The organism is Acidovorax sp. GW821-FHT09B03 (assembly GCF_059418305.1).
Window position 1 is genome coordinate 111740 of the sequence record NZ_JBWKPP010000010.1, and the last position, 56315, is coordinate 168054.

Annotated in this window: 49 protein-coding genes, 2 tRNA genes and 1 riboswitch (2 of these 52 running past the window's edge); of the genes, 23 read left to right on the top strand and 28 right to left on the bottom strand. The window is 67.0% G+C overall.

The genetic code is table 11. The features are described from left to right. The 7 genes from AC07PA_RS18790 to AC07PA_RS18820 all read left to right on the top strand — a co-directional run. Positions 1-1127: the 3' portion of a hypothetical protein gene (locus AC07PA_RS18790; protein WP_494606201.1), read on the top strand. The gene continues 247 nt to the left of window position 1, outside the view; only the last 1127 of its 1374 coding nucleotides appear in the window; its start codon lies off the left edge, out of view; its stop codon occupies positions 1125-1127. 3 nt (positions 1128-1130) lie between these two features. Then, the gene (locus AC07PA_RS18795; protein ID WP_494606203.1) at positions 1131-1415 is read left to right on the top strand and encodes a DUF2523 domain-containing protein; all 285 of its coding nucleotides are present in this window, start codon (positions 1131-1133) and stop codon (positions 1413-1415) included. Further along, positions 1412-2530 (top strand): zonular occludens toxin domain-containing protein, encoded by a 1119-nt coding sequence (locus AC07PA_RS18800; protein ID WP_494606205.1) that lies wholly within the window; start codon positions 1412-1414, stop codon positions 2528-2530. Before AC07PA_RS18795 ends, AC07PA_RS18800 begins: the two co-directional genes overlap by 4 nt. A 303-nt stretch (positions 2531-2833) precedes the next feature. Then, a complete protein-coding gene (locus AC07PA_RS18805; protein ID WP_494606207.1) occupies positions 2834-3739 on the top strand; it encodes a rolling circle replication-associated protein in 906 nt (301 codons plus the stop codon). A gap of 572 nt (positions 3740-4311) precedes the next feature. After that, positions 4312-4911 (top strand): recombinase family protein, encoded by a 600-nt coding sequence (locus AC07PA_RS18810; RefSeq protein WP_494606209.1) that lies wholly within the window; start codon positions 4312-4314, stop codon positions 4909-4911. Positions 4912-4970: 59 nt separating this feature from the next. Further along, positions 4971-5447 (top strand): YhbY family RNA-binding protein, encoded by a 477-nt coding sequence (locus AC07PA_RS18815; protein WP_007852340.1) that lies wholly within the window; start codon positions 4971-4973, stop codon positions 5445-5447. Positions 5448-5452: 5 nt separating this feature from the next. Then, complete coding sequence (locus AC07PA_RS18820) at positions 5453-6223, top strand: hypothetical protein (protein WP_007852334.1); 771 nt, start codon at positions 5453-5455, stop codon at positions 6221-6223. Here the strand turns inward: AC07PA_RS18820 and AC07PA_RS18825 are convergent, their stop codons facing one another. From AC07PA_RS18825 to carA, 7 genes are all read right to left on the bottom strand, one after another. Continuing rightward, complete coding sequence (locus AC07PA_RS18825; protein WP_494606212.1) at positions 6224-6688, bottom strand: DUF4149 domain-containing protein; 465 nt, start codon at positions 6686-6688, stop codon at positions 6224-6226. 20 nt (positions 6689-6708) lie between these two features. Then, positions 6709-7185 (bottom strand): transcription elongation factor GreA, encoded by a 477-nt coding sequence (gene greA, locus AC07PA_RS18830; RefSeq protein WP_007852327.1) that lies wholly within the window; start codon positions 7183-7185, stop codon positions 6709-6711. Positions 7186-7318: 133 nt separating this feature from the next. Further along, the gene (locus AC07PA_RS18835; protein ID WP_494606214.1) at positions 7319-8047 is read right to left on the bottom strand and encodes an alpha/beta fold hydrolase; all 729 of its coding nucleotides are present in this window, start codon (positions 8045-8047) and stop codon (positions 7319-7321) included. A 126-nt stretch (positions 8048-8173) separates the two neighbouring features. Next, positions 8174-9133: a helix-turn-helix domain-containing protein gene (locus tag AC07PA_RS18840; RefSeq protein ID WP_007852320.1), complete on the bottom strand. Its 960-nt coding sequence runs from the start codon at positions 9131-9133 to the stop codon at positions 8174-8176. Positions 9134-9249: 116 nt separating this feature from the next. After that, positions 9250-12498 (bottom strand): carbamoyl-phosphate synthase large subunit, encoded by a 3249-nt coding sequence (gene carB, locus AC07PA_RS18845; RefSeq protein WP_494606216.1) that lies wholly within the window; start codon positions 12496-12498, stop codon positions 9250-9252. Positions 12499-12508: 10 nt separating this feature from the next. Then, positions 12509-12922, bottom strand: a complete 414-nt coding sequence (locus AC07PA_RS18850; RefSeq protein WP_007852317.1) for a hypothetical protein — start codon at positions 12920-12922, stop codon at positions 12509-12511. Positions 12923-12942: 20 nt separating this feature from the next. After that, a complete protein-coding gene (gene carA / locus AC07PA_RS18855; protein ID WP_145698036.1) occupies positions 12943-14115 on the bottom strand; it encodes a glutamine-hydrolyzing carbamoyl-phosphate synthase small subunit in 1173 nt (390 codons plus the stop codon). A gap of 464 nt (positions 14116-14579) precedes the next feature. Here carA and AC07PA_RS18860 point away from each other — a divergent pair, with 464 nt between their 5' ends. Continuing rightward, entirely contained in the window at positions 14580-15383 is an 804-nt protein-coding gene (locus AC07PA_RS18860) for a hypothetical protein (RefSeq protein WP_494606219.1), read from the top strand. Between the two features lie 115 nt (positions 15384-15498). Here the strand turns inward: AC07PA_RS18860 and AC07PA_RS18865 are convergent, their stop codons facing one another. The 16 genes from AC07PA_RS18865 to rpsB all read right to left on the bottom strand — a co-directional run bounded on the left by AC07PA_RS18865 (position 15499) and on the right by rpsB (position 30707). Continuing rightward, the gene (locus AC07PA_RS18865; protein WP_494606221.1) at positions 15499-16290 is read right to left on the bottom strand and encodes a TrmH family RNA methyltransferase; all 792 of its coding nucleotides are present in this window, start codon (positions 16288-16290) and stop codon (positions 15499-15501) included. A 44-nt stretch (positions 16291-16334) separates the two neighbouring features. Beyond that, positions 16335-16991 carry a ribonuclease HII gene (gene rnhB, locus AC07PA_RS18870; protein ID WP_494606223.1) on the bottom strand — a complete coding sequence of 219 codons (657 nt, stop codon included), beginning with the start codon at positions 16989-16991 and terminating at the stop codon, positions 16335-16337. Continuing rightward, entirely contained in the window at positions 16954-18123 is a 1170-nt protein-coding gene (gene lpxB, locus AC07PA_RS18875; RefSeq protein ID WP_494606225.1) for a lipid-A-disaccharide synthase, read from the bottom strand. Before lpxB ends, rnhB begins: the two co-directional genes overlap by 38 nt. Positions 18124-18145: 22 nt before the next feature. Then, the gene (gene lpxA / locus AC07PA_RS18880; RefSeq protein WP_494606227.1) at positions 18146-18943 is read right to left on the bottom strand and encodes an acyl-ACP--UDP-N-acetylglucosamine O-acyltransferase; all 798 of its coding nucleotides are present in this window, start codon (positions 18941-18943) and stop codon (positions 18146-18148) included. Between the two features lie 13 nt (positions 18944-18956). Continuing rightward, a complete protein-coding gene (fabZ, locus tag AC07PA_RS18885; protein ID WP_007852304.1) occupies positions 18957-19397 on the bottom strand; it encodes a 3-hydroxyacyl-ACP dehydratase FabZ in 441 nt (146 codons plus the stop codon). A 16-nt stretch (positions 19398-19413) separates the two neighbouring features. Beyond that, on the bottom strand, positions 19414-20394 hold the full coding sequence (gene lpxD / locus AC07PA_RS18890) for a UDP-3-O-(3-hydroxymyristoyl)glucosamine N-acyltransferase (RefSeq protein ID WP_007852302.1): 981 nt from the start codon (positions 20392-20394) through the stop codon (positions 19414-19416). Between the two features lie 30 nt (positions 20395-20424). Beyond that, positions 20425-20946 (bottom strand): OmpH/Skp family outer membrane protein, encoded by a 522-nt coding sequence (locus AC07PA_RS18895; protein WP_007852299.1) that lies wholly within the window; start codon positions 20944-20946, stop codon positions 20425-20427. Next, on the bottom strand, positions 20946-23243 hold the full coding sequence (gene bamA, locus AC07PA_RS18900; protein WP_145698041.1) for an outer membrane protein assembly factor BamA: 2298 nt from the start codon (positions 23241-23243) through the stop codon (positions 20946-20948). Before bamA ends, AC07PA_RS18895 begins: the two co-directional genes overlap by 1 nt. Before the next feature lie 45 nt (positions 23244-23288). Then, entirely contained in the window at positions 23289-24650 is a 1362-nt protein-coding gene (gene rseP / locus AC07PA_RS18905; RefSeq protein ID WP_007852296.1) for an RIP metalloprotease RseP, read from the bottom strand. A gap of 62 nt (positions 24651-24712) precedes the next feature. Then, entirely contained in the window at positions 24713-25891 is a 1179-nt protein-coding gene (gene ispC / locus AC07PA_RS18910) for a 1-deoxy-D-xylulose-5-phosphate reductoisomerase (protein WP_494606230.1), read from the bottom strand. Continuing rightward, positions 25888-26745, bottom strand: a complete 858-nt coding sequence (locus AC07PA_RS18915) for a phosphatidate cytidylyltransferase (RefSeq protein WP_145698043.1) — start codon at positions 26743-26745, stop codon at positions 25888-25890. Before AC07PA_RS18915 ends, ispC begins: the two co-directional genes overlap by 4 nt. 8 nt (positions 26746-26753) lie before the next feature. After that, positions 26754-27485 (bottom strand): polyprenyl diphosphate synthase, encoded by a 732-nt coding sequence (gene uppS, locus AC07PA_RS18920; RefSeq protein WP_007852292.1) that lies wholly within the window; start codon positions 27483-27485, stop codon positions 26754-26756. Between the two features lie 29 nt (positions 27486-27514). Beyond that, positions 27515-28075, bottom strand: a complete 561-nt coding sequence (frr, locus tag AC07PA_RS18925; protein WP_145698044.1) for a ribosome recycling factor — start codon at positions 28073-28075, stop codon at positions 27515-27517. Positions 28076-28135: 60 nt separating this feature from the next. Next, a complete protein-coding gene (gene pyrH / locus AC07PA_RS18930) occupies positions 28136-28858 on the bottom strand; it encodes a UMP kinase (RefSeq protein ID WP_007852283.1) in 723 nt (240 codons plus the stop codon). A gap of 62 nt (positions 28859-28920) precedes the next feature. Next, positions 28921-29850 (bottom strand): translation elongation factor Ts, encoded by a 930-nt coding sequence (tsf, locus tag AC07PA_RS18935; RefSeq protein ID WP_007852280.1) that lies wholly within the window; start codon positions 29848-29850, stop codon positions 28921-28923. Between the two features lie 104 nt (positions 29851-29954). Beyond that, a complete protein-coding gene (rpsB, locus tag AC07PA_RS18940) occupies positions 29955-30707 on the bottom strand; it encodes a 30S ribosomal protein S2 (protein WP_007852278.1) in 753 nt (250 codons plus the stop codon). 169 nt (positions 30708-30876) lie between these two features. Between rpsB and AC07PA_RS18945 the strand changes: the two genes are divergently transcribed. After that, on the top strand, positions 30877-32211 hold the full coding sequence (locus AC07PA_RS18945; protein ID WP_494606234.1) for an amidase: 1335 nt from the start codon (positions 30877-30879) through the stop codon (positions 32209-32211). Positions 32212-32259: 48 nt separating this feature from the next. Beyond that, entirely contained in the window at positions 32260-33495 is a 1236-nt protein-coding gene (locus tag AC07PA_RS18950; protein WP_494606236.1) for an FAD-dependent oxidoreductase, read from the top strand. Between the two features lie 25 nt (positions 33496-33520). On the opposite strand, the gene AC07PA_RS18955 is transcribed toward AC07PA_RS18950, so the two are convergent. Continuing rightward, positions 33521-34387 carry a methylglyoxal synthase gene (locus tag AC07PA_RS18955; RefSeq protein WP_494606238.1) on the bottom strand — a complete coding sequence of 289 codons (867 nt, stop codon included), beginning with the start codon at positions 34385-34387 and terminating at the stop codon, positions 33521-33523. A 229-nt stretch (positions 34388-34616) separates the two neighbouring features. Between AC07PA_RS18955 and AC07PA_RS18960 the strand changes: the two genes are divergently transcribed. Then, positions 34617-36137 carry an NAD(P)H-hydrate dehydratase gene (locus AC07PA_RS18960; RefSeq protein ID WP_494606240.1) on the top strand — a complete coding sequence of 507 codons (1521 nt, stop codon included), beginning with the start codon at positions 34617-34619 and terminating at the stop codon, positions 36135-36137. Between the two features lie 21 nt (positions 36138-36158). Here the strand turns inward: AC07PA_RS18960 and AC07PA_RS18965 are convergent, their stop codons facing one another. Further along, on the bottom strand, positions 36159-36890 hold the full coding sequence (locus tag AC07PA_RS18965; RefSeq protein ID WP_494606242.1) for a helix-turn-helix transcriptional regulator: 732 nt from the start codon (positions 36888-36890) through the stop codon (positions 36159-36161). A 79-nt stretch (positions 36891-36969) separates the two neighbouring features. Between AC07PA_RS18965 and AC07PA_RS18970 the strand changes: the two genes are divergently transcribed. After that, on the top strand, positions 36970-37941 hold the full coding sequence (locus AC07PA_RS18970) for an alpha/beta fold hydrolase (protein ID WP_494606244.1): 972 nt from the start codon (positions 36970-36972) through the stop codon (positions 37939-37941). A 54-nt stretch (positions 37942-37995) separates the two neighbouring features. On the opposite strand, the gene rnr is transcribed toward AC07PA_RS18970, so the two are convergent. Continuing rightward, positions 37996-40332, bottom strand: coding sequence for a ribonuclease R (gene rnr, locus AC07PA_RS18975; protein ID WP_494606245.1), 2337 nt, complete (start codon positions 40330-40332; stop codon positions 37996-37998). A gap of 19 nt (positions 40333-40351) precedes the next feature. On the opposite strand from rnr, the gene AC07PA_RS18980 reads away from it, so the two are divergent. Together AC07PA_RS18980 and AC07PA_RS18985 are read left to right on the top strand one after the other, a co-directional pair. Then, positions 40352-40436, top strand: a tRNA-Leu gene (locus tag AC07PA_RS18980). A 288-nt stretch (positions 40437-40724) separates the two neighbouring features. Beyond that, positions 40725-40809 (top strand) — tRNA-Leu (locus tag AC07PA_RS18985). Positions 40810-41020: 211 nt separating this feature from the next. Here the strand turns inward: AC07PA_RS18985 and AC07PA_RS18990 are convergent. Then, entirely contained in the window at positions 41021-43795 is a 2775-nt protein-coding gene (locus tag AC07PA_RS18990; RefSeq protein ID WP_494606247.1) for a DUF349 domain-containing protein, read from the bottom strand. A 1057-nt stretch (positions 43796-44852) separates the two neighbouring features. On the opposite strand from AC07PA_RS18990, the gene AC07PA_RS18995 reads away from it, so the two are divergent. From AC07PA_RS18995 to AC07PA_RS19015, 5 genes are all read left to right on the top strand, one after another. Further along, positions 44853-45710, top strand: coding sequence for a lytic transglycosylase domain-containing protein (locus tag AC07PA_RS18995; RefSeq protein WP_145698053.1), 858 nt, complete (start codon positions 44853-44855; stop codon positions 45708-45710). A 53-nt stretch (positions 45711-45763) separates the two neighbouring features. Continuing rightward, positions 45764-45915, top strand: a riboswitch (ZMP/ZTP riboswitch). 36 nt (positions 45916-45951) lie between these two features. Beyond that, positions 45952-47196 (top strand): serine hydroxymethyltransferase, encoded by a 1245-nt coding sequence (glyA, locus tag AC07PA_RS19000; protein ID WP_007856648.1) that lies wholly within the window; start codon positions 45952-45954, stop codon positions 47194-47196. Between the two features lie 12 nt (positions 47197-47208). Further along, the gene (gene nrdR, locus AC07PA_RS19005; protein WP_007856647.1) at positions 47209-47658 is read left to right on the top strand and encodes a transcriptional regulator NrdR; all 450 of its coding nucleotides are present in this window, start codon (positions 47209-47211) and stop codon (positions 47656-47658) included. Positions 47659-47715: 57 nt separating this feature from the next. Beyond that, positions 47716-48606, top strand: a complete 891-nt coding sequence (locus AC07PA_RS19010; RefSeq protein ID WP_494606250.1) for a DMT family transporter — start codon at positions 47716-47718, stop codon at positions 48604-48606. A gap of 69 nt (positions 48607-48675) precedes the next feature. Then, complete coding sequence (locus tag AC07PA_RS19015) at positions 48676-51006, top strand: hypothetical protein (protein ID WP_494606252.1); 2331 nt, start codon at positions 48676-48678, stop codon at positions 51004-51006. A gap of 792 nt (positions 51007-51798) precedes the next feature. Here AC07PA_RS19015 and AC07PA_RS19020 read toward each other — a convergent pair. Continuing rightward, positions 51799-53064, bottom strand: coding sequence for a YihY family inner membrane protein (locus AC07PA_RS19020; protein WP_494609995.1), 1266 nt, complete (start codon positions 53062-53064; stop codon positions 51799-51801). Positions 53065-53296: 232 nt separating this feature from the next. On the opposite strand from AC07PA_RS19020, the gene AC07PA_RS19025 reads away from it, so the two are divergent. The 4 genes from AC07PA_RS19025 to AC07PA_RS19040 all read left to right on the top strand — a co-directional run. Continuing rightward, positions 53297-53737: a DUF2069 domain-containing protein gene (locus AC07PA_RS19025; protein ID WP_007859003.1), complete on the top strand. Its 441-nt coding sequence runs from the start codon at positions 53297-53299 to the stop codon at positions 53735-53737. Between the two features lie 103 nt (positions 53738-53840). Continuing rightward, the gene (locus AC07PA_RS19030; RefSeq protein ID WP_007859004.1) at positions 53841-55262 is read left to right on the top strand and encodes an FAD-binding oxidoreductase; all 1422 of its coding nucleotides are present in this window, start codon (positions 53841-53843) and stop codon (positions 55260-55262) included. Positions 55263-55276: 14 nt separating this feature from the next. Continuing rightward, positions 55277-55747: a GNAT family N-acetyltransferase gene (locus tag AC07PA_RS19035; RefSeq protein WP_494609996.1), complete on the top strand. Its 471-nt coding sequence runs from the start codon at positions 55277-55279 to the stop codon at positions 55745-55747. A gap of 136 nt (positions 55748-55883) precedes the next feature. After that, positions 55884-56315, top strand: the 5' portion of a protein-coding gene (locus tag AC07PA_RS19040; RefSeq protein WP_007859008.1) for a DNA/RNA non-specific endonuclease. Its footprint extends 372 nt past the window's final position; 432 of the gene's 804 nt are visible here — the first part of the coding sequence; it begins with the start codon at positions 55884-55886; its stop codon lies off the right edge, out of view.

A 56315-nucleotide genomic window follows, 5' to 3' on the forward strand; every position in this document is an offset into this window, starting at 1 on the left:
TCACGGCCACCAAATTGAATCCCTGGTTGGCCGGTGCTTCGTTGGCTGCTGCAGCGCTTCCCTTTGTGGCTGATATGTTGGATCGTGCTCACGCCGATGATTCATTGCTCGATTTGATTTATGACCCTGCAACGCAGACCGTGCGCAAGAAAATCGGCGGGTCTGAGCCGCCTAATCTTCAAGGCGAGGTCACCGATAATGGTATTGATATTCCCGCTGTCAGGTCCAACAACGGTCTGAGCATTCCGGATTACATGACCACTATTCAGGATCAGACATGGTCGTGCAGTGTTCCCCATTTCATAATACAGCCGTCGATGGCCAATCCCTGCGGCCCTGGCACGTCTGGTGTTTGGATAGTGTCTTGTCAAGGCGGTAGGGCATGGTCTGGCAATATGTGCACCGGTGGCGGTCCGTTGCCAATGAAGGTGCCCCCTGCATACTCGGCGCCTACCCAGTCGCAGATAGATGCATTTTTGTCTCTCCCCATCGATCCGCGCATATTACCGGCGCTGGATTTGCCTATCCCCGTTGAGCCTGCACCGGTGATTAACCCTGCGACTGAGCCTTCGGGTAATCCCCTTATCGGGCCAAACGGCAATCCGGCCCCTCAGTTGCAGCCTTCAACACAGCCCCTGCGCTTTCCCGATGGTGACCCCATCCCGAACCCTGGCACCAATCCCCAAACCTACACGCAACCATGGCATGAGGTCTGGCCTTCTCCCACTGCTGGCGAGCCTTGGCGCGTCGATGTTCGGCCTACCACCACCATCGTCAACAGCCCGCTCCCTGCTCCTGATCCGGTCCCGAATCCCAATCCGAACCCCAGCACCGGCACCGGCCAGACCGACTGCGAAAAATTCCCCGGCTCTCTCGGCTGCGTCCCAGTCGGCACGCCCCCCACGGTCGCCATTCCCACCAGCACCCGTGAAATCACGCTGCAGACCGGCCCAACGTTCGCCGGTGGCGGCTGCCCCGCTGATGTGATGTTGAGCATCCACGGCAGCTCTATTAAGGCCCTGGACATCCAACAGGCCTGCGGTTGGGTGTCCAACTGGGTGAAGCCGATCATCCTGCTGCTGGCCGCGATATCCGCCGTGTTCATCGTCTACCCCAAGGGAGATTGACCCATGCCGTTTGCAGCCTTCTTGCTCGCGATGGTCCAGCCGCTGCTGGCGCGCATCATGGTCGTGATGGGCCTTAGCCTCGTCACCTTCACCGGCATGTCAGCGATGGTCGATCAGGTCATCGGCTACGCGCAAACCGCCTGGGCTGGCCTCCCTGCAGGCATGCTCGCTCTTGCTGGCCTTGCAGGCATCGGGCAGGCCCTCGGCATCATCATGAGCGCCATCCTTACCCGCGTGCTTATCTGGCAGCTCAGCAAGTCCGTTCGGCTTCTGGCCAGCAACACATGATCACGCTGATCACAGGCGCGCCCGGCAGCGGCAAGACGCTGTACGTCGTCACAGAGCTGCTCAAGCCACTGATCGGCACCAGCGTTTGGGGTGAAGACGACGACGGCCAGCCAAAGGAATTCCCTCGCACGGTGTACACCAACATCAATGGCCTAGTTCTGGACCATGTGGAGATCGGCGGCGAGGGCGATCACTCCATTCGCGACTGGTTCAAGTGGGGCAAGCCCGGCGATTTCATCTGCTATGACGAAATCCAAAAGAGCTGGAAAAAGCGCCCCACCGGCAGCCACGTGCCCGACTACATCGAGCACCTCGAAACCCATCGGCACTACGGCGTTGAAATCGTCCTCATGACCCAGGGCGTCGGCTTGGTGGACCAGAACCTAGCGCCGCTGATCGGTCGCCATCTGCACGTGCGTCGCATCGGCTTCCTGCCCATGTCGATCATTTACGAATGGGACCACTGCAGCCGCGCCACACTGTTCTCCAAGGCCGTCAAAAAACGCTTCTGGTGGTTCAAGCGCGATGGGTACAAGCTCTACAAATCCGCCAAGCTGCATATCAAGCCCAAGACGGCTATTCCCACCTTGGCCTATGTGGTGCTGGCAGCGATCGCGGGTGCGCTGTACTTCGTGCCCGGGGCCTTCAATCGCATCGCTGGCAAGACTGACCAGGTCAAAGCAAACGTGGCCGGTGTGGACCCCAAAACAGGCCAGCCAGGCGCGCCAGGTGCTGCATCAAACGCGCCAGGCGCTGCGACCGCTGCAGGTCGTCCAGCCGGTCCAACAGGCGGCACCTCAGACCCCAATCAAGGCCAGCGTTACGACTCGACCCAGTTCATCCCGGTGGTGAGCTATGAACCTCGATCTGCGCCCGCCTATGACCATCTGCGGCAGGTCGTGGCCATGCCCCGGGTCATCGGCGCGTACTGCGTTGGCGAGGAGTGCCAGTGCTGGGCCCAGCAGGCCGTGCGCGTGCTCAACAGCAGGGATTGCTACGACTGGGTGAACAACCGGCGCTTCGACCCGTACATGCCCGACAGCCCCGCCCCCCCTCCCCCTCAAGACTCGCAAAACATTGCGGCCGCGGCTGCGCCTGCAGGGGATCACCAATGAGCTTTCTTACTGGGGACAAAACGGGGCCCCTGGAACGGAGACCTTGTGTCGTAGTGGGGGGTGGGGTATGGGGCAAGGCCCCATGTCAACCGTGGTGCAAAAAGGGCCGGTGGATCAGCGCCAGACGTGTGCAAAGCGGCCACCGCGCCAAGCGCAGCGCCGGGGCGGAGGCCGCGCGCAGCGCGGCCTAGATTTATCCAATAAACACTTTAGAACACGGGCGGCAAAGGGCCCAAAAAGGTGAACCCCGCATGGACGGCAATCCATCGGGGTTCTTGGTCACAACGTAAGAGGGGTTACGCCATGGCAATACGTATTTTGCAGGATCACGATGGATCGCGCTATGCCGCGATGAGCTACGGGAGTGGGGTCTTCAAAGTCAAGGCCCATGAGTTGGGCAATGGCCACATCGAGGTCACCGGCAGCGAGCGCATCGACTGGCGCGAACTGGATTGGCCCGAGTGGCAGATACAGGACCATTTGGACATGGTTGCCGCTGCCGATATCGATGAGGATGAGCGCCGCCAAAGGTCGCTGACGATCGCAGCAAACCGGGCTACAACGCGCGTTCGCAAGCTGTGCAAGGCCATGGGTGCTGACACCCTCATGACCCTCACATACAAGGCCAATCAGACTGACCTAGAACTGTGCAAGCGGCACCTTAAAGAGTTCGTGCGCCGGGTGCGGCGGGTCATTCCTGAGTTTCGTGCAGTGGCTGGCTTCGAGGAGCAAAAGCGCGGCGCATGGCACGTCCACATGGCCACGATCAAGCTTCCCTCAAGCCTCAAAGCTCGCAATGGGGTGAGCGTGAAAAGCTTCAACGTGCTGCGCGCCATCTGGCGCTCCGTCACAAAAGAGTACGGCGGCAACGTCGATGTGTCGGCCCGCAAACGGCATAGCCAGCGCACTGCAGCTCGCATCGCGGCCTACCTTTCAAAGTACATCACCAAAGCCTTTGAAGAGGGCGACAAGTGGTCAAACCGGTGGACCAAATTCGGGGATGTGACCTTGCCTCCTCCCGTCGACCTGGGCGAACATCAAGACATAGCCTCGGCCATGCGTGCTGCTGCCCTGGTCTACCTCGCTGGCCGCGTGGACACCATGCACATGAGCAAATTCCAAGACTGGTTCTATTTCGCCTTCGAGGGCGACCCGGGTAGCTCAAGCATGCCCGCCAAGCCCATTTCCCGGCCCGTCGTGGCCCTGTAAGGGGTGGGGGTAGGCATGGGTGCCAATCACCAGAGTGTTGCTTTCGTTACCGTGGCTTTTTTGGGCGGCGGAAGCTTCGGGGTGTGTACACAGTCTTTACCGGCTCGAACTGATGTTGTTCCTCTGCGTTGCGCAGACGAAGAGCCAATGGCCTCGGCCGCCGCCAATAAAGCCAAAGCCTATGCGCGTAGATCGTCAGTGCTCCGGCAAGGATCACCAATCCACATGACACCGCCCAAGGATGCCGCTGAAACAGCTCCATGGCCCACGTTTTTAGGTTCATGCCGCAACGCTAGCACAAGGGGGCACCATGGGTACTAGCAAGCCGAAATCGAATAACGTTACCGGGCGAGGACGCCCGCGCGAGCATTCAAGTGATGGTGCCCGCGTCGCTGCTTTTAGAGCGTCGAAAGTGCGCAAAGAATTGCTGCTTCCTCAATCGACCGCTGATGCAATTGCTTACATATCCTGCTCCCTCGATTGCAGCCAGCAAGAGCTGCTTCTAAGTCTCGTCCGGTTTGCGTTGACCAATCGAAATTGGCGCGTCGTCGGACTCTACGGAGGGGGGAAGGATGTTGATAGGGTATGCGCGGGTGAGCACGAAGGATCAGGAAACGCACCTTCAGCTTGATGCTCTGGCTAAGGCCGGGGTCACGGTGATTTTTCAGGAGAAGGGGAGTTCTGTTGGCGCTCGGCCTGAGTTGCAAAAAGCGCTCGATGCGCTCGCTGCTGGTGACGTGCTCGTTGTCTACAAGATGGACAGGGTGGCTCGGTCGCTGAAGGATCTGCTGGCCATCCTGGACCGGATCAAGTCTGCTGGTGCTGCGATTCGGTCGCTCACAGAGCCGCTGGACACGTCCAGTCCGTTGGGCATGTTCATGATTCAGATTCTTGGTGCCGTTGGGCAGTTGGAGCGGTCGATAACTCGCGAACGCACTGTTGCCGGTCAGGTGGCAGCTATCAAGCGCGGCGTGCAGTTCGGTCGGCCTAAGTTGCTATCACCAGAGCAGGAGGCTGCTGCGCTTGCGGCGGTTGATGGTGGTCGCTCGATGTCTGCTGTAGCGCGCGACTACAAGGTTTCGTTGATCGTCATCCGGCGCCTGATTGCTGAGCGGAACGGGCAAAAAAATACCGGGCTGTACCCGGTGTTGAAGCAGTATTTGGATGAGTAGAGGTGTCTACAACTATTAACTTTCATTGTGTTTTTCTTTCAGCCTCGATAATACGGCCCATGCCCCAAATTCAATTGACCCCCGCCGAGCGCCGGGAACACCGCGCCAACGCCCACCATCTCGACCCCGTGGTGCTCGTGGGCGGCGACGGCCTGACCCCCGCCGTCCAGAAGGAAATCGACGCCGCCCTGAATGCCCACGGGCTGATCAAGGTGCGCGTCTTCGGCGACGACCGTGCCGCGCGCGAGCTGATGTACCAGCAGCTCACGGCCGACCTGAACGCCGCCCCGATCCAGCACATCGGCAAGCTCCTGGTGCTGTGGCGCCCTCAGCCTGCCAAGGAGCGCACCATCGACGAGGACCGCATGCCCGGCCCGCGTGACGTGAAGGTCCTGAAATACAGCAAGCGCGCCGGCCAGCGCCCCGAGGTCAAGCAGCTGCGCGTGCTGGGCAACCAGCGCCTGACGCCTGGCGGCCAGATCAAGCGGGCCAAGAAGCCCAAGCTCAAATCCGTCAAGAAACGCCAGGCCGACTGATCCGAATGGTCGTCGCCGCCACGCCTGCTGGCAGCGCTGCGGCCCCCGGGGGCCAGCGCCACGTCATCTGCATGAAATGGGGCACGAAATACGGCCCCGAATACGTCAACCGGCTCTATGCCATGGTGCGCAGGCACCTGTCGGGCCCGTTCCATTTCGTCTGCCTCACCGACAACAGCGCCGGCATCCGCAGCGAGGTGCAGTGCCTGCCCATCCCGCCACTGGACCTGCCCGCGGGCATCCCCGAACGCGGCTGGACCAAGCTCGTCACCTTCAGCGCCGACCTGCACGGGCTCAGGGGCACGGCCCTGTTCATGGACGTGGACGTGGTGGTCACCGGTTCGCTCGATGGTTTCTTCACCGAGCCCGGCGAATTCCTCATCATCCACGATTACAAGCGCCCCTGGCGCATCACCGGCAATTCGTCGGTCTACCGCTTCGAGCTGGGCGCGCACCCCGATGTGCTCGATTACTTCCGTGGCCACTTCGCCGAGATCCGCGAGCAGTTCCGCAACGAGCAGGCCTACCTGTCGGATTTCCTGCACCGCCAGGGCAAGCTCGCCTACTGGCCCGCAGCCTGGTGTCCGAGCTTCAAGTACCACGGCATCCCTGCCTGGCCCAGCAACTACTGGAAGGCACCCTTCGTGCCGCCAGACGCACGCATCGTGATCTTCCACGGCGAGTGCAACCCGCCCGACGCGCTGGCCGGCCGGCGCAACCGGCGTTTTCGCTACATCCGGCCCGCCACCTGGGTGGCGGAGCACTGGCACGAGTGATCAGGCCCCGGGCTGGGCGGCTGCCGGCCCGGCTTCGCCATTGACCGAGGCCGGCGGGACCTGCACGGTGCGCCGCAGCACCACCAGCGCACATACCCACTGCAGCACGTACATGCCCGTGCCCACGGAATGCCACAGGCGCAGGTCCTGCCGCGCCACGATGCGCGGCGACACGCCGAACTGAACCAGCAGGGCGAGCAGCAGGCCCCCGAGCACGAAACCCAGCGCCGCCTGGGCCCAGGGCTCCTGGACTTCCTCATGCCGGCGCCGGGAGATGAGCAGCAGCAACATGCAGCAGGCGACCGTGACCCAGGTCTGCGCCGCGAACAGCTTGGCCGCCATCTGCCCGGCGATCGCGGCCGAGGGCAGGTGGGCGAACAGCAGGGGCACCACCAGGAAACCCACGGTGGTGAGGCTGCCCCACCACAGGGCGGCAGCCAGGGCCGGAAGGCGCGCAGCGGTCATGAAAGCAAAAAGGCCTGGCCTCAGACGTAGCTGACGGCCACCACTTCGTAACGGCGAACGCCACCGGGCGCCTGCACTTCGGCGGTATCGCCCTCTTCCTTGCCGATCAGCGCGCGCGCGATAGGGCTGGAAACGTTGATCAGGCCCTGCTTGAGGTCGGCCTCGTCCTCGCCCACGATCTGGTAGGTCACCGTATCGCCGGTCTCTTCGTCCTCGAGCTCCACCGTGGCGCCGAACACCACCTTGCCGCCCGCATCCACCGCGGTCGGATCGATGATCTGCGCGGCGGACAGCTTGCCTTCCACTTCCTGGATGCGGCCTTCGATGAAGCCCTGGCGGTCCTTGGCAGCTTCGTACTCGGCGTTCTCGCTCAGGTCCCCCTGGGCGCGGGCGTCGGAAATGGCCGTGATCACCCAGGGGCGGTCCACGGTCTTCAAGCGGTGCAACTCTTCGCGCAGCTTCTCCGCGCCGCGCTTGGTGATGGGAATGGTGGTCATGTCCGTCGTCGTTCGGGTTGTCAAAAAAACGACACCGCCGGGCGCAGGCCGGGCGGTGTCATGGACATGATTATGCCGCGTGTTGGGCGCGCTTCAAAGCACCCTAGAAACCCGCAAAAAAGAGGCGATGTTTTCAATCCCGACCGGCGCGCTCGATGCTTGACGCCGCCAGCGCCGGGTCGGAGAAGCAGATCTCGTGGCTGCCCTGGCACTCCACCAGGCGGAACAGGCCCAGCCGCTCCGACAGGCGCGGGTGCCAGGGCAGGCTGTGGGGCAAGGCCACGTCCTGCTGGGCATTGAGGTAGCTCTTGCCGATCTCCAGCGCCGCCAGGGGCGCGGGCAGGCGCGCGGGTTCGGTGAAGGTGCGGTAGGGATGCGCGTTGAGCAGTGCGTAGCTGCTTTTCGCCAGGGCCTCGTCGGCATCGTTGATGAAGGCCTCGCGCCAGATGGGGTACGGCAGCATCACCGCGTTGCCGTTGGCCGCGGCGATGCCATCGAACAGCGCGCGGTAGTGCGGCGGCACCAGGTCGTTGAGGCACTCGCCGTCCTGCGGGACAAAGGCGTTCCAGTACACCAGCCGGCGGATGCGCCCCGGCAGCCGTGCCGGCATGTGGCTGATGACCATGCCGCCATAGCTGTGGCCCACCAGGCGCACATCGCGCAGGTCCTGGCCCTCGATGAAGGCCGCGAGCGAGTCCACCGCATCGGCCAGGCCCGTGGCCGCGCGGTCGTCGCCCGGCCGGTTGCCGGCCAGCGTGGGGCAATGCACGGTATGGCCACGCGCGCGCAGGTGGCCGGCCGTGGCCTCCATCTCGGCGCCAGTGTGCCAGGCGCCATGGACCAGGACATAGGTATCCGCCATCGTTGTCTCCTTCGTTGGTTGTGACAGGCTGGGCGACATGCCCTGCCCTGGCGATACCTTAGGAAGAAGACGGGTGCCTGGATGGCCTGTGCGTGCCAAGCCCCTGTGCTGTGTGTGCCAAGGCTTTCAACGCCGCCGCCACGCGGCCGGCGACATGCCCATGGCGCGCTGGAAGGCACGCGCGAAGTGCGATGCATCGGCAAAGCCGCAGCGCCGCCCGATCTCGGCCACGGAGACATGGGCCAGTTGCGGGCGGCGCAGCAGATCGCCGGCACGTGCCAGGCGCAGCTGGCGCAGCGTGCCCGCAAAGGTGCTGCCCCGCGCCGCAAACGCTCGGTGCAGGGTGCGCAAGGAGATCCCGGTCTCATCGGCCAGCACCTGTGCCGACAGGCCGCCCTGGTCGATCCGGGCCGCCATGAGCGCAGACAGATGGGCGTGCAGGCCCTGGGCGGCACCGGCAGGCACCACGGGCTGCTCCAGCGCGGCCGACAGCAGGGCCCCCAGGTGGTCCGACAGCAAGGCGGGCGGCAAGGCCTGGGCCGAGGCCGGATCACGCGCGAGCTGCACCGCCAGGGCGCCCAGACTCTGGCCCCAGCCCTGGTCGCGCCAGGCCACGCGGGGCCCGCGCGCCTCGGCCTGGACCAGCCACTGCCCCACCCAGGCACGCGGCAGCTGCAGCGAGACGCAGCCCACGCCTTCGGGAAAATGCAGCTCGTAGGGCCGGGCCGAATCCACCAGCGCCACGTCACCCGGGCGCAAATGGGCCACCTGCCCGTCCTGGCGCACATGCCAGGAGGATTCAGCCTGGGCGATCAGATAGAACGGCAATTGCCGGCTGCAGGCAATGCCGGCGGGCGTACGGTACACATCCTGGGTGGAGGCCCGCACCTGGTTGACCGAGAGGCTGGCCACCGGCAGGCTCTGCAGCACGCCATCGAAGGTGGTCGCCTCGCGCGAGCTGCAGTCCATCTCCAGGAAAGCCTCGCAGATGGCGCCCACCCAGTAGTCCAGCCGCGCCGCAGGCGCGACCACCTCGGTCGACCATCGGCGCAGGGGCTGCGGGGCAGGTGCGGTAGCGGCAGGCATGGCGCCAATCTAGCGGCAAGACCCAACGGCAGGCAACAGGGCAAGCCCGCAGGCAAAGAAAAAGCCCCGTGGAGGTGCGCTCCACGGGGCTCGGCGGCCACGGCTGGCCGGCGGGATCAGGCTGCCGCGAGCTGCGCGTGCAGTTCCTGCACCGAGTACACGTCCAGCTTGTCCATGTACTTCATGCCTTCCACGGCCGCCTCGGCGCCGAAGATGGTGGTGAAGGTGGTCACGCGGGCCAGCAGCGACGAAGTGCGGATGGCGCGCGAATCGGCGATCGCGTTGCGGCGCTCTTCCACGGTGTTGATGACCATCACGATCTCGTTGTTCTTGATCATGTCCACGATGTGCGGGCGGCCCTCGGTCACCTTGTTGACCACCTGCACCGGCACGCCGGCCGCATCGATGGCGGCGGCCGTGCCCTTGGTAGCCACGAGCTCGAAGCCCATGGCCACGAGCTGGCGAGCGATGTCCACGGCACGCGGCTTGTCGGCGTTCTTCACGGTGAGGAACACCTTGCCCGAGGTGGGCAGCTTGGTGCCCGCGCCGAGCTGGCTTTTCACGAAGGCTTCGCCGAAGGTCTTGCCCACGCCCATGACTTCGCCGGTGGACTTCATCTCGGGGCCGAGGATGGTGTCCACGCCGGGGAACTTCACGAAGGGGAACACGGCCTCCTTCACGCTGAAATACGGTGGTGTCACTTCCTTGGTGATGCCCTGCGAGGCCAGCGTCTGGCCGGCCATGCAGCGCGCGGCCACCTTGGCCAGCTGGATGCCGGTGGCCTTGCTCACGAAAGGCACCGTGCGCGAGGCGCGCGGGTTCACTTCGAGCACATAGATCACGTCCTTGCCGTCGACTTCCTGGATCGCGAACTGCACGTTCATCAGGCCCACCACGCTCAGGCCTTCGGCCATGGCAGCGGTCTGGCGCTTGATCTCGTCAATGGTCGGCTGCGACAGGTAGTACGGGGGCAGCGAGCAGGCAGAGTCGCCGCTGTGCACGCCAGCCTGCTCGATGTGCTCCATCACGCCACCGATGAAGGTGACGCCTGCGGAGTCGCGCACGCAGTCCACGTCGCACTCGATGGCGTTGCTCAGGAAGCGGTCCAGCAGCACAGGCGAGTCGTTGCTCACCTTGACGGCCTCGCGCATGTAGCGCTCCAGGTCGCGCTGCTCGTGCACGATTTCCATCGCGCGGCCGCCCAGCACGTAGCTGGGGCGCACCACCAGGGGGTAGCCCAGGGCGGCGGCCTTTTCCAGGGCCTCGGGTTCGGTGCGCGCCGTGGCATTGGGCGGCTGGCGCAGGCCCAGGTCACCGAGCAGCTTCTGGAAGCGCTCGCGGTCTTCGGCCGCATCGATCATGTCGGGGCTGGTGCCGATGATCGGCACGCCCTCGGCTTCGAGGCCCAGGGCGAGCTTCAGGGGCGTCTGGCCGCCGTACTGCACGATCACGCCGACCGGCTTTTCCTTGTCCACGATCTCCAGTACGTCTTCCAGCGTCACGGGCTCGAAGTACAGGCGGTCGGAGGTGTCGTAGTCGGTGGAGACGGTCTCGGGATTGCAGTTGACCATAATGGTCTCGTAGCCATCCTCGCGCATCGCCAGCGCTGCGTGCACGCAGCAGTAGTCGAACTCGATGCCCTGGCCGATGCGGTTGGGACCGCCGCCGAGCACCATGATCTTCTTGTTGTTCGTCGGTGCGGCCTCGCACTCTTCCTCGTACGTGGAGTACAGGTAGGCGGTGTTGGTGGCGAACTCGGCGGCGCAGGTGTCCACGCGCTTGTAGACCGGGCGCACGTTGAGCGCGCGGCGCGCTTCGCGCAAGGCCTTCTCGGTGGTCTTGAGCAGCTTGGCCAGGCGGCGGTCGGAGAAGCCCTTTTGCTTGAGCGTGCGCAGCGTGGTCGCATCGATCGCGGCCAGTGCGCCCTCGCCCTTCTCGGCCGCAAGCTGGTCGATATCGAGCTCGATCTTCACGATCTGCTCGATCTGCACCAGGAACCAGCGGTCGATCTTGGTCAGCTCGAACACCTCGTCGACCGACAGGCCCATGGCGAAGGCGTCGCCCACGTACCAGATGCGCTCGGGGCCGGGCTCGCCCAGCTCCTTTTCGAGCACTTCGCGGTCCTGGGTCTTCTCGTTCATGCCGTCCACGCCCACTTCCAGACCGCGCAGGGCCTTCTGGAACGATTCCTGGAAGGTACGGCCCATGGCCATGACCTCGCCCACGGACTTCATCTGCGTGGTCAGGCGGCTGTCGGCCGTGGGGAACTTCTCGAACGCGAAACGCGGGATCTTGGTGACCACGTAGTCGATGGAAGGCTCGAACGAGGCCGGCGTGATACCGCCCGTGATCTCGTTGCGCAGCTCATCGAGCGTGTAGCCCACGGCCAGCTTGGCCGCGACCTTGGCGATCGGGAAACCCGTGGCCTTGGAGGCCAGCGCCGAGGAGCGCGAGACGCGCGGGTTCATCTCGATCACGACCATGCGGCCGTCCTTGGGATTGATCGAGAACTGCACGTTGGAGCCGCCCGTGTCCACGCCGATCTCGCGCAGCACCGCCAGCGAGGCGTTGCGCATGATCTGGTATTCCTTGTCGGTCAGCGTCTGCGCGGGGGCCACGGTGATCGAGTCGCCGGTGTGCACGCCCATCGGGTCCAGGTTCTCGATGGAGCAGATGATGATGCAGTTATCCGCCTTGTCGCGGACCACTTCCATCTCGTACTCCTTCCAGCCGAGCAGCGATTCTTCGATCAGCAGCTCGTTGGTGGGCGAGGCTTCCAGGCCGCGCTTGCAGATGGTCTCGAACTCTTCGGGGTTGTAGGCGATGCCGCCGCCCGTGCCGCCGAGGGTGAAGCTGGGGCGGATCACGGTGGGGAAGCCCACCTGCTTTTGCACGCCCCAGGCCTCTTCCATGCTGTGGGCGATGCCCGAGCGCGCCGAGCCCAGGCCGATCTTGGTCATCGCGTCCTTGAACTTCAGGCGGTCTTCGGCCTTGTCGATGGCCTCGGGCGTGGCGCCGATCAACTCAACCTTGTACTTGTCGAGCACGCCCTGGTGCCACAGGTCGAGCGCGCAGTTGAGCGCGGTCTGGCCGCCCATGGTGGGCAGGATGGCGTCGGGGCGTTCCTTGGCGATGATCTTCTCGACCGTCTGCCAGGTGATGGGCTCGATGTAGGTCACGTCGGCCGTGGCCGGGTCGGTCATGATCGTCGCGGGGTTGCTGTTGATCAGGATGACCTTGTAGCCCTCTTCGCGCAGGGCCTTGCAGGCCTGCACGCCGGAGTAGTCGAACTCGCAGGCCTGGCCGATGATGATCGGGCCAGCGCCGATGATGAGGATGCTTTTGATGTCTGTACGTTTTGGCATGTTGCGTCGATCAGTCGATCGTGGGTTCGGCTGCCTGGGGACTGGCGGGCGTGGCGGCGGCTGCAGCGTCGCGGCGCGTGTTGATCTTGGCGATGAGCGCCTGCGCGCGCTCGGGCGGCAGGTTCTTCTGCATCAGCTGCAGCAGGCCATCGCCCTGCACCAGGGGCAGCAGCACTTCGGTTTCCGCGTCATAGAAGGTCACGTCCCATTCGGCCATGGCTTCGGCGAAGGTCTCGTCGTCCCAGGTCTTGCCCTTGGCCACCAGCGTGACCAGAGGCATGGCCTTGTTCTCGATGAAGGACTTCTTGTAGGGCTTTTGCGCCCAGCGCTCGATGAACCACTCGCGGTGCGGCGACGGCAGGGTCAGCACACGCTTGTGGATGGCTTTCTCGAGCGAGGCCTGGGGGAAGCTGAAGAGTTTCATGGCGCGGTTCCTTCAGGGGCTTATTGGGTGCGCGCGGCCCGCATCGCGTCAGTGAAGCGGTCGAACAGGTAGGCGATGTCGTGCGGGCCGGGCGATGCCTCGGGGTGGCCCTGGAAGCAGAACGCCGGCTTGTCCGTGTGCACCAGGCCTTGCAGCGTGCCGTCGAACAGGCTCACGTGCGTGGCGCGCAGGTTGGCAGGCAGCGAGTCCATCTCCACGGCAAAGCCGTGGTTCTGGCTGGTGATGCTCACGCGGCCGGTATCCAGGTCCTTCACGGGGTGGTTGGCACCGTGGTGGCTGTTGACCATCTTGAAGGTCTTGGCGCCTGCGGCCAGGGCCATGATCTGGTGGCCCAGGCAGATGCCGAAGGTGGGCACGCCGCTGTCGACGATGGTGCGTGTGGCTTCGATGGCGTAGTCGCAAGGCTGTGGATCGCCAGGGCCGTTGGAGAGGAACACGCCATCGGGCTTCATGGCCAGCACGTCGGCGGCAGGCGTCTGGGCCGGCACCACGGTGACCTTGCAGCCGCGCTGCGCGAGCATGCGCAGGATGTTCTTCTTCACGCCGTAGTCGTAGGCCACCACATGGAACTGCGGTGCCTCGAGCTGGCCGTAGCCCTTGCCCAGCGTCCACTCGGTCTCGGTCCACTCGTAGCGGGTCTTGGTCGACACCACCTTGGCCAGGTCCAGCCCGGCCATGTTGGGCGCGGCCTTGGCGGCCGCCAGGGCTTCGTCGATCAGAGCCTGCGTCACGCTCTGGCCTTGTGCCAGGCCGATGATGGCGCCGTTCTGGGCACCCTTTTCGCGCAGCAGGCGGGTGAGCTTGCGGGTGTCGATGTTGGCGATGGCCACGGTGCGTTCGCGCACCAGGTACTGCGACAGCGTTTCGGTGGAGCGGAAGTTGCTGGCCAGGAGCGGCAGATCCTTGATGATCAGGCCTGCGGCATGGACCTTGTCGGCTTCGATATCCTCGGTGCTGACGCCATAGTTGCCGATGTGCGGATACGTCAGGGTGACGATCTGCTGGCAGTAGCTCGGGTCGGTAAGGATTTCCTGGTAGCCGACGATGGAGGTGTTGAACACCACCTCGCCGACGGTGGTGCCGGTGGCACCGATCGAATTGCCGATAAAGACCGTGCCGTCTGCGAGCGCCAGGATGGCGGGCGGGAAGGTTCCCTTGAGAGACAAAAGCACTGGGTTCTCCGAATGGTTACGGTCGCCCGGAGTCGCAGGAAGAGGTCCTGGGACTGCTGTTTGTGGGAAGTTTGCTTTGGGTGCGGCCGGGCGACGTGTTTGCGGGAAAGCCTCCAATTGTAGCCTGAGAGGCCCATCTTGCAGGATTAACCCGGTATTTTGCCCTGCATTTGCCGCCACTTGCCGGCCGCTGGCTCGCTGCTGCATGGTCGCGCAGGCTGCGCACCGCGCTATCACTTGCATAGCAAATTTCATTGTAACAAGCGGCGACAACTGCTGCATGTCCTTGCACCGGTGTTGGCCGCAGCGCTGCGCCGCCCGGCGGCGATGGCGCGACCACGGCGCCGTCTCGGGATCCGAGAAGCTTTTCACGAAACGACACAACTTCCCGGCGCGGCAGGCAGGCCCGACGGGGGCCCTCCGCTAGACTTTCCCGTATCGTTTGACACACCGAGAGAGACGGGATGACCAAGACTTCAATCGCACTGGCGTGCGCACTGTTTTCCACCCTGGCCGTCGCCCAGGACCTGGCGGCCTACCCACAGGTCTTCACCGGCCCGCAGGGCCTGGAGGTGGTGCTGGCACCGACCACCGACGGCAAGGCCGCGCTGATGCGCGTGAGCGGCGTCAACAACCCCATCGACAAGGTAGTCCTCCTGGGCAAGCAGGAGCAGCGCGGCAGCGGCAGCGAGGCCTATGTGACCACGATCGATGGCCGCGACTGGGGCCTGGTTCACAAGCAGGCCAACCGCTATGGCGGCGGCGAGCGCTATGTAACCTACCTGCCGGGCCGCCAGGGTGCGGTGGACTTGGCCTTCGACGAGAAGAAGAGCAAGGCCCTGAACATTGCCGAACTCAAGACTGCCTATGCCCGCCAGCAAAAGGACGGCGTGCAGGAAAAGCTCGCCCGCTTCGACCGCGACAAGCAGCTGGCCTCTGCCCAGGCGGAGCTGACCAGCACCGATACCTCGGCCAGCACCGCCTGCGGCAGCCCGGTGAAGACCGCAGTGGACTGGAAGACCATCGACGACGACAAGCTCAAGAAGCTCAGCATCCAGAGCTTCTGCGGCGAAGTCGCCTCGCAGATCGGCAGCATGTGCGGGAGCAATGCCGGCTTCAAGGCCAAGGCCGCCACGCTGGGCCAGGTCCAGTGCCAGTTCGGCCCCGAGATGAAGCTGCGCGTGGAGGGCCAGAAACTGGTGTTCACCACGCACCAGGATGCGCCCAACCAGGGCGACTTCGTCCAGCAGTTCCTGCGCAACCAATAGTACGGCTTTGCCTTCGGGCGCCTAGCGTCGTTGGTTCGCCTTGCCGTGCTACAGCACTGTCTGCGGCTTCCCGCCTAGCTATACGCCCGAATCCAAATCCGTACGGGTAGGTGGATCAGCGCCCTGCCGACAGGGCGCGTTGCGCCGCACTCGCGTGCAGGCAGATGGCGGCGGCCGCGCCCACGTTGAGCGACTCCTCCCCGCCGGGCTGGGCAATGCGGATGTGGTGGCTTGCTCGCTCCTGCAGCACCGTGCCCACGCCCTGCCCTTCGTGCCCCATGACCCAGGCGCAGGGCCAGGGCAGCTCGGCGCGGTGCAGGTAGTCGCCCTGGTGCGAGCTGGTGACAAGCATGGGCAGTTGCAGGCCCGCCAGGTCTTCGGGTGCCAGGCCTTCGATCAGGTCGAGCGCGAAATGCGCGCCCATGCCGGCGCGCAGCACCTTGGGCGACCACAGCGCAGCGCTGCCCTTGAGCGCCAGCACCTGCCGAAAACCGAAGGCCGAGGCACTGCGCAGGATGGAGCCGACATTGCCTGCGTCCTGCACACGGTCGAGCACCACGGCGGCCACACCGGCCCGGGGGGCCTTGCCATCAGGCAGGTCGAGGAGGAAACCCATCTTCGCGGGCGACTCCAGGCCACTGATGTCGGCAAACAGCGTGTCGGCCAGCACCACCACCTTGGGTGCGGCCTTGCCCCATTCGGGCTGGGCCGTGGGCCACAGCGATTCGGCGAACACCGCCACGGCCGGCGCCACGCCGCGCTCCAGCGCCGCGCGGCACAGGTGGTCGCCCTCGAGCCAGACACGGCCCTGCTTGCGGTAGGCACCGTTGTCCTGCGCCAGGCGGCGCAGGTCCTTGACCCAGGCGTTGTCGCGCGAATGGATGGCTGTGATGGAAGATGATGTCATGGAAGGACGAAGCTGCCGCGCAGGGAAAGGAGCGGCCAGAGGCCTCAGGCGCTGATGTGTTCGGAGGCAAGGGGCGACACCAGCACCTGCGCCACGGGCGCGAACGAGCGCCGGTGGTGGATGCAGGCGCCATGGGTGCGCAGGGCTTCCATGTGCACCAGGGTGCCATAGCCCTTGTGGGCCGAGAAGCCGTAGTGCGGGAAATGCGCATCCACCTCGTTGCACCAGCGGTCGCGGTGGACCTTGGCGAGGATGGACGCGGCGGAGATAGATTTCACCAGCGCGTCGCCCTTGACGATGGCCTCGGACGGCACGTCGAGCCGGGGCAGTTGGTTGCCATCCACCAGCACGCGCACGGGCTTCAAGCGCAGGCCCATCACGGCGCGGCGCATGGCCAGCAGCGTGGCCTGCAGGATGTTCAGCTGGTCGATCTCCTCGACGCTGGCCTCGGCGATGGCAAAGCACAGGGCCTTGGCACGGATCTCATCGAACAGGGCCTCGCGGCGCAGCGCCGTGAGCTTCTTGGAATCGTCGAGCCCGGCAATGGGGCGCATGTCGTCGAGGATGACGGCGGCAGCCACCACGGGCCCGGCCAGCGGGCCGCGGCCGGCCTCGTCCACGCCGGCCACCAGGCCGGGCGGGTGCCAGTCCAGGCTCACCTGTTCAGACAGCAGTGGTGGCAAGGATTTTCTCGATCGCATCGGCAGCCAGTTGGGAGGTGTCGCGCCGCAGGCTCGCATGCAGCGCGGAAAAACGCTGTTCCAAAGCCGTGATGGTAGCGGGATGCTGCGATTTTGCATCCAGCCATTGCAGCGTGGCGTCGCACAGCGCCTGCGGCGTGGCCGCATCCTGGATCAGTTCGGGCACGACGAATTCGCCGCACAGGATGTTGGGCAGCCCGACCCAGGGCTGCAGCTGCTTGCGCTTCATGAGCCACCAGCTCAAGGGGTGCATGTGGTAGCCGATGACCATGGGGCGCTTGAACAGCGCCGCCTCCAGCGTGGCCGTGCCGCTGGCGATCAGCGTCACGTCGCAGGCCGCCAGCACCGTGTGCGACTGGCCGGTGACGATCTGCAGCATGTCGGCCACGCCCTGCGCGCGCGCAGCCTCTTCGATGCGCGCCTGCAGCGCGGGCACGGCTGGCACCACCATGCGCAGGTTGGGGCGCGCCTTGCGCAGCAGCGCCGCCGCAGCGAAGAACGCGGGCGCGATGTACTGCACCTCGGCCGAACGGCTGCCCGGCAGGATGGCCAGCACCTCGTCGGCATCGGCCAGCCCCAGGCGCGCACGCGCGGCGCCGCGGTCCGGCACCTCGGGGATCACGCTGGCCAGCGGATGGCCGACGTAGGTGGCGGCAATGCCGTGGCGCGCCAGCAGCTCGGGCTCGAAGGGGAAGATGCACAGCACATGGCCGGCGCTCTTGCGGATCTTCTCCACACGGTCGGCACGCCAGGCCCAGATGGAAGGGCAGACGAAATGCACCGTGGGAATGCCGGCGGCGCGCAGGTCGGCTTCGAGCCCCAGGTTGAAGTCGGGCGCGTCCACACCGATGAAGACGTCGGGCCGGTCGGCCAGCAGGCGCGTGCGCAGTTGCTTGCGAATGCCGAGCAGTTCGCGCAGGCGGCGGAGCACCTCCATGCTGTAGCCGTGCACGGCCAGTTTGTCGCTGGGCCACCAGGCCGTGAAGCCGCGCCTGGCCATCTGCGGCCCGCCGATGCCGTGCGCCGTGGTGGCCGGCCAGCGGGCCTGCACGCCATCGAGCAGCAGGCCGGCCAGCAGGTCACCCGAGGCTTCGCCTGCGACCATCGCCACGCGGGGCGCCTTGTCCGTCATTCGGAAATCCCTCGGACCGGGATCAGCGGGCAATGCCCGCGGCCGAAGCCTCGAGGAAAGCGTCCATCAGTGCCACGTCGGTGGCGGCTTCGGGCATTTCCCCGGGCAGGGCCAGGATGAGCTTGCGCGCCTCGTCCAGGGTCAGGCCCTGGCGGTACAGCAGCTTGTGCATCTCGCGGATGGCCGCGATGCGCTGGGCCGAGAAATCGCGCCGGCGCAGGCCCACCAGGTTCACGCCACGCACGGCCAGCGGGCTGCCGTCCACCACCATGTAGGGCGGCACGTCCTTGTTGACGTGGCTGGAGAAACCGACCATGGTGTGCGCGCCGACGCGCACGCGCTGCAGCACGCCCGTGAGGCCACCCACCGTGGCCCAGTCGCCCACCTCCACGTGGCCGGCCAGCGTGGTGTTGTTGGCCAGGGTGGTCTGGTGGCCGATGGTGCAGTCGTGCGCGATGTGCGCGTAGGCCATGATCCAGTTGTCGTCACCCACCGTGGTCTCGCCACGGTCCTGCACCGTGCCGGTGTTGAAGGTGCAGAACTCGCGGATGGTGTTGCGGTCGCCGATCACCAGGCGCGTGGCTTCACCGGCGTACTTCTTGTCCTGCGGAGCGGCGCCCAGCGAGGCGAACTGGAAGATGCGGTTGTCCTGGCCGATGGCGGTGTGCCCTTCGATGACGCAGTGCGCCCCCACCGTGGTGCCGGCACCGATCACCACGTTCGGGCCGATCACGGCAAAGGGCCCCACCTGCACCGAAGGGTCCAGGCGGGCGCCGTCGGCAACGACGGCGGTGGGATGGATGTTGCTCACGTTCGACACCGGCGCAAGCGGATCAGCCTACCTGGCGCATGGTGCACATGAGTTCGGCCTCGCAGGCCACTTCCTCGCCCACGCAGGCCAGGCCCTTGAACTTCCAGATGCCGCCGCGCACGCGGTCGATGGTGATGGTCATCACCAGCTGGTCGCCCGGCTCCACGGGGCGCTTGAAGCGCGCACCGTCGATGCCGACGAAGTAGTAGATGTTGTTCTCGTCGGGCACCTTGCCCATGGCATCAAACGCCAACAGCCCGGCGGCCTGGGCCAGGGCTTCGAGGATCAGCACGCCGGGCATCACCGGGCGGCCCGGAAAGTGCCCCATGAAGTACGGCTCGTTGAAGGTGACGTTCTTGATCGCCTTGATGTGCTTGTTGCTCTCCAACTCGATCACCTTGTCCACCAGCAGGAACGGGTAGCGGTGCGGCAGTTGCTTGAGAATCGCGTGAATATCCATCATCGAGTTGTTCTTCCGTTCATGCTGCCTTGAGAGCTTGCTCCAGCGCCTTGATGCGCTCTCGCAAGCTGTGCAGTTGTTTGAGTGTTGCAGCGTTTTTTTCCCACCGCGCATTGTCGTCGATGGGGAACATGCCGGTGTACTGGCCCGGCTGGGTCAATGAGCGGGTGACCACGGTGGCCGCAGAGATATGCACATTGTCGGCCAGCGTGAGGTGGCCCAGCACGATGGCGCCGCCGCCCACCGTGCAGTGCGCGCCGATGGTCGCACTGCCCGCCACGCCGACGCAGCCGGCCATGGCCGCATGCTTGCCGATGCGCACGTTGTGGCCGATCTGGATCAGGTTGTCGAGCTTCACGCCGTCCTCGATGACGGTATCGTCCAGCGCACCGCGGTCGATACAGGTGTTGGCCCCGATCTCCACGTCGTTGCCGATGCGCACGGCGCCCAGTTGCTCGATCTTGACCCACTGGCCCTTCTCGGGCGCAAAACCGAACCCGTCGGCACCGATCACCACGCCGGAATGCACGATGCAGCGCTCGCCGACATGGCAGTTCTCGCCCACCGTCACGCGCGACCTGAGCACCGTGCCGGCGCCGATGTGCGCACCGCGCTCGACCACGCACAAGGGGCCGATGGTGGCGCTGGGATGCACCTGCGCCGAGGCATCGACCACGGCACTGGCATGCACCCCACCCGGCCCCGCAGGCGCGGTGTGCTGGCGCCACAGCTGGGTGGCGCGGGCGAAGTAGACGTAGGGGTTGTCCGCCACGATGCAGGCGCCCCGTGCCACGGCAGCCTCGCGCATCGCCGGGGCCACAATGACACAGGCCGCCCGGGAGGCGGCCAGTTGCTGCTGGTAGCGGGGGTTGCTCAGGAAGCTGAGATCCCCCGGCCCCGCAACCTCCAGTGGCGCGATGCGGGAGATGACGGTATCACCCGCCCCTCCTTCCAGCGTGCCCCCCAGCGCATCGACGATGTGCCCGAGACGCAAGCTCACACGCCACCCGCCCAGCGCTGGTAAGGCTGCTTACTTAGCAGGCGCTGCATTGAGCGCCTTGATCACCTTGTCGGTGATGTCGTGCTTGGGGTTGATGTAGGCGACTTCCTGCAGGATCACGTCGTACTTCTCGGCCTCGGCGACCTGCTTGACGATCCGGTTGGCGCGCTCTTGCAGGGCTGCGTACTCTTCGTTGCGGCGGGCGTTCAGGTCTTCCTGGATTTCGCGGCGCTTGCGCTGGAAGTCACGGTCCTGGTCCACCAGCTGGCGCTGGCGGACGGCGCGCTGGCTCTCGGCCAGCGTGGGGGCTTCACGCTCGAATTTCTCGGAAGCAGTCTTCAGGGCATTGCCCATGTCCACGAGATCCTTCTCGCGGCGCGTGAATTCCTGCTCGAGCTTGGCCGATGCCGCCTTGGCCGAGGTGGCCTCGCGCAAGATGCGGTCGGTGTTGATGAAACCGGCCTTGAAGGACTCTTGCGCTTGCGCGGGAACCGCCATGGCAAAGCTGCCAAGCAACATGACCAGGGCGAAATGGCGGGAAAGGGAGTTCATTAGAAAGACGTTCCAATCTGGAATTGCAGTTTCTGGATTCTATCGCCAGCAAACTTGCGTACCGGTTGTGCAAAGGCCAGGCGCAGCGGGCCCAGCGGGGAAATCCAGCTCAGGCCCAGCCCCACGGAGGCTCGCATGTCGCTGGCGGTTACTTTTTCATGCTCGCCATACACATTGCCTACATCCATGAAGGTGAAGACGCGCAGCGTACGGTCGTTGCCCGCGCCCGGGAAGGGTGCGATCAGCTCGGCATTGAGGGTGACCTTCTTCGGGCCGCCCAGGGAGGAGCCCGTCACGTCGCGCGGACCCAGGGTGCCCTGGTCGAAACCGCGCACCGAGCCCAGGCCGCCCGAGTAGTAGTTCTTGAACACGGGGAACGGCCGGCCGTTCATGCCCTTGCCGATGCCCAGTTCGCCGTTGAAGGCCAGCGTGAAGCGCTTGTTCAGCGGCACGTACTGCTGGTACTGGTAGTTGGCGCGCACATAGCGGGCATCGCCGGCCACCGACCATTCGGAATTCACGCGCTGGTAGCGGCCCGAATTGGGGGCCAGCGCGCTGTCGCGATCGTCGCGCGACCAGCCGATGGTCAGCGGGATCGAGGTGCTCTTGTAGCCGAAGTTGTCGGCATAGGCCAGGTAGGTGGCGGGGATGTTGGTGCCGGGCTTGATGGTGGTCTGCTCCAGGCCGCCACCGAAGAACACCGTGTCCGTCTCGCTGAACGGCACGCCAAAGCGCATCGAGCCACCGGTGGTCACCAGCTGGTAGTTGCCGCCCTGGTCCTCGTAAGGCTTGTCGGTGCGGTAGTACAGGTCCACCGTGCGCGAGATGCCTTCGTCCGTGAAATACGGGTTGGTGGTGCTGAACACCAGCGTGCGGCGGTACTTGCTGGTGTTGACGTCCACACCCAGGTAGTTGCCGGAGCCGAAGAAGTTCTCCTGCTTGATGCCGAAGGACAGGGCCACCTTTTCGGCGCTGGAGAATCCCACGCCCATCTGCAGCGAGCCCGTGGGCTTTTCGGCCACGTTGATCACCAGGTCCACCTGGTCGGGCGAGCCCGGCACCTCCTGCGTCTCGACATTGACTTCGGTGAAGAAGCCCAGGCGGTCGACGCGGTCGCGCGACAGGCGGATGCGCTCGCCGTCGTACCAGGAGGCCTCGTACTGGCGGAACTCGCGGCGGATCACTTCATCGCGCGTGCGGTTGTTGCCGCTCACGTTGATGCGGCGCACGTAGGCACGGCGCGAGGGCTCGACCTGCAGCACCAGGGCCACGCGGTTGTTCTCGCGGTCGATCTCGGGCACGGCCTCCACGCGCGCAAAGGCAAAGCCGAAGCGGCCGAAGTACTCGGAGAAGGCCTTGGTCGTCTCCGTCACCTGGTCGGCGTTGTAGGGCTCGCCGGGGCGGATGGTGATCAGCGACTTGAATTCGTCCTCGCGCTCCAGGTAGTTGCCTTCGAGCTTGACACCCGAGACCACGAAGCGTTCGCCTTCGAACACGTTCACGGTGATCGAGATGCCCTGCTTGTCCGGCGAGATCGCGACCTGCGTCGACTCCACGCGGAACTCCAGGTAGCCGCGCTGCAGGTAGTAGGTGCGCAGGGTTTCCAGGTCGGCATTGAGCTTGGCGCGCGAATAGCGGTCGGACTTGGTGTACCAGCTGAGCCAGCCGCCCGTGTCCTGGTCGAACAGGCCCTTGAGCGTGGATTCGCTGAAGGCCTTGTTGCCGACGATGCGCACTTCGTTGATGCGCGCGGGTTCGCCCTCGACCACCGAGAAGGTGAGGTTCACGCGGTTGCGCTCGATCGGCGTCACCGTGGTCACCACCTCGGCGCCGTACAGGCTCTTGTTGATGTACTGGCGCTTGAGCTCCTGCTCGGCGCGGTCGGTCAGCGCCTTGTCGTAGGGGCGGCCTTCGGTCAGGCCGACTTCGCGCATGCTCTTCTTGAGGGCATCCTTGTCGAACTCGCGGGTGCCCGAGAAGTCCACGTCGGCGATGGTGGGGCGCTCTTCGACCACCACCACCAGCACGTTGCCCGAGGCTTCCAGGCGCACGTCCTTGAACAGGCCCAGGCCGAACAGCGCGCGGATGGCCGCAGCGCCCTTCTCGTCGTTGTAGTCATCGCCCACGCGCAGGGGCATGGATGCGAAGATGGTGCCGGGCTCCACGCGCTGCAGGCCCTCCACACGGATGTCCTGCACCTTGAAAGGCTCCAGTGCCCACGCCGCGTTGGCGACAAAGACCATGGCTGCAATGGCCGATGCGGTACGCACGCCCAGGCGATTGATTGGATTTTTCATGAATGGAACTGGAGCCGCACCTGCCGGGCAGGTGCGGAAAAATGGTTAGCCAAAAAGCCGGGTGATATCGTTGAACAGGGCAATGGACATCATGAGGAGCAGCACCGCGACACCACCGCGCTGCAACCGCTCCAGCCATGCGTCCGAGACTTGCTTGCCCGTCACGCCCTCCCAAAGATAATACATCAGGTGCCCACCGTCCAAAACTGGCAGCGGCAGCAGGTTCAGCACCCCCAGGCTCACGCTGATCAGCGCCAGGAACACCAGGTACTGCGTGAGGCCCAGGCTCGCCGAACGGCCGGCGTAATCCGCAATCGTCAAGGGGCCACTGAGGTTCTTGAGGGAGGCCTCGCCGATCACCATGCGCCCCATCATCTTCAGGGTCAACAGCGAGACATCCCAGGTCTTGACCACGCCGGTCCAGAAACCCTCGATCACGCCGTATTCAACGGTTACAAATTCGGGCGCTGCGCCCACGTAGGCACCGATGCGGCCGACCGTGGCGCCGAGTTCGGGCTGGGCGTCGGGCAGCACCTCCAGTGTGAGCGAGTTGCCGGCGCGGTTGACCAGCCAGGGCTGCGACAGCGGCTCGGTGCCCCGCATCGACTGGCGGATCAGCTCACGCAGCTGCTGGCCGTCGACCACCTCGGTGGCGCCGATCTTGAGCACCACGTCGCCCTGCTGCAGGCCTGCGCGCTCCGCGGCGCCCTTGGCCATCACCTCGCCCAGCACCGGGCGCGTCCAGGGGCCGAGGATGCCGATCTTGCGGAACAGCTGGGCATCGGCCTCGCGGGCGTCGATCTTGGACATGTCCAGCACCATCTCGCGGTGCGCACCGGTCTGCGGCTGCACGTCCAGGCGCACGGACTCACCCTCCAGCGCGCCGCGGGTCAGCAGCCAGCGCAGGTCTTCGAACGAGCGCACGGGCTCGAGCTCGTCCGCCCCCAGGGCCGCACGCTGCACCAGTTCGCCGCCGCGCAGGCCGGCGCTATGGGCCACCGACCCCGCGACGGGGCTGGCCAGCACGGCCTTGGGCTCCTCGACGCCGTTCCAGTTGACGATGGAGTAGAGCAGCACCGCCAGCAGCAGGTTGGCCAGCGGGCCGGCGACCACGATGGCAGCGCGCGAGCGCAGCGGCTGGGTGTTGAAGGCCAGGTGGCGCTCCTCGGGTGCCACGGGCGCTTCGCGCTCGTCGAGCATGCGCACATAGCCGCCCAGCGGGAAGGCGCCGAGCACGAACTCGGTGGGCGAGCCCTTGGGCCGCCAGGTGAACAGCGGCTTGCCGAAGCCCACGGAAAAGCGCAGCACCTTGACGCCGCAGGCCACGGCCACACGGTAGTGGCCGTACTCATGCACGGCGATCAGGAGCCCCAGGGCAACGATGAAGGCAACAAGGGTCAGCAGCATGGGAGGCTCCGTGGGTCAACAGGGACAGCAGCCGGGGCCATCGGGTGGGAAGGATGGACCGGTCAGGCGGCCAGCAGGCCGGCGGCCTGCTCTGCCGCCCTGCGCGACTGGGCGTCCAGATCGAGCAGCGCTGCCAGGGAATCCGGCTTGGAGGGCGAAACCGCATCCAAAGTTGCAAGGTTGACCGCATGGATGTGGTCGAAACGCAATCTGCCCGACAAAAATTGCCCCACCGCCACCTCGTTGGCGGCGTTGAGCACGGCCGTCGTGCCTTCGGCCGCCTTGAGCGCCTGCCAGGACAGGTGCAGGCCCGGGAAGCGAATGGCGTCGGCGTCCTCGAAGGCCAGCGCGCTCAGGGCCGAGAAATCGAGCCGGCTGGCGCCGCTGGCGATGCGCTCGGGCCAGGCCAGGCCCACGGCAATCGGCACGCGCATGTCGGGCGTGCCCAGTTGCGCGAGGATGGAGGAGTCCTTGAACTGCACCATCGAATGGATGATCTGCTGCGGGTGGATCACCACCTTGATCTGGTCGGGCGCCAGGTCGAACAGCCAGCGCGCCTCGATCACCTCGAGCGCCTTGTTCATCATCGTGGCCGAATCGACCGAGATCTTGCGGCCCATCGAGAAATTGGGGTGCGCGCAGGCCTGCTCGGGCGTGATCTGCGACAGCGTGGCCGGATCGCGCTGGCGGAAGGGCCCGCCCGAGGCGGTCAGCAGGATGCTGTCCACCCGGTCCGGCCAGGTGGTGGGGTCTTCGGGCAGGCACTGGAAGATGGCCGAGTGCTCACTGTCGATGGGCAGCAGCGTGGCGCCACCCTCCTTCACCGTCTGCATGAACAGGCCGCCACCCACCACCAGCGCCTCCTTGTTGGCCAGCAGCAGGCGCTTGCCCGTGCGTGCCGCCGCCAGGCAGGGCGCCAGGCCCGCGGCACCGACGATGGCCGCCATCACCGCATCCACCTCGGGGTGGGAGGCGATGGCTTCCAGCGCGTCGGCCTCGTGCAGCACGCGCGTGGCCAGGCCGTTCTGGCGCAGTTTTTCCTCGAGCTGGCGCGCGTGGGGCGCGCTGGCCATCACGGCGAAGCGGGGCGAGAACTGCGCGCACTGCGCCAGTATCAGGTCCACCTGGGTGGCCGCGCTCAGCGCAAAGACCTCGTAGCGTTCAGGGTGGCGCGCCACCACATCCAGGGTGCTGGTCCCGATGGAGCCGGTGGAACCGAGGACGGTAAGCCGTTGTTTCATAGAGGGGTCGTCAGGCTCGTGAGCATCATCGCCAGGGGAAGGGTGGGCAGCAGGGCATCCACGCGGTCGAGCACACCGCCGTGGCCGGGCAGCAGGTTGCTGCTGTCCTTGACGCCGGCGCTGCGCTTGATGAGCGATTCCACCAGGTCACCACTGACGCTCATCGCCGTCATGAACAGCGCCGCCACCACCAGCAGCCACCAGCCCTGGCGGGCCATGCGGCTGTAGAAACTGAGCACCTCGGCCTGCCAGTGGGCATCGGCCGCCACCCAGGCGAACGAGAGCACCAGCACGCCGGCCAAACCGCCCCACACGCCCTCCCAGCTCTTGCCGGGGCTGATGGACGGGGCCAGCTTGCCCTTGGTGAAGCGCAGACCGAAAGCGCGGCCCGCAAAATAGGCAAAGATGTCGGCGACCCACACGAGGACCAGCACCGACAGCAGGAAATTGATGCCCACGTGGCGCGCCTGCACCACGGCGAGCCAGGCCAGCCACAGGGCCAGCACGCCGGCCACCAGGCGCACGGCGGCGGGAATCCGCGGCCAGCCGGGCACGCCGGCGCGCAGCAGCCAGGCTGTGCCCAGCACCCACAGGGCGCCGCCCACGACCCACAGCACGGTCAGCGGCTGCGCGAGCCAGCCCAGCGCCCACGAGCCCAGGCACAGTGCCACGCAGGTGGCGCCCACGGCCAGCGAACCGGCCTGGCCAAAGCCGCACAGGCGACCCCACTCCCAGGCACCGGCGGCCATGAGCACCAGCACCACCACGGTGAACGGCAGGGGCGAGCCGTAGAACAGTGCTGGCAGCAGGATGGCCAGCAGGACGAGGGCAGTGATGACGCGCTGTTTGAGCATGGGGCCTTTCAGCCCGGCATCGGATCGGGATGCGCGGACAGGAGCTGTTCAGAGGTTTTGCCGAAACGGCGTTCCCGCGCACTGTAAGCCGCAATGGCTTCGTCGAGTGCGGATTCGTCGAAATCCGGCCACAGCCGGTCGCTGAAGAACAGCTCGGAATAGGCCACCTGCCAGAGCAGGAAATTGCTGATGCGCATCTCCCCGCCGGTGCGGACCACGAGGTCCGGATCGGGTACATGGGCCATGCCCATGGCCGCATTCAGGCTGGCCTCGGTGATCGGCTCACCCTTGGCAGCCAGGGCCGCAGCCGCCTGGGCGATGTCCCAGCGCCCGCCGTAGTTGAAACAGACGTTGAGCACCAGGCGCGTGTTGTGCGCCGTGGCGGCCTCGGCCTGGGCCAGGCCGTCACGCACCTTGGCCGACAGGCCCGCGCGCTCGCCCACGAAGTACAGGCGCACGCCGTCCTTCAGGAGCTGGGGCACCTCGCGCGCCAGCGCCATGGCCAGTAGCTCCATGAGGCCGGAGACCTCTTCGGCCGGGCGGTTCCAGTTTTCGGAAGAGAAGGCAAAGACGGTGAGCACACCCACGCCGCGCTGCACGCAGGCGCGAGCGCAGCGGCGCAGTGAATCAACCCCTTGCTTGTGGCCGGCCAGGCGCGGCAGGAAGCGGCGCGTGGCCCAGCGGCCGTTGCCATCCATGACGATGGCGATGTGGTGTGGCACCACCTGCGGTACAGACATGTAGAACGATCGAGCCCGTGAACCGGGGCTCAAACCGCCATGATTTCCTGTTCCTTGGCCGCCACCAGCGCATCGACTTCGGCAATGTGCCGGTCGGTGAACTTCTGCACATCGGCTTCGGCGCGCTTCTGGTCGTCTTCGGACGCCAGCTTGTCCTTGACCAGCTTCTTGACGGCTTCATTGGCGTCGCGGCGCAGGTTGCGGATGGCGATCTTGGCGCTCTCGCCCTCGGTGCGGGCCAGCTTGGTCATTTCCTTGCGGCGCTCTTCGCTCATCGGCGGCATGGGCACGCGGATCAGGTCGCCCATGGAGGCCGGATTCAGGCCCAGGTCGCTTTCGCGGATAGCCTTTTCGATCTTGGCGCCCATGCCCTTTTCCCAGGGCTGGACGCTGATGGTGCGCGAGTCGATCAGCGCCACGTTGGCCACCTGCGACAGGGGCACGAAGGAGCCGTAGTACTCGACCTGCACGCTGTCGAGCAGCGACGGGTTGGCACGACCCGTGCGGATCTTCTGCAGGTTGTTCTTGAAGGCCGTGATGGACTGGTCCATCTTGGTCTCTGCGTTCTTCTTGATGTCGGCAATCGTCATGTTTTTCTCCTCGGGGCGGACCAGAGACGGGCCAGCGCGCAGCCGGCCCGTGCATCGTCATCAGGCGTAGACCAGCGTGCCTTCGTCCTCGCCCATCACCACGCGCTTGAGCGCACCGTGCTTGATGATCGAGAACACCCGCACCGGCAGCTTCTGGTCGCGGCACAGGGCGAAGGCGGTCGCATCCATGATGCCCAGGTTGCGGGACATGGCCTCGTCGAAGCTGAGCTTCGTGTAGCGCGTGGCCGTGGGATCCTTCTGGGGGTCGGCAGTATAAACGCCGTCCACCTTGGTGGCCTTGAGCACCAGCTCGGCACCGATTTCGGCACCGCGCAGGGCCGCAGCCGTGTCGGTGGTGAAGAAGGGGTTGCCGGTGCCGGCCGCGAAGACCACCACCTTGCCCTCTTCGAGGTACTGCAGCGCCTTGGGGCGCACGTAGGGCTCGACCACCTGCTCGATGGCGATGGCGGACATCACGCGGGCGATCAAACCCTGCTTGTCCATCGCATCGGCCAGGGCCAGCGCATTCATCACGGTGGCCAGCATGCCCATGTAGTCGGCAGTGGCCCGGTCCATGCCGACCGAGCCGCCCGCGACGCCACGGAAGATATTGCCCCCACCGATCACCACCGCCACCTGCACGCCCAGGCGGGTGACTTCGGCAATCTCCTCCACCATGCGCACGATGGTGGCGCGGTTGATACCGAAGGCGTCGTCCCCCATCAGCGCCTCACCAGACAGCTTGAGCAGGATGCGCTTGTGGGCTGGTGCAGCGTTGGACATGGGAAATTTCTCCGGTAGGTGGTGCAGGGCTTTGGTGGGGTTGTTGCGGGAGTCGGCGGCGATCAGGCCGCGGCCTTGGCGGCAGCCACCTGGGCGGCCACTTCGGCTGCGAAGTCGTCGACCTTCTTCTCGATGCCTTCGCCGACCACGTACAGGGTGAAGCCCTTGACGGTGGTGTTGGTGGCCTTGAGCATCTGCTCGACGGTCTGCTTGCCGTCCGCAGCCTTCACGAAGACCTGGTTGAACAGCGAGACTTCCTTGAGGTACTTCTGCACGCCGCCTTCGATACGCTTGGCGACGATTTCGTCGGACTGCACGGGCTTGCCTTCGGCTTCGGCCTTGGCCTTGTCTTCAGCCGCCTTGGCAGCAGCCACCGAGCGCTCTTTTTCGATCAGGTCGGCAGGCACGTCGGCGCTGGTCAGGGCCACGGGCTTCATGGCGGCCACGTGCATGGCAACGTCCTTGGCAGCCGTTTCGTCGCCTTCGAACTCGACGACCACGCCGATGCGCGTGCCGTGCAGGTAGGAGGCCAGCTTGTTGCTGCCGCTGAACTGCTTGAAGCGGCGGAACGACATGTTCTCGCCGATCTTGCCGATCAGACCCTTGCGCACGTCTTCCAGCGTGGGGCCGAAGCTGTCTTGCTCGTAGGCCAGCGCACCCAGGGCAGCCACGTCGGCGGGGTTGTGCTTGGCGACCAGCTCGGCAGCGGCGTTGGCCAGTGCGATGAAGCTGTCGTTCTTGCTCACGAAGTCGGTTTCGCTGTTCACTTCGACCAGGGCGCCGGTGGTGCCGCTGATGAAGCTGGCGACCACGCCTTCGGCGGTGATGCGCGAGGCGGCCTTGCCGGCCTTGGTGCCCAGCTTGACGCGCAGCAGCTCTTCGGCCTTGGCCATGTCGCCGTCGGCTTCCGTCAGGGCCTTCTTGCATTCCATCATCGGGGCGTCGGTCTTGCCGCGCAGTTCGGCAACCATGCTTGCGGTAATTGCAGCCATCTTTGTTCCTTCGGTGTTCAGTTCAGTGGGTTCAGATTCGGGCTAAAAAAAAGGGGGCCAACAGAGCCCCGTTTTTGTTCGCGACGGATCGCGCAGCCGGGCTATCAGGCGGCGGCTTCTTGCACTTCCACGAATTCGTCGCTGCTTTCGCCGGTGGCGGCCTTGACGACTTCGTTCACTGCGTTGGCACGGCCTTCGATGATCGCGTCAGCGATGCCGCGGGCGTACAGCGTCACGGCCTTGGCCGAGTCGTCGTTGCCGGGGATCACGTAGTCGATGCCTTCAGGCGAGTGGTTCGTGTCGACCACGCCGATCAGCGGGATACCGAGCTTCTTGGCTTCGGCCACGGCGATCTTGTGGAAGCCCACGTCGATGATGAAGATGGCGTCGGGCAGTGCAGCCATGTCCTGGATGCCGCCGATATCCTTCTCGAGCTTCTCGATCTCACGGGTGAACGTGAGCTGTTCCTTCTTGCTCAGGCTGTCCAGGCCGGTTTCCAGCTGGGCCTTCATGTCCTTCAAGCGCTTGATCGAGGTCTTCACGGTCTTGAAGTTCGTCAGCATGCCGCCCAGCCAGCGCTGGTCGACGAAAGGCACGCCAGCGCGTTGCGCTTCGGTGGACAGGATTTCGCGGGCCTGGCGCTTCGTGCCGACCATCAGGATCGTGCCGCGGTTGGCAGCCAGTTGCTTGGCGAACTTCTGGGCTTCCTGGAACAGTGGCAGCGACTTTTCCAGGTTGATGATGTGGATCTTGTTGCGATGGCCGAAGATGTAGGGGGCCATCTTGGGGTTCCAGAAGCGGGTTTGGTGACCGAAGTGGACACCGGCTTCCAGCATTTCGCGCATGGTAACGGACATAAAAATACTCCAAAGGTTAGGTCTAAAATCAGCCCCAATATTTGCAACGCCGTGTTTCCCACGACCGCTGCAACACCTTGACAGGGCTGGTTTGCGATTGGTTTTGCTACAAGCCGCCACGCGCAAAGCGCTACTGCTCCCAGCAAAACCCAAGGATTCTAGCACACCCATGCGTCCCGACCTTCTTGCCACCCGCTCGGCGCTGCGGGCAGGCACCAGCACCCCGGCCACCGAACTCGAACGCTGCATCGCCGCAGCACAGGCACCGGCCAACACCCACACCTTCCTGCAGACCCATTTCGACACCGCGCGCACCACCGTGGTGCAATCGGGCACCATCGACCAGCCCCTGGCCGGGCTGGCGGTCTCGGTCAAGGACCTGTTCGACATCGCGGGCCAGGCCACGACGGCCGGCTCCACCGCACTCGCCGGCAGCCCCGCGGCGCAACAGGACAGCCCGGCAGTTGCCCGGCTGCGGGCAGCCGGCGCCAGCCTCATCGGCCGCACGAACATGGTTGAGTTCGCCTTCTCCGGCGTGGGGGTGAACCCCCACTTCGGTACGCCCGCCGCCTGGGATGCGCGCTTTGGCGCCCTGCCCGGCGAAGCCCGCGTGCCTGGCGGCTCCTCTTCGGGGGCCGCGGTCTCCGTGGCCACGGGCGCGGCCTTCGTGGGCCTGGGCTCGGACACGGGCGGCTCCATCCGCATCCCGGCGGCCCTGAACGGCATCGTGGGTTTCAAGAACACGCAGCGCCTGGTGCCCACCACGGGCGCGGTACCCCTGTCCACCACGCTCGACACCGCCTGCGCCATGACACGCAGCGTGCGCGATGCCATCCTGGTGCACGAGCTGCTGTCGGCCACGCGCGTCACGCGCAGCCCTGCCCCGCTGGCCGGTTACCGGCTGGCCGTGCCCACCACCCTGTTCCTGGACGGCATGGACGCCACGGTGGCCCGCGCCTTCGAGCGCACCCTGGCCACGCTGCGCAGTGCCGGCGCGCGCATCGACACCATCGCCCTGCCCGAGGCGGCGCAGCAGCCCGCGTACGGCTTCTCGCCCCCCGAGGCCTACGCCTGGCACCGCGAACTGCTAGCCGCCAAGGGCGACCACTACGACCCGCGGGTGCGCGCCCGCATCGAAAAGGGCGCCACGCTTGCGGCATGGGAGTACATCGCCCTCGTCGGCATGCGCCGCGCCTGGCAGGAGCGCATGCACGCCGCCATCGACGGCTACGACGCCCTGCTCTCGCCCACCGTGCCGATCACGGCGCCCACCATCGCCAGCGTGGCACCGGGCAGCGAGCGCGACGAAGAGTTCTTCCGCGTCAACACCCTGCTGCTGCGCAACACCAGCCTGGTGAACCTGCTGGACGGCTGCGCACTGTCGCTGCCCTGCCACGTGCAGGGGGAACTCCCGGTCGGCCTGATGGTCTGGCAGGGAGCGATGCGCGACGACGGCGTTCTCAACGCCAGCCTGCAGATCGAAAAAGCACTACAAGAAAAATAGCGACCGGCGTTCGCCGGAAACCGGCCAACGCAACCCATACTCCCACCCATGAAGATTGCCATCGTGGGCGCCGGCATCATCGGCGTCACCACTGCTTACGAACTGGCCCGCGACGGCCATGAGGTCACCGTCCTCGAGCAGCGCAACGCCGCTGCCGAGGACGCCAGTTTCGCCGCCGCCGGCCTGCTGGCCCCCGTGCTGCCCACCCCCTGGTCCCTGCCGGGCATGGCGCCCGCCCCACGCCTGCTGGGGGCGCAGTCCACGGTGCGCCTGGGCCCGGGCTTCGGCCGCGCCGACGTCTCCTGGCTATGGCAATGGAAACGCCTGGCCAGGCGCGGCCCCGGCCCGGCCACCGCCCTCGAGCGGCTGGCGCAGTACAGCCTGGAACGCACGCTGCAGATCGCCTCCGAGCACGAACTCGACTTCGAGGCCAGCCCCGGCCGCCTGCTGCTGCTGCGCACCGAGCAGGACCGCACCGCCCTGCAGCCGGCCTTGCAGTGCCTGCGCGATGCCGGCGTGGCCGTGCAGGAGATCGATGCCGCCGCCGCCCAGAAGCTCGAGCCCGGCCTGTGCCCTGAAACGCCGATGGCCGGCGCCATCTCGCTGCCCGGCGCGGCCGCCGGCAACTGCCGCCTGTTTGCGCAGCTGCTGCGCCAGGGCACGCAGGCCGGTGGCGTGCAGTTTGCCTTTGGCACGCGTGTGGAGCGCCTGTCCACCAGCCCCACGGGCGTGGTGCTCGCCGGCGAGGCCACGCCGCAGCGCTTCGATGCCGTGGTGCTGTGTGCCGGCATGGCCTCGGCCACCCTGCTGCCCGCCTTCGGCCTGCGGCTGCCGATGACGGCCGTGCATGGTTACTCCATCAGCGCACCGCTGCGCGAGGACACGCACGCCCCGCAGGCCAGCGTGGTCGATGTGCAGCAGCAGATCAGCATCACCCGCCTGGGCCTGCGCGTGCGCGTGGCCGGCGGGGCGGAGCTGGGCAGCGCCGACGCCGAGCACCATGCACCCACGCTGGCACGCCTGTACCGCACGCTCAACGACTGGTTCCCGGGCGGTGCACAGCTGTCCACCGGCGTGCAGGCCTGGCGCGGCGCCCGCACCATGCTGCCCGACGGTGCCCCCGTGATCGGCGCCAGCGGCGTGCCGGGCCTGTGGCTCAACACCGGCCACGGCACGGGCGGCTTTGCCCTGGCCAGCGGCAGCGCGCGCGCGATTGCCGACCTGGTGGCCCAGCGCAGCCCCGCCGTGGACCTGGACGGGCTGGGAATGCGGCGATTCGGATAAGCCCCGCCGGGGCGGGAGCGCCGGCCTAGGCCCAGGCGCGGGCCCAGGCATCGGCCATGGCCGGCGTGTGGTAGCAGGCGGCCTCGAAGCTCTTGGTGCAGACCGCGCGCTCCAGCAGCTGGATGTCCGCCTCGTGCTGGCGCGCGACATGCACATCCTCGAAGAACAGCACCTTGTCGCAGCGCTGGTCGAGCACCAGCTCGGCAATCTGCGCATCGCCGCCCAGCGGACCGCTGCGCAGGGGCTGCACCCACGTCCGCTCGCGCGGCCAGCCGCGTGACCAGGCCATCTCGTTGAGCCGCCCGCCCGTGGTGCCGGTGGCAAAGCGCTCCTGCGTTTGCGAGAGCAGGTCGAAATGGCGGTGCGCAAAGTCCACCATGGCGGACTTCAGGGCGTCGTGCGCGATGAGGGCGACGGACTGCTTCCCGATCGAAGGCACCATGGCCGGCGAACGCTGGCGCAGCGAGGTGCCGGCCTGCAAGGCAGCCTCCACAGCCACCCATTCGACGGCCGCCGCCACGGTCAGCAGCAGGGGCTTGCCATGCGAGATGCACTGGCGCTTGAGGGCCTGCGCCTCGGGGTACAGGGACGAGGGGTCGAGCGGGTCCAGCAGGTAGATGGCACCGGCCAGCTCCTGCTCGGCATGCACGCCGCCCGCGATGCGCGAGACCATGCGCATCACGCCGCCTTCGCGCCCGTAAGGCAGGCGCATGAGGCGCGGGAAGTGCTCGGCCAGGGCCAGTTGCTCGATGGCGTCGGCCGATCCTCCCACGGCGGCAACGCCCAGCTGGAGCTCCTGCAGCACCGACCGCGACGCCGCGGCCCATCGGGCCAGGCCGCCATCGGCGGTCGAGCGGTGCAGGCGGTGTGCCGCCAGGCCAAAGGTTCTCAAGGGAAGGGTTGTCGTCACCAAAGGGCTCCCAATGCAGTTTGCAGACCGGCCAGTTCGCCACACCCAAGACGGGTGCAGGCGAATCCCGAGAGCCGCCAGAGCCTGGCCGTTTCCTCCAGCTCCTCCAGCGCGGCCATGGCCTCAGCAGGCGTACGATGCCACACATTGGGCCCGGCCGCCCCCGGCGCAGGCAGACCCGCCCACGGCCCTGACGGCGCACAATGCGCGCATGCACCGCATCACCCCCGGGCACCCCCATGCCCTGCACCACACCGCCGCCACGCGCCGCATCGAGCGCGAAGCCGCCGCCGGCCTGCCGCCCCATACGCTGATGCAGCGCGCCGGCCTGGCCGTGGCCCGGTTGGCGCAGGCCCTGGCACCCCATGCGCGCACGGTGTGGATCGCCTGCGGCGCGGGCAACAACGGCGGCGACGGCCTGGAGGCCGCCATGCACCTGCGCCTGGCCGGGCGCCGCGTGGTGGTGACCTGGCTGGGCACGTCCGAGACCGCGCCGCCCGACGCGCGCCAGTCGTGGGAACGGGCCCTGGCCGCCGGCGTGGGATGGGCCGATGCAGCCCCCACCGATCTCACCGGGACAGACCTGTGCATCGACGCCCTGCTGGGCATCGGCATCACCACCCCGGCAGCGAACGCAGCACCGCGCGCCCCCAACGAACGCCTGCTGGCCTGCCTGCGGCAACTGCAGGCCAGCCCGGCACCGGTGCTGTCGGTGGATCTGCCCTCAGGCCTCGGTGCGGACACCGGCCAGTTCGGCCCGGGCCTGGCGCCCGATGCCCTGCTGCACCACACGCCCTCGCCACGCCATACGCTGAGCCTGCTCACGCTCAAGCCCGGCCTGTTCACCGCAGCCGGGCGCGATGCGGCGGGCAGCGTGTGGCTCGACGACCTGGGCGTGGCGCCCGGCCACGAACCCCCCAATGCCTGGCTCACCGGCCCGCCCCTGCCCGCGCCGCGCGCGCATGCCAGCCACAAGGGCAGCCATGGCGACGTGGCCGTGGTGGGCGGCGAAGGCCTGGCCCTGCGCGGCATGGGCATGGCGGGTGCCGCCCTGCTGGCCGCATCGGCCGCCCTGCACCAGGGCGCGGGCCGCGTGCTGGTGGCCCTGCTGGATGCAGGCCACATGGAGGTGGACCTGCAGCAGCCCGAGCTGATGCTGCGCCGCTTTGGCGCGCTGGAACTGGACCAGCTCACCGTGGTCTGCGGCTGCGGTGGCGGCGAGGCCGTGGGCAGCGTGCTGCGCGAGGTCATCACGCGTGCGGCACGCCTGGTGCTCGATGCCGATGCGCTGAACCTCATCGCGCGCGATGCCGCGCTGCACGCCCTGGTGGTGGCGCGCGGCCAGCACGGCCAGCCCACCGTGCTCACCCCGCACCCGCTGGAGGCCGCACGCCTGCTGGGCCTGACCACCGCCGAGGTGCAGGCCGACCGGCTGGATGCCGCCCAGCAATTGGCCGCCCAGTTCAACTGCGTGGCCGTGCTCAAGGGCTCGGGCACGGTGGTGAGCGCGGCCGACCGCGTGCCCGCCATCAACCCCACGGGCAACGGCCGGCTGGCCACCGCCGGCACGGGCGACGTGCTGGCCGGCATGGTGGGCGCCCGCCTGGCCGCGGGTGCCGGCGCCTTGCGCGCCGCCAGCGAGGCGGTCTACGCCCATGGCCTGGCGGCGGACCTGTGGCCCGCCGGACAAGCCCTCACGGCCAGTGCCCTGGCCCGGCGCATCGGCCCCTGAAGAAGCAGGGGATGCCGGGGCTCAGGGCACCAGCCGCACTTCCTTCAGCGGCTTGAGCACGCTCGACGGCGTCATGCCGAAGGTTTGGCGGAACATGCGGCTGAAGTGGGCCGAGTCGCTGAAGGCACCGTGCAGGGCGGCATCGGTCAGGCGCGGGCTGGTCGCCAGCCCCGCCATCGCCAGGCGCACCTGCGACCACACCCGGTAACTGCGCAGGCTGACGCCCATCTCGGCCCGGAACAAATGGTTGAAGTGCGATGCCGACAACTGCACGCCCGATGCCAGGCCGTCGCGCCCGAGCCGCGCCTCGCCCGGGTGGCGCAGCCACTGCAGGCTGCGCTGCACGCGCACATCGAGCGGCCTGCCGGGGTCGCAGCGCAGCCGCAGCAGCGACGGCAGATCGAAGTGGTGCAGGTAGGCGTCCATGGCGCTGCGCGAGCGCACCGGGATGGCCACGTCCAGGATCACGCCACCGTGCACGGCAAAGGGCTGGCGCAGGCTGCGCGCCTCGCGCGAGTCGGGCTCCAGGTACATCAGCGCCACCTGCTCGCCGCAGGGGTCCAGCAGGTGCTGCACGCCGGCATCGACCAGGGCGCTGTGGCAGCGCTCCACCCGTCCGCCCTCCAAATGCAGGGTGAAGCGGCCCGACAGGCCAATCAACAGCACCGGCGCCGCATGGCCATGCCAGCCCGTGGGCGGCAAGCCGCCCACATACAGGGCCCGGTCGCCCCCCAGGGTCAGCGTGCTGTGCACTGGCGCAGCCCAAACATGCAAGTCTTCAAACCATGCTCCCGGTAGCCTTCATCGATCCCCACCCACCGGAGACCTGTTCTTGAAGCGCATTGTCCTTTTTACCGCGGCAGCACTGGTGCTGGCCACCACCGCGCTCTACTACGCTGCACCGGCCCTGTTCCAACAGCCCTTGCTGCAACTCAACCGCCAGCTGTCAGGCCTGGCCGCCCACACGACCCGCATCACCGGGCACGAAGTGCACTACCTCGACAGCGCTGCGCCGGCCGGTGGCCGGCTCCCCGTCATCCTGCTGCATGGCATTTTTGCCGAGAAAGACCACTGGGCGGATTTTGCACGCCCGCTCACCGCCACCCACCGCGTGGTCGTGCCGGACCTGCCCGGCTTTGGCGAGAGCACGCGCGACGAAGCCCTGCCCTACGACTACGCGGCCCACGTCGCGCGGCTGGTCGCACTCATGGATGCCTGGGGCATCGAAAAAGCCCACCTGGCCGGCAACTCCATGGGCGGCACCATCGCGGCACTGCTGGCGCGCGAGCACCCGGAGCGCGTGGCCAGCGTGGCCTTCATCGGTGCCCCGCACGGTTTGCGCTCGCCCCGGCCCAGCAGCATGGACCAGCTCATCGATGCCGGGCAGCGCCCGCTGGTGGCCCCCGATGCCGCCGCCTTCGAGGCCATGATGGGGCTGGTGTTCGAAAAGCGCCCCTTCCTGCCCTACCCCATCCTGCACGCCACCGAGCAGGCAGCGGCGCGCAACGCGGCATCCAACACGCGGCTGTGGGATGCCCAGCTCAAGGACCGCTACCTGCTGGGGCAGCGGCTGGCAGGGCTGCAGCAGCCTGCGCTGGCGCTGTGGGGCGAGCAGGACCGCGTGTTCGATATCTCGGGCACCCAGGCCCTGGCCGCGCTGCTGCCCCAGGCACGCATCGAGCCCCTGCCGGGCATCGGCCACCTGCCCATGATGGAAGCCCCGTCCGACACGGCGCAGCGCTACCTCGCGTTCCTGCAGCAGACCGCGCCGCAGGGCCCGGACCAGCGCGCCGCACGGCCCTGAAAACAACAGCCCGCGCAGGCGCGGGCTGTTCGGTTCATCGGAGTGCCTCAGGCCTCAGCCGCGGCGCGGCTTGCGCCCCTTGCTGCCGGGCTTGCCCTTGGCAGCAGCCTTCTTCACCGAGGCCTTGAGCTCCTGGATCGGTGAACGCGCCGCACGCTCGCGCGTGAGCGATGCCATCTCGGTGGCCGAGGGATCGGCCGCCTTCGGCTTGGAGCGGCCACCGCCGCCGCCCCCCTTGCGCGGGCCCTTGCCGGAACCACCGGAGCCATCCTGCGACACGCCCTTGTCCTTGAGCGCGCGGCCCACGAGTTCTTCGCCCTCGCGCACCAGGCGGAAGTCGATCTTGCGGCCGTCGAGGTCCACGCGGCTGACCTGCACCCGCACCCGTGCGCCGATGGCGTAGCGGATGCCGGTGCGCTCGCCGCGCAGTTCCTGGCGCGCCTCGTCGAACTTGTAGTACTCGCCACCGAGTTCGGTGATGTGCACCAGGCCTTCGACGTACATGGCATCGAGCGTGACGAAGATGCCGAAGCTCGTCGCCGCGCTGACCACGCCGCTGTACTCCTCGCCCAGGTGCTCGCGCATGTACTTGCACTTGAGCCAGGCCTCCACGTCGCGGCTGGCCTCGTCGGCGCGGCGTTCGTTGGCGCTGCAGTGCAGGCCCGCGGCCTCCCAGGCCTGGACCTCGCGGCTCGGGGGCTTCACGTCCTTGCGCGGCTTCATGCCGGGCGCGGCGACGCGCGAGGCCAGGCGCTTGGCCAGCTTGGCATGGGCCTCGCCCGGCGTGGGCAGCGAAGGCAGCTTGTACTGCGTCTTGCCCAGGATGGCCTTGATCACGCGGTGCACCAGCAGGTCGGGGTAGCGCCGGATGGGGCTGGTGAAGTGGGTATACGCCTCGAATGCCAGGCCGAAGTGGCCGCTGTTGACGGGCGTGTAGATGGCCTGCTGCATGGAGCGCAGCAGCATGGCGTGGATCTGCTGGGCGTCGGGCCGGTCCTTGGTGGCCTCGGCGATGGCCTGGAACTCCGAGGGCTTGGGATCGTCGCCGATGGTCATGCCCACGGCCATGGCCTTGAGGTAGTTGCGCAGGATCTCCTGCTTCTCTGGCGTGGGGCCTTCGTGCACGCGGAACAGGCCGGGCTGGCCGCCCTGGGCGATGAAATCGGCGCTGCAGACGTTGGCGGCCAGCATGGCCTCCTCGATCAGCTTGTGCGCATCGTTGCGGGTGCGCGGCACGATCTTCTCGATGCGGCCGTTCTCGTCGCAGATGATCTGCGTCTCGGTGGTCTCGAAGTCCACCGCGCCGCGCTGGCGGCGTGCCACCAGCAGCGCACGGTACACGTCATGCAGGTTGAGCAGGTCGGGGATCCGCTCCTTGCGCTTGCTGGCCTCGGGCCCGCGCGTGTTGGCCAGGATGGCCGCCACCTCGGTGTAGGTGAAGCGGGCATGGCTGTGCATCACGGCCGGGTAGAACTGGTAGGCATGCACCTCGCCCTTGGCGTTGACCAGCATGTCGCAGACCATGCACAGGCGCTCGACATCGGGGTTGAGCGAGCACAGGCCGTTGGACAGCTTCTCGGGCAGCATGGGGATCACGCGGCGCGGGAAGTACACGCTGGTGGCGCGGTCGTACGCATCGATGTCGATGGCGCTGCCGGTCTCCACATAGTTGCTCACGTCGGCGATGGCCACCAGCAGGCGCCAGCCCTTGCCGCGGCCCACGCGCGCAGGCTCGCAGTACACGGCATCGTCGAAGTCGCGCGCGTCCTCGCCGTCGATGGTGACCAGGGGCACGTCGGTCAGGTCGACGCGGCGCTTCTTGTCCTGCGCGCGCACCTTGTCGGGCAGCTCCTTGGCCTGGGCCAGGCACTCGGCCGAGAACTCGTGCGGCACGCCGTACTTGCGCACCGCGATCTCGATCTCCATGCCCGGGTCATCGACCTCGCCGAGCACTTCGGTGATGCGGCCCACGGGCTGGCCGAACAGGGCCGGCGGTTCGGTCAGTTCGACCACCACCACCTGGCCGGGCTTGGCGGCGCCAGTGGCGCCCTTGGGGATCAATACATCCTGGCCATAGCGCTTGTCTTCGGGTGCGACCAGCCACACGCCGCTTTCCTGCAGCAGGCGGCCGATGATGGGCTGGGGCGGGCGCTCGATGATCTCGACCACGCGGCCTTCGGGACGGCCGCGGCGGTCCTGGCGCACGATGCGCACGCGCACGCGGTCCTTGTGCAGCACGGCACGCATCTCGTTGGGGGGGATGTAGATGTCGCCTTCGCCGTCATCACGCACGACGAAACCATGGCCATCACGGTGCCCCTGCACGCTTCCTTCAATTTCGTCCGACAAATGTGCAGCGGTAGCGCCGGGGGTGGATTTTTTGATATACAATCTGAGTCTTTCCTGAAATGCCCAGGTGGCGGAATTGGTAGACGCACTAGTTTCAGGTACTAGCGAGTAACATCGTGGAGGTTCGAGTCCTCTCCTGGGCACCAAGTTTAACGAGAACCGGTGATGGTTTTCAAAATATCGAAGCCGCTGTACCCACAGCGGCTTTTTTATTTTCCGCCCTGCCCCTTGCGGCATCGTCGCCGCGAGGTGGCACAAGGAACGCAACCGCGGCAATCATGTGACCTCTTCGCGCTCACGTGCGGCACGAGCACCCTCCGGCACCCCACTGCAACCGCTCGCGGCACAGCGCAAGCCACCAACTATTTTCAAAAAAGTGGGCAACTTTCCTGGCGGCCCCAAAAAACGTTCTATAATTCAAATCTGATCTGAAAGCCCAGGTGGCGGAATTGGTAGACGCACTAGTTTCAGGTACTAGCGAGTAACATCGTGGAGGTTCGAGTCCTCTCCTGGGCACCAAACACATAAAAAGCCGTTGCATTCGCAACGGCTTTTTTGTTTTGCGGCGCGACTTGAGGCCCCTCCCCCGCCAAGGCTCGGGCCCTGCACCCAGCCGCTCTGTCGCAGCACCCACCAAAAACAACGCGCCTTCGCAGCCATGCCCGAAGGCATGCACGCGAAGGCGCGCCATGCAAGCGCACGGGGCCGCAGCCCCGCACCCTCTTGCTTGCTACTTGCGCAGCAGGTTCTTCAGCACGTTTTGCAGACGGCGGGCCGTGGCCGCATCGCTGGCGCTGGCCAGCACGCGGGCGGCATCCTGGCCCCAGGTCTGGTCGGGTGCCGGGTCATTGCGGCGCGTGAGCAGTTGCAGTTGCAGCAGGCGGCGTGCAGAGATGTGCTCGGCCGGTGTAGGAACCTCGGCCGCCATCTCCAGGCGCAGCAGGGCTTCGGCGGCATCGCCCTTGGGCGCGGCCGTCAGGGCCTGCGTCCAGGCCGTGCGCACGGCCGGCGTCACGCGGCCACCCAGGTCCTGCGTGCTCGGCACCTGCGCCGCATCGCGCTTTTCCCAGGCCGACAGCAGTTGCGTGAGCGCCTCGCCATGGGCCTGCGCCGCCAGCTTCTTGAGCGCCAGCTGGGCATGCTCCATGGCGTCGCGCTGGGCGCGGAAGGCCGTGTCACCCAGGCGCGGGCCACGGTCTTCATAGGCTGGGCGGTCACCGAAGCGGCCACCGCGGTCACCGCCACGGTCTGCACCGCGATCGCCAGGACGGCCATCGCGCGGGCCGCCACGGCCTGCTGCATCACCGCGGCCGCCATCGCGGCGCTCGCCAGGGCGTCCACCACGGCCTGGGGCCGCAGGCGCATCCTTCTTCATGCCGGGGCGGTCGTCGCCACGCACGGCCACCACGGGGCGGGCAGGCTTGGGCGGTGCTGCCGGAGCAGCAGCCGCTTCGCCACCTTCTTCGGCCGCGGGCGCCTCGCCATCGCCGGCTGCAGGGGCGGCCTCATCGGCCTGCGCCACCGACGCGGCAGCACTTTGCTCGCTCTTCTGCGCGGAGGCAGCCGCCTCGGCGGCCTGGGCCTGGCCGCGCAGAGCAGCTTCGAGCGCCTGCACGGCAGCGCGGATCTGCTGCGCATCGCCGGTGGCGTTGGCGGCTTCCAGGGCCTTGGAGGCATCGAGCACCACGCGGTCGCGCGCGCTCAGCTCGGTCACGGCCTTTTCGCGGTCGGCCGACTTGCGGTTGAAGGCTTCGTCGATGGGCTTGCGGAACGCGTCCCACAGCTTCTGCTCGTGCTTGCGGTCCAGTGGCACGGTCTGTGCCTCGGCCTGCCAGCGCTGCTGCAGCGCCTTGACGGCGTCGATGCGCAGCGCAGGCGCAGCACCCAGGGCCACGGCCTCGTCGATCATCGCGTGGCGGCGGGCCAGGCTGTCCTTCTGGGCGGCTTCGAGCGGGGCCGCAGCGCCGGCGATGGCCTGCTTCCACAGCGGCTGCAGCTCGGCAAAGATCTTCTCGCCCACATGGCCGCCTTCGCGCCAGCGGTCACCAAACTGGTACAGCGCACGGTTGATGGCCTTCCAGTCGCCCGAGGTGGCATGCTCCTGCGTCCAGGCCTTGACCTCTTCGATCAGCGCCAGGCGCTGGGCCTTGTGCTCGGCGGCATCGGCGCGGATCTTGTCGAGCCAGGCCTCCACGACCTTGTGCGCGGCATTGCAGGCCTCGTCGAATTTCTTCCACAGGCCGTGGTTGGGCGCACCGCCCTGGTCGGACTGCTTCCATTGCTCGCGCAGCGCGCGCAGGGTTTCCTGCATCTTGCGGCCACCCAGGGCCTGGCCCTCGGGGCGGTTGAGCAGGCCTTCGGCCTTGGCCACAAGGTCCTCGCGCACCTGGTCGGCGCCCCAGCGCTGCCAGCCTTCGAGCTCGCCGGCAGCCACCAGGGCGGTGTGCACCTGCTGCTCCAGCGCGGCATCGATGTGCTTGCCGTGGTTCTTGAGCACGGCGCGCAGCGCGGCGGCAGCGCCGGCGCTGGCCTTGCCATGGCCTTCGGCGGTTTCCTTCTCGAGCACCACCAGGGCGTCGCGCACGGCCTGCACAGCCTTGTCGCGCACTTCGGGGTCGACCTTGGGCTTGTTCGGCGCGCGGGCCGGCTTGGCCGCAGCACCCGGTGCAGCCGCTGCGGCGGCGGCCGCCTCGGTGGGCAGGCCACGGGCCACGCGCAGTTCGTCAGCCCACACGGGCACGGGAGGCAGGGGGGCATTGGCGTCTTCCGCGGCCGCCGCGGCCTGGGCCACGGCTGGCTGGAAGGCGTCCCACACCACCAGCAGCTGCGTGCGCGAGGCATCGAGCAGCGGCGGGAAGCGCGCCTCCACACTGGCCCAGCTGGCATCACCGGTCAGCTCCTGGGCCTGTTCCTGCCAGCGGGCCACGTCGGCGCGCAGCAGCTCCAGCGCCGCATGCGCGTCGCGCCAGGGCTTGGTGGAGAGCACTTCGATGCGCTGCGCAAGCAGCACGGCGGCCTCGCGCTGCACCTGCACGCGGTGCTGCAGGTCTTCGATGACCTTCACCCGGTCGGCGACCTGCACCTTGAGCAGGGACAGCGGCTCGCGCGACAGCGGCGCACCGGCCTTGGCCGCGTCGCGCTGCCATGCCAGGGCATCGGCGATGTTGAGCTTGGGCGCAGCCAGCAGGGCCTGGGCCTTTTCGGCCCATTCGGCGGCAATGGCTTCCTGGCCTTTGGCACGGCGGATCTCGTCGAGACGTTCGCGCACGGCACGGGCGGCGCCCTTGTCGCGGCCGCTCAGCTCCTTGAACACTTCCTGCAATTGCTCTTGCGCCGGCTGCGTGGCCAGCCAGTCGCGGATGCGGGAGGCGCGCTCGCCCGAGGTGGCGGCAGAGAAGGCGCCGCCGGTCAGTGCATCCAGGGGATGCGCCTCTTGGGTCTTGGCCGGGGCCGGATTCACTTCAGGTGCGTCGGACATTTTGTTGCGGGAAAAAAATGGAAACATGGATCCAATGGATTACGAACGGCCATCCCTGCATCCGGGCGGACGCGCAAGGCCACCGGGGCTCGCGCCGACCCAAAGCAGGTACATGGCAGAAAACGGGCTATTTTCACCGGGTTCGTGCAGGCGGGCCACCAGCCGTCCTGGCCATGAATCCTCTGGGGAGTCCTCTGTCCAGGGCCACCCGGTGCGCGGGCATCTGCACCCTGCTTCGCAGGGTTGCGGTGTCTCAGGGGGGCCTGTGCCCACTCTGGGAATTGCCCCCATTATCTATATATATGCGGCAAGGGCCCATTCAATGCCTTGAGGCAGTTCAATGCCGGACCATTGGGGCCCGCTGGCAGACACTGCGCAGGCGCCTGCAAAGGCCTGCGCGCCCGCGCTGGAACCACGGCACGAAGCCAGGCGCCCGCCCACAAACGAGAAAGCCCGGGGGACTTTCCGAAGTGGACAGTCTCCCGGGCTTGACGGCTGACACAACGGTCTTTGCCATCGTTTCGCAAGGCGGAGATGAAGGTCCACCATGCGAGGAGGCAAGGTATTGCCTCCAGGGGGTGCCGTGGAAGTTTCATCTGCTGCACCGCGGCACTGAATGCCCATCGGTGGGAGAGTTCGCTTCGTCTGGCGATGCCTGAAATCAACAGGCAGCTGAACCTTACCAAAGTCGGCAGCCAACCTCAACCCGGTTTTGCAATGGCGCGGTAAAAGCCGATTGAATTTGACACATGGACGTCACCGGCCTGTGATCGGCCGGGCCGCCGCTTCGGGCGAAAAACAGCAAAACCCTGTGTTTTCTAACAGATTTTTCATTCCATTTTAATCTAACGATTGATTTTGTTAGTATTGACTAGGTATTTGGTGACCTCCTAGAATCCGCCAGCCTCAAAAATGGCTAGTAAAAACCCCAACCCGCTGCCGAACCCGGCTAAGTCAACTCACGGCCTTTCTTGCTTTTTGCAGGCCCTGAAATTGATGGCGTACCAATCCAGGTGATACGCCTGATCCTGCCAACCACCCGTGGTGGCAGGGCCTCAGGGAAGCGCCCCAGAAAGGAAGAGCTATGACAGCGTCAGGAAAAATCGTCTCCGGCGTGCGAACTTTCGCAGCCGATGTGACCGAAGGTTTTCTTGAAATCACCCACAGCAGCTTCGCCCTCATCGGGCTGACCGTTGCATTCGTCGTAATCGCATTGACCGCCCGGCCCGACCTGCGCCAGGCCGGAGAAGAAAGGCTCATGAACTGGCTGCAGGCGCGCCAGGTCGCTGTGCTGGGCATGCCCATCGAACCCGAAGCGAGCGAGCGCGCCACCGCCGGCAACCCCAAGGACCTGCCCAAGGAACAGGCAGCCGTGGCGTTCTGGCTGAGCAAGAAGTACCGCGTGGCCCCCGAGCCGCTCGCCGTGCTGGTGGCCGAGGCCTATGAACTCGGCGCCCGCAACAAGCTCGACCCGACCCTGATCCTGGCGATCATGGCCATCGAGTCGAACTTCAATCCGTTCGCGCAAAGCGCCGTCGGAGCCCAGGGCCTGATGCAGGTGATGACGACCGTGCACACCGAGAAGTACCAGAACTTCGGCGGCCACTTCGCGGCCTTCGACCCCGTGACCAACCTGCGCGTGGGCGTGAAGGTGCTGCAGGAATGCATCGCCCGCGCCGGCTCGCTCGAAGGCGGCCTGCGCTACTACGTGGGCGCTGCCAACCTGCCCGACGACGGCGGCTACACCGCCAAGGTGCTGGCCGAGCACTTCCGCCTGCGCCAGGTGGCCGGCGGTCGCGCCCTGCCGACCAACCCGCCCCCGACCCTGTCCACGCAGGCGCCGGTGCAATCGGTTCCCGCCTCGGCCAAGCTGCCGGCCTCCGCCTCGCCCGCCAACGGTGGCAGCAGCGACAAGGTGGCCCTGCTCTCGCAGCCCTCCTGAGCGCACGGCCACGGGCCGCCCTGCTGGAGCGGCGGCCCTGCCTGGGATACACTACGCAGGTACGCAACTGGCGATAGGCGCAGCCCCGCAACCGGGTTGCCGCTGACGTGGAAACCGACAAGGGCTTGCCTCTTGTGAACCACTGGGGAGCGTGCCGCACGGGTGTCATGCCCGCCGCGTTCAGCCGTTCGCCTGGGCAGCCCTTGTTTCAAGGGACACAAGTTCATAGGACTGCCACACCATGTACGACCGCAATATTCTTGTCGAACAAGCCGACCCCGAACTCTTTGCCGCCATCACGGCCGAGAACGCCCGCCAAGAGCACCACATCGAGCTGATCGCCAGCGAGAACTACGCCTCCCCCGCCGTGATGTGGGCCCAGGGCACCCAGCTGACCAACAAGTACGCCGAAGGCTACCCCGGCAAGCGCTACTACGGTGGCTGCGAGCACGTGGACGTGGCCGAGCAACTGGCCATCGACCGCGTCAAGAAGATCTTCGGCGCCGATGCCGCCAACGTGCAGCCGCATTGCGGTGCCTCGGCCAACGAGGCCGTGTTCCTGGCCTTCCTCAAGCCCGGCGACACCATCATGGGCATGAGCCTGGCCGAAGGCGGCCACCTGACGCATGGCATGCCGCTGAACATGTCGGGCAAGTGGTTCAACGTGGTCTCCTACGGCCTCGACGCCAATGAAGTGCTGGACTACGACGCCATGGAGAAGAAGGCGCACGAGACCAAGCCCAAGCTCATCATCGCCGGTGCCTCGGCCTACAGCCTGCACATCGACTTCGCACGCTTTGCCAAGGTGGCCAAGGACGTGGGCGCGATCTTCATGGTGGACATGGCCCACTACGCCGGCCTGATCGCCGCGGGCGTGTACCCCAACCCCGTGCCCCATGCCGACGTGGTCACCAGCACCACGCACAAGAGCCTGCGCGGCCCGCGCGGCGGCATCATCCTGATGAAGGCCGAGCACGAGAAGGCCATCAACAGCGCCATCTTCCCCGGCCTGCAAGGCGGCCCGCTGATGCACGTGATCGCGGCCAAGGCCGTGGCCTTCAAGGAAGCACTGCAACCCGACTTCAAGGCCTACCAGGAGCAGGTGATCAAGAACGCCCAGGTCGTGGCCGAAACGCTGACCGCCCGCGGCCTGCGCATCGTCTCCGGCGGCACGCAAAGCCACGTGATGCTGGTCGACCTGCGCGCCAAGGGCATCACCGGCAAGGAAGCCGAGGCCGTGCTGGGCTCCGCCCACATGACCATCAACAAGAACGCCATCCCCAACGACCCTGAAAAGCCGATGGTGACCAGCGGCGTGCGCATCGGCACCCCGGCAATGACCACGCGCGGCTTCAAGGAAGAAGAAGCGCGCATCACCGCCAACCTGATCGCCGACGTGCTGGACAACCCGCGCGACGAGGCCAACATCGCCGCCGTGCGCGCCAAGGTCAATGCGCTGACGGCCCGCTTCCCGGTCTACGGCTGATCCCGCCCCGCCATGAAGTGCCCTTTTTGCAGCCACCAGGAAACGCAGGTCGTCGAAACCCGGGTGTCTGAAGAAGGGGACTTCATCCGCCGCCGGCGCCAGTGCGGTGCCTGCGACAAGCGCTTTACCACCTACGAGCGGCCGGAAGTGAACTTCCCGGCCATCGTCAAGAAGGACGGCCGGCGCATCGAGTACGAGCGCGGCAAGCTGCTCGGCTCGTTCAACCTGGCGCTGCGCAAGCGCCCCGTGAGCACCACGCAGATCGACAGCGCCATCGAGCGCATCGAGGAAAAGCTGCTCAACCTGGGCCAGCGCGAAGTGCTCTCCAGCCGCATCGGCGAACTGGTGATGCGCGAGCTCAAAAAGCTCGACAAGATCGCCTACATCCGCTTTGCCAGCGTGTACCGCAGCTTCGAGGACATCGACGACTTCCGCGCCATGGTCGACGAGGTCCGCAAGTAGCCACAGCGCCCGTCGGCAGCGACTGCAGACTTTGCCCGCCTGCGTGACAATGGCCAGGTGAAGACCCGCCATTTTTTGCAGCTGGTGCTGCTGTCTGCCCTGTGGGGCGCCTCCTTCCTTTTTATCCGTGTCGCGAGCCCCGTGCTCGGGCCCAATGTCATGGCCGCGCTGCGCATCGGCCTGGCCACGCTTACGCTGATGTTCATCATGCGCGTGGCCGGCGAGCGCTGGCCCTGGCGCCACTGGCGCGAGCTGCTCGGGCTCGGTGCGCTCACGGTGGCCATCCCCTTCCTGCTGTACTCCTGGGCGGCGCTGTACCTGCCCGCGGGCTACAGCTCGCTGCTCAACACCATGGCCGTGCCGTTCAGCGTGATCGCCGCAGCCTGGCTCAAGGAGGACACGCTGAGTGCGCGCAAGTGGCTGGGCTGCCTCTGCGGCTTTGCCGGCGTGGCGCTCATCGTGCAGCTGGGCCCGGTCACGCCCACACCCGCCCTGATCATTGCCGCCCTGGCGTGCATGACGGCATCGGCCTGCTACGGCGTCTCCACCCCCTGGATGAAGCGCGCCACCACGCGCATGCCGCCGCTGGCGATTGCGGCCGGCATCCACGGCACGGCCCTGGTCATGCTGCTGCCTGGCGCGGCGTGGAGCCTGCCCGAGGCACGGTTCACGCCCACGGCCCTGGCCGCCGTGGCCGTCATGGGCATCGTCACCTCGGGCCTGGCCTACTGGCTCAACCTGCGCGTGCTCAGCCAGGTCTCGCCCGTGGCGGCCATGAGCAGTGCCTTCATGATCCCGCTGTTCGGGGTGGCCTGGGGCCACCTGTTCCTGGGCGAGGCCCTGGGCCCGGGCATGCTCTGGGGCGGCCTGCTGGTGCTGGTGGCCACAGGGCTGGTGACGGGCTTCAACCCGCTGCGCTGGCTGGGCGCCAGCGTGTCGCGCTCGTAGGCGATCACCTACAGGCCTGTTCGCCCGGGTCCGGGGCAGCAAAGGGCGCTGGCTGCCGACAATGAAGGCATGGACCCGCAGCCGCAGCCGACCGTCGCCACCGCCCTCCCCACCCACCGTGCCCCGCTGCAGCCCGAGCAGCCGCCACCCCAGCATGCCTGGCAGTTCTTTCGCGCCGGCGGCGTGGACCAGGTCATCATCCAGAGCGGCGAGGACATCGCCCACCTGGCCGAGCTGGACCAGAAACTCTGGGTAGCCCTGGCCTGCCCCACCCGCGGCATCGAGTTCGACGAGCGCACGCTGGACCTGATCGACACCGACAAGGATGGCCGCATCCGCCCGCCCGAACTGCTGGCGGCCTGCGCCTGGGCCTGCGCGCAGCTGCGCAGCGCGGACGAGCTGGCACACCCTGGCGACACGCTGGAGATCAACGCCATCGACGACGGCACAGAAGAAGGCGCCGCGCTGGCCGCGGAGGCCAGGCGCCTGTTGGCCATGGCCGGCCGGCCCGAGGCCACGGCGATTGCGCTGGCCGACGTGCTCGAACGCAGCCAGCAGCTCAGTGGCATGCGTTTCAACGGCGACGGCATCATCACCGTGGACACCGCGGGCAAGGACGACAGCGTGGCCCGCGAGGCCATCGCCCACATCATCACCACCCACGGCAGCATTCCGCCCGCCACCGACAAGCAGTTGCTCGGCATCGACCGCCAGCGTGCCGAGGCGTTCTTTGCAGAACTTGGGCAGCTCAGGGCCTGGGCCGCCCAGGCGCGCGGCGCCACCACCGGCCTGGCCCTGGGCGACCGCACGCTGGCCGCCACCGAGGCCATGAACGCCGTGGCGGCCAAGGTGGAGGACTTCTTTGCCCGCACCCGCCTGGCCGCCTACGACCCGCGTGCCGCCACAGCACTGAACCCCTCGCTCGACGGCTACAGCGCCATGGCGGGCCAGGACCTGGGCCTGGCCTCGCCAGCCATCACCACCCTGCCCCTGGCCCCCATCACCCCCGGGGGCACCCTGCCCCTGCGGCACGGCGTGAACCCGGCCTGGGCCAAGGCCCTGCGCAACTTCCGCGAGCGCACGGTGGAGCCCCTGCTGGCGCGCAGCAACGCCGAAAGCCTCACGCAGGACGAATGGCAACTGATCCAGAAATCGCTGGCCCCCTGCCAGCAATGGCTGGCCGACCGCCCCGCCACCCGCCTCGACACGCTGGACGAAGACGTGCGCGAGGCCTTGCTCGCGGGTGATGCCGAGCAGCGCGTGATGGCCCTGATCGGCGAAGACGAAGCCGAGCAGGCCCACAACGAGCAGGCCCTGGGGCTGGAGAAACTGCTGCGTTTCAAGCGCGACCTGCTGGAGCTGCTCAACAATTTTGTCTCGTTCTCGGCCTTCTACCAGCGCCGGGGCGCCATCTTCCAGGCCGGCACCCTGTACCTGGATGCGCGCAGCTGCGACCTGGTGGTGCAGGTGCCCGACGCTGCGCGCCACGCCAAGCTGGCCGGCCTGGCCAAGACCTACCTGGCCTACTGCGACTGCACGCGCAAGGGCCAGAAGATGGGCATCGTGGCGGCCTTCACCGCGGGCGACGTGGATTTCCTCTTCGTGGGCCGCAATGGCGTGTTCTACGACCGCGATGGCAAGGACTGGGATGCGACCATCACCCGCATCATCGAGAACCCCACGAGCATCCGCCAGGCCTTCTTCTCGCCCTACAAGAAGTTCGTGCGCATGGTCGAGGAGCAGGTGGCCAAGCGTGCATCGGCCAGCGATGCGCGCGCGCAGAAGTCACTGGGCACGGCCGCCAGCACCCTGGCCAGCACCGATCTCAAGACGGTGGGCACCAACGCCAGCAGCGTGACCGTGCCCGGTACCCCGCGCCGCACCGACGTGGGCACGGTGGCGGCCATCGGCGTGGCGCTGGGCAGCATCAGCGCGGTGCTGGTGGGCATCTTCGGCAAGTTCGTGGACCTGGGGGTGTGGATCCCCCTGGCCCTCATCGGCATCGTGCTCGCGATCTCGGGGCCGAGCATGCTGATCGCCTGGCTCAAGCTGCGCCAGCGCAGCCTGGGGCCGATCCTGGATGCCAGTGGCTGGGCGATCAATGGGCGCATGCGGGTGAACACGCGGTTGGGCGGTTCCCTGTCGCAGGTGGCCAAGGTGCCGGCCAATGCACGGCGCATGCTCGATGATCCGTTTGCGGAGTCCCAAAGCCCTGTGTGGGTGGCTCTGGGCGTGTTGGTTGCAGTGGTTGTGGTGGGGTTTGCGGCTTGGCGGGCGCATTGGCTGGATCGGTGGGTGCCGCAGGTGACGGTGACGCCGCCTGTCGCGGCACCGGCGGCTGGGGCCAGTGATGCGACGCCGGCTGCTTCGGCGGCTTCGGCGGCTTCGCTGGCGCGTTGAGTTCAGCGCTTCTTTCGCCTCTTGTGCCTGGATTGAGGGCGGGAGCCGGGATTTGCGCCCGGCGGCGCACCCACCTTCTTTTGCGTCGCCAAAAGAAGGTGGGCCAAGAAAAGGCGACCCCCAGTCTGCGTCCCTTCGCTTCGCTGCGGGCAACCTGCGATGCTCGGTCCTGGGGTGGCGTCGCAGAACTCGCTGCGTTCTTCGAACTCCGCTCAAACAGCTGCGACGAGCTAGACAACGAAGTGCGTGTGTCCTTCGGCACACGCACCCACCCCAGGCCCTGCGCTTCTCGGCGCAGCCAGAAGGGGTGGGGAGCGGGGTCAGGGACGGCTGCTGCCGCGCAGCTACGCCGGGTGTCGGTTACGCGCTGCGCGCTGCCGACGATTGGGGTGCGATCGTCCTGGCGAACCGAGCGCAGCGAAGGACCACAAGCCGAGCGAAGCAATGGCCCGTGTAGAGCCCGCTCCCCACCCCTTCTGACCGTGCCGAGAAGCGCAGGGCCTGGGGTGAGCGCGTGCCGAAGGACACGCGCATCGTTGTCTGGCTTGCCGCAGCTGTTTGAACGGAGTTCACCCGCAGGGGGAACGTAGTGAGTTCTGCGGCACACCCCAGGACCGAGCATCGCAGGCTGCCCCCTCGTACGCAGTGCGAGGGGGACACGGGCAGCGGGGTCGCCTTCTCTTTGGTGACTTTCTCTTGGCGACGCAAGAGAAAGTTACTGCGCCGCCGGGCGCACATCCCGGCCTTCGCCCTCAACCAAAGCACGCAGCAACCACAATCGACGAAACAAGCTCACCCCCGCACCGCCCCCCGAAGCAAATCCGCCACCTTCATCCTCTCCAACCCCGCACAGCTCCAGAACGACCCCAGACTCTCCACCCGCTCCAACAGCAACTTCTCCACCAGCGGCTCGGCCGAAGTAGCCAAAGGATCCACCAGCAGCAGGTACCGCGGCTCAGCCACATCCGCCGCATCGGGGTCGCTGGTGGCATCGTTGATCTGCCCGACCCAATCGAGAGACAGCAGCGCATCGAGCACAGGCTCGAGCTGCAGCACATCGAGCCGCAGCAACAGCGCCAGCTCGCTCGCACGCAAGCCCTTTTGCGCATGGCGCCGCGCCAGGTACAGCTCCTGCAGCACCTCCACCGCGAGCTGGAAGTTCCAGCCCGCCACGGTGCCCCGCCGGGCCACGCCGGCCAGCAGGCTGGGCAGGTAGGCGGTCACCACCGCACCCAGCAGCACGATGACCCAGGCCACATAGATCCAGACCAGCAGGATGGGCAGGGTGGCGAACGCGCCGTACACCACCGAATAGGTCGGCACATTGCTCAGGTAGATCGCCAGCACCCGCTTGGCCAGCTCGATGCAGACCGACACGAACAGGCCGCCGGCCCAGGCGTGGCGCCATTTCACGGGGGTGTTGGGCACGTAGTGGTACAGCGCCGCCATGCAGCCGGCCAGCACGAAGAACTGGATCGAATCGAACAGCAGCTGCACGCCGCTGGGCAGCGCCTTCACCAGCCCGCCCGATGCCGACATGACGTACGAGGTGACGGCCAGGCTCACGCCCAGCAGCAGCGGGCCCAGGGTGATCACGGCCCAGTAGATCAGCACGCGCTGGCCCAGGGGGCGCAGGCGGCGCACGCGCCAGATGTCGTTGAGCGTGCGGTCCATGGTGAGGATCAGGGCCAGCGCCGTGGCCAGCAGGATGCTGAAGCCCGCCACCCCCAGGCTGCTGGCCTTGGCCGCGAACTGGGTGAGGTAGCCCAGCACCTGGCGCGAGATGCTGTCGGGCACCAGGCTGTCGACCAGCCAGCGCTGCAGCACGTCCTGCACCTTGCCGAAGATGGGGAACGCGGTGAACACCGCCAGCGCCACCACGAAGAAAGGCACCAGCGCCAGCGTGGTCGTGAAGGTCAGGCTGCTGGCTGTCAGGCCCAGGTGGTCCTCGCGAAAGCGCTCGCGCAGGGTCAGGGCCGTCGTTTTCCAGGGGAAATGCGACAGCTGCGTGATCAGCGCTTCGATGCGCAAGGCTACAGTCTGCAAGGTCAAGGGCATGGCCGATATGATCCTAGGCCCGGAAAGGGGCCACAGGGGGTGCGAAAACGCTGCATCGCAATGAATGCGGGCAGGCGACATACACCGCGCATTGTGGGCCCAAGTACGCGGCGGGCCGCAAGCACAATGACAAGGGATTGCCCACCAAGCCCGCCCATCGCACCCGGACCCTCCGAACGTTTTTGAGCCTCTGCGCCACCATCCACCGACTGCCACTGCTGCACCACCACCGATGACCGCTCCCCTTCCCGTCTCCGACCACGCCATCGCTGCCACCCGCTGGGCCGCCACGGGCAGCGTGATGGCACTGATCGTGCTGTGCCTGGCCTGGGAGCTGGTGCTGGCCCCCGTGCGCCCCGGTGGCTCGTGGATCGCCCTGAAGGCGCTGCCGCTGTGCATTCCGCTGGCCGGCCTGCTCAAGAACCGCATGTACACCTACCGCTGGGTGAGCCTGGTGATCTGGCTGTACTTCACCGAAGGCGTGGTGCGCGGCTGGGGTGACAAGCCGCCCTCGCAGTGGCTGGCCTGGGCCGAGGTGCTGCTGTGCCTGGTGCTCTTCACGGCCTGCACGCTGCACGTGCGGCTGCGCCAGCGCAACGCCAAGGCCATGGCCATGGCAGCCGCCAGAGAATCACAGGAAGGGCAGCAGGCGCTGTCCTCACCCGCCACCTGACACGGTACAAGCCCCACCCGACAATCCACCATCACGCTGCAATCAATGCCCTGGCGCCCGCCCCGGCAGCAGCCCTGACCGCTGTAGACGAAAGGCCAACGACATGACCACCACCCTCCTCGACACCCTGCGCACCCTGGTCGGCCCGGCCCATGTGCTGACCGACGGCGACCTGACCGCCTGGGAGCAGGACTGGCGCCGTCGCGTGCGCGGCAAGGCCCTGGCCGTGGTGCGCCCCGCCAGCACGCAGGAAGTGGCCGCCGTGGTCAAGGCCTGCGCCGCGGCCGGCACGGCCATCGTGCCGCAGGGTGGCAACACCGGCTTGGCGGTGGGCTCCACGCCCGACGACAGCGGCACGCAGATCGTGCTGAGCCTCACGCGCATGAACGCCGTGCGCAGCGTCGACACCGACAACCTCACCATGACGGTGGAGGCCGGCTGCATCCTGCAGAACCTGCAGGACGTGGCGCAGAACGCGGGCGTGTTGTTCCCCCTGTCGCTCGCGGCCGAGGGCAGCTGCACCATCGGTGGCAACCTGGGCACCAATGCCGGCGGCACGCAGGTGGTGCGCTACGGCAATGCGCGCGACCTGTGCCTGGGCCTGGAAGTCGTCACCGCCCAGGGCGAGGTCTGGGACGGCCTCAAGGGCCTGCGCAAGGACAACACCGGCTACGACCTGCGCGACCTGTTCATCGGCAGCGAAGGCACGCTGGGCATCATCACCGCCGCCACGCTCAAGCTTTACCCCGAGCCCGCCGCACGCCTCACGGCCTGGGCGGCCGTGCCCTCCATGGAGCACGCCGTGGCCCTGCTGGGCCTGGCGCACAAGCACCTGGGTGCGGGCCTCACGGGCTTCGAGGTCATGGGCCAGTTTGCGCTGAGCCTGGTGGGCAAGCACATGCCACAGCTGCGCGTGCCCTTCCTGGGTGACGAGAACGCGCCCTGGTGCGTGCTGCTCGAAAACTCCGACAGCGAATCCGAAGAGCACGCCCGCGGCCGCTTCGAGGCACTGCTGGAGACGGCGTTCGAGGCCAGCTGCGTGACCGACGCCGTGGTCGCCGAGAACCTCGCGCAGGCCCAGCAGCTGTGGCACATCCGCGAGAACATCCCGCTGGCGCAGGCCGAAGAGGGCCTGAACATCAAGCACGACATCTCGATCCAGATCTCGCGCATCCCTGCCTTCGTGGCCCACACCGACGCCGTGCTGCGCCGCGAGATCCCGGGCGTGCGCCTGGTCAACTTCGGCCACCTGGGCGACGGCAACCTGCACTACAACGTGCAGGCGCCCGTGGAAGGCGATCCCAAGGCCTTCCTGCGCGACCACGAAGAGCATGTGCACCAGTTGGTGTACGACGCGGTGGCCGAGTTCGGCGGCTCCTTCTCGGCCGAGCACGGCATCGGCGAGCTCAAGGCCGACAAGCTCGAAAAGTACCAGTCGCCCGTGGCGCTGTCGATGATGCGCGCCGTCAAGCAGGCGCTGGACCCACAGGGCATCATGAACCCCGGGCGCGTGCTCAACCGCTGACTGGAGCACCTCGCATGGCGACCCCAGTGAACGTCCGCCCCGTCACGGCGAGTGACTACGCTGCATGGCGCCCGCTCTGGGACGGCTACAACGCCTTCTACGGCCGCTTTGGCGCCACCGCCCTGCCCGAGCACATCACAGCGAACACCTGGCAGCGCTTGCTCGACCCCTCCGAGCCGGTGCACTGCCTGGTGGCCGAAGAGGAAGCCAGCAGCGGCGCCCTGCTGGGCCTGACCCACTACCTGTACCACCGCAGCATGACGCGCATCGAACCGGTCTGCTACCTGAGCGACCTGTTCACCCGCGAGGCCGCGCGCGGGCGTGGCGTCGGCCGCCTGCTGATCGACGCCGTGTACGAACAGGCCCGTTCGGCCGGCTCGTCGCGCGTGTACTGGCAGACGCAGGAGGGCAATGCGGCAGGTCGCGCGCTGTACGACAAGGTGGCCAAACACCACGGCTTCATCGTCTACGCGAAAGAGCTTTGACGGGCCTGCTGTCCTGCCTCCAAACGTAAGCCCTGCAAGCGACAGAAAAACCTTTCAACATTACGGCCCGCAAGGCCAAAACAGGCCCGCCACGGTGGTCCAATCAGCGCCCTTTTCGCTGCTTTGACACCCTGTTTTGAATCTGCTTTTTTCCTGGCCCCGCGCCGCGCGTGGGGCCACGGCCCTGGCGCTGGTCCTTGGCGCCGTCGCCCCTTCCCTCGCCCGCACTCCCTCCACCTTTCTCGACAGCATCCCCGGCCTGCGCAGCACGCAGCCCACGGGCTTCGGGCATTGCCCGCAGTTTTTCGCGGGCGGCAAGCCGCCGCCCGCGCCGCGCCGCGCCTTGCAGCGCGAGCTGTGCTATGAGGCCTTTGCCGTGCTGCACAGCGGCGAGACGCGCACACCGGTCTACGTGGCCCAGCGCCTGAACCGCCAGGTGCTGGAGGGCGCGGACGAAAAACGCGCCGACAAGTTCTTTGCCGACGCCCGCCTGCCCCGCGGCGAACGCGCCGAGCTCGACGACTACAAGCGCTCGGGCTACAGCCGCGGGCACATGGCACCGGCGGCG

What these genes read in the sequence shown, in the direction of transcription:
- bamA (WP_145698041.1), bottom strand. Translation starts at nt 23,243, where the DNA reads ATGAAAAATCCAATCAATCGCCTGGGCGTGCGTACCGCATCGGCCATT.
- AC07PA_RS18805 (WP_494606207.1), top strand. Translation starts at nt 2,834, where the DNA reads ATGGCAATACGTATTTTGCAGGATCACGATGGATCGCGCTATGCCGCG.
- AC07PA_RS19025 (WP_007859003.1), top strand. Translation starts at nt 53,297, where the DNA reads ATGACCGCTCCCCTTCCCGTCTCCGACCACGCCATCGCTGCCACCCGC.
- AC07PA_RS18860 (WP_494606219.1), top strand. Translation starts at nt 14,580, where the DNA reads ATGACCAAGACTTCAATCGCACTGGCGTGCGCACTGTTTTCCACCCTG.
- AC07PA_RS18895 (WP_007852299.1), bottom strand. Translation starts at nt 20,946, where the DNA reads ATGAACTCCCTTTCCCGCCATTTCGCCCTGGTCATGTTGCTTGGCAGC.
- uppS (WP_007852292.1), bottom strand. Translation starts at nt 27,485, where the DNA reads ATGTCTGTACCGCAGGTGGTGCCACACCACATCGCCATCGTCATGGAT.
- rseP (WP_007852296.1), bottom strand. Translation starts at nt 24,650, where the DNA reads ATGCTGCTGACCCTTGTTGCCTTCATCGTTGCCCTGGGGCTCCTGATC.
- lpxB (WP_494606225.1), bottom strand. Translation starts at nt 18,123, where the DNA reads ATGACGGACAAGGCGCCCCGCGTGGCGATGGTCGCAGGCGAAGCCTCG.
- AC07PA_RS18990 (WP_494606247.1), bottom strand. Translation starts at nt 43,795, where the DNA reads ATGTTTCCATTTTTTTCCCGCAACAAAATGTCCGACGCACCTGAAGTG.
- glyA (WP_007856648.1), top strand. Translation starts at nt 45,952, where the DNA reads ATGTACGACCGCAATATTCTTGTCGAACAAGCCGACCCCGAACTCTTT.
- fabZ (WP_007852304.1), bottom strand. Translation starts at nt 19,397, where the DNA reads ATGATGGATATTCACGCGATTCTCAAGCAACTGCCGCACCGCTACCCG.
- AC07PA_RS19020 (WP_494609995.1), bottom strand. Translation starts at nt 53,064, where the DNA reads ATGCCCTTGACCTTGCAGACTGTAGCCTTGCGCATCGAAGCGCTGATC.
- ispC (WP_494606230.1), bottom strand. Translation starts at nt 25,891, where the DNA reads ATGAAACAACGGCTTACCGTCCTCGGTTCCACCGGCTCCATCGGGACC.
- AC07PA_RS19015 (WP_494606252.1), top strand. Translation starts at nt 48,676, where the DNA reads ATGGACCCGCAGCCGCAGCCGACCGTCGCCACCGCCCTCCCCACCCAC.
- frr (WP_145698044.1), bottom strand. Translation starts at nt 28,075, where the DNA reads ATGACGATTGCCGACATCAAGAAGAACGCAGAGACCAAGATGGACCAG.
- AC07PA_RS18915 (WP_145698043.1), bottom strand. Translation starts at nt 26,745, where the DNA reads ATGCTCAAACAGCGCGTCATCACTGCCCTCGTCCTGCTGGCCATCCTG.
- rpsB (WP_007852278.1), bottom strand. Translation starts at nt 30,707, where the DNA reads ATGTCCGTTACCATGCGCGAAATGCTGGAAGCCGGTGTCCACTTCGGT.
- tsf (WP_007852280.1), bottom strand. Translation starts at nt 29,850, where the DNA reads ATGGCTGCAATTACCGCAAGCATGGTTGCCGAACTGCGCGGCAAGACC.
- AC07PA_RS18945 (WP_494606234.1), top strand. Translation starts at nt 30,877, where the DNA reads ATGCGTCCCGACCTTCTTGCCACCCGCTCGGCGCTGCGGGCAGGCACC.
- AC07PA_RS18960 (WP_494606240.1), top strand. Translation starts at nt 34,617, where the DNA reads ATGCACCGCATCACCCCCGGGCACCCCCATGCCCTGCACCACACCGCC.
- AC07PA_RS18835 (WP_494606214.1), bottom strand. Translation starts at nt 8,047, where the DNA reads ATGGCGGATACCTATGTCCTGGTCCATGGCGCCTGGCACACTGGCGCC.
- AC07PA_RS18850 (WP_007852317.1), bottom strand. Translation starts at nt 12,922, where the DNA reads ATGAAACTCTTCAGCTTCCCCCAGGCCTCGCTCGAGAAAGCCATCCAC.
- carB (WP_494606216.1), bottom strand. Translation starts at nt 12,498, where the DNA reads ATGCCAAAACGTACAGACATCAAAAGCATCCTCATCATCGGCGCTGGC.
- AC07PA_RS18815 (WP_007852340.1), top strand. Translation starts at nt 4,971, where the DNA reads ATGCCCCAAATTCAATTGACCCCCGCCGAGCGCCGGGAACACCGCGCC.
- AC07PA_RS18840 (WP_007852320.1), bottom strand. Translation starts at nt 9,133, where the DNA reads ATGCCTGCCGCTACCGCACCTGCCCCGCAGCCCCTGCGCCGATGGTCG.
- pyrH (WP_007852283.1), bottom strand. Translation starts at nt 28,858, where the DNA reads ATGTCCAACGCTGCACCAGCCCACAAGCGCATCCTGCTCAAGCTGTCT.
- nrdR (WP_007856647.1), top strand. Translation starts at nt 47,209, where the DNA reads ATGAAGTGCCCTTTTTGCAGCCACCAGGAAACGCAGGTCGTCGAAACC.
- AC07PA_RS18810 (WP_494606209.1), top strand. Translation starts at nt 4,312, where the DNA reads ATGTTGATAGGGTATGCGCGGGTGAGCACGAAGGATCAGGAAACGCAC.
- AC07PA_RS18795 (WP_494606203.1), top strand. Translation starts at nt 1,131, where the DNA reads ATGCCGTTTGCAGCCTTCTTGCTCGCGATGGTCCAGCCGCTGCTGGCG.
- AC07PA_RS18995 (WP_145698053.1), top strand. Translation starts at nt 44,853, where the DNA reads ATGACAGCGTCAGGAAAAATCGTCTCCGGCGTGCGAACTTTCGCAGCC.
- AC07PA_RS18865 (WP_494606221.1), bottom strand. Translation starts at nt 16,290, where the DNA reads ATGACATCATCTTCCATCACAGCCATCCATTCGCGCGACAACGCCTGG.
- rnhB (WP_494606223.1), bottom strand. Translation starts at nt 16,991, where the DNA reads ATGCGATCGAGAAAATCCTTGCCACCACTGCTGTCTGAACAGGTGAGC.
- AC07PA_RS18825 (WP_494606212.1), bottom strand. Translation starts at nt 6,688, where the DNA reads ATGACCGCTGCGCGCCTTCCGGCCCTGGCTGCCGCCCTGTGGTGGGGC.
- AC07PA_RS18800 (WP_494606205.1), top strand. Translation starts at nt 1,412, where the DNA reads ATGATCACGCTGATCACAGGCGCGCCCGGCAGCGGCAAGACGCTGTAC.
- AC07PA_RS19035 (WP_494609996.1), top strand. Translation starts at nt 55,277, where the DNA reads ATGGCGACCCCAGTGAACGTCCGCCCCGTCACGGCGAGTGACTACGCT.
- AC07PA_RS18950 (WP_494606236.1), top strand. Translation starts at nt 32,260, where the DNA reads ATGAAGATTGCCATCGTGGGCGCCGGCATCATCGGCGTCACCACTGCT.
- greA (WP_007852327.1), bottom strand. Translation starts at nt 7,185, where the DNA reads ATGACCACCATTCCCATCACCAAGCGCGGCGCGGAGAAGCTGCGCGAA.
- AC07PA_RS18820 (WP_007852334.1), top strand. Translation starts at nt 5,453, where the DNA reads ATGGTCGTCGCCGCCACGCCTGCTGGCAGCGCTGCGGCCCCCGGGGGC.
- AC07PA_RS19030 (WP_007859004.1), top strand. Translation starts at nt 53,841, where the DNA reads ATGACCACCACCCTCCTCGACACCCTGCGCACCCTGGTCGGCCCGGCC.